The 57433-nt window shown below is 61.8% G+C and carries 49 protein-coding genes (1 of these 49 running past the window's edge); 33 read left to right on the top strand and 16 right to left on the bottom strand.

The features are described 5' to 3' along the window. Window positions 1-64: 64 nt before the first annotated feature. The 14 genes from QQF40_RS12645 (at window position 65) to QQF40_RS12710 (ending at window position 19145) form a co-directional block, all read left to right on the top strand. On the top strand, window positions 65-1174 hold the full coding sequence (locus QQF40_RS12645) for a glycosyltransferase family 4 protein (protein WP_285461582.1): 1110 nt from the start codon (window positions 65-67) through the stop codon (window positions 1172-1174). Between the two features lie 1618 nt (window positions 1175-2792). After that, on the top strand, window positions 2793-3911 hold the full coding sequence (locus QQF40_RS12650; RefSeq protein ID WP_285461536.1) for a polysaccharide export protein: 1119 nt from the start codon (window positions 2793-2795) through the stop codon (window positions 3909-3911). Window positions 3912-4001: 90 nt separating this feature from the next. Next, window positions 4002-6221 carry a polysaccharide biosynthesis tyrosine autokinase gene (locus QQF40_RS12655; RefSeq protein ID WP_175089494.1) on the top strand — a complete coding sequence of 740 codons (2220 nt, stop codon included), beginning with the start codon at window positions 4002-4004 and terminating at the stop codon, window positions 6219-6221. 55 nt (window positions 6222-6276) lie between these two features. Continuing rightward, window positions 6277-7587, top strand: a complete 1311-nt coding sequence (locus tag QQF40_RS12660) for an exopolysaccharide biosynthesis polyprenyl glycosylphosphotransferase (protein WP_285461537.1) — start codon at window positions 6277-6279, stop codon at window positions 7585-7587. A 178-nt stretch (window positions 7588-7765) separates the two neighbouring features. Next, a complete protein-coding gene (locus QQF40_RS12665) occupies window positions 7766-8908 on the top strand; it encodes a DegT/DnrJ/EryC1/StrS family aminotransferase (RefSeq protein ID WP_285461538.1) in 1143 nt (380 codons plus the stop codon). A gap of 2 nt (window positions 8909-8910) precedes the next feature. Then, entirely contained in the window at window positions 8911-9774 is an 864-nt protein-coding gene (locus QQF40_RS12670) for a WbqC family protein (protein ID WP_175089497.1), read from the top strand. Beyond that, window positions 9765-11234, top strand: coding sequence for a lipopolysaccharide biosynthesis protein (locus QQF40_RS12675; RefSeq protein WP_285461540.1), 1470 nt, complete (start codon window positions 9765-9767; stop codon window positions 11232-11234). The genes QQF40_RS12670 and QQF40_RS12675 overlap by 10 nt, the downstream gene beginning before the upstream one ends. Continuing rightward, window positions 11228-12352, top strand: coding sequence for a glycosyltransferase family 2 protein (locus QQF40_RS12680; RefSeq protein ID WP_285461541.1), 1125 nt, complete (start codon window positions 11228-11230; stop codon window positions 12350-12352). The genes QQF40_RS12675 and QQF40_RS12680 overlap by 7 nt, the downstream gene beginning before the upstream one ends. A gap of 142 nt (window positions 12353-12494) precedes the next feature. Beyond that, the gene (locus QQF40_RS12685; protein WP_285461542.1) at window positions 12495-13484 is read left to right on the top strand and encodes a phosphoribosyltransferase family protein; all 990 of its coding nucleotides are present in this window, start codon (window positions 12495-12497) and stop codon (window positions 13482-13484) included. Between the two features lie 114 nt (window positions 13485-13598). Continuing rightward, window positions 13599-14396, top strand: coding sequence for a glycosyltransferase family 4 protein (locus QQF40_RS12690; RefSeq protein WP_285461543.1), 798 nt, complete (start codon window positions 13599-13601; stop codon window positions 14394-14396). Window positions 14397-14404: 8 nt separating this feature from the next. Then, window positions 14405-15523, top strand: coding sequence for a hypothetical protein (locus QQF40_RS12695; protein ID WP_285461544.1), 1119 nt, complete (start codon window positions 14405-14407; stop codon window positions 15521-15523). 180 nt (window positions 15524-15703) lie between these two features. Then, window positions 15704-16870 (top strand): glycosyltransferase family 4 protein, encoded by a 1167-nt coding sequence (locus QQF40_RS12700; RefSeq protein ID WP_285461545.1) that lies wholly within the window; start codon window positions 15704-15706, stop codon window positions 16868-16870. Between the two features lie 17 nt (window positions 16871-16887). Beyond that, complete coding sequence (locus tag QQF40_RS12705) at window positions 16888-17367, top strand: hypothetical protein (RefSeq protein WP_285461546.1); 480 nt, start codon at window positions 16888-16890, stop codon at window positions 17365-17367. Between the two features lie 671 nt (window positions 17368-18038). Further along, on the top strand, window positions 18039-19145 hold the full coding sequence (locus QQF40_RS12710) for a glycosyltransferase family 4 protein (protein WP_285461547.1): 1107 nt from the start codon (window positions 18039-18041) through the stop codon (window positions 19143-19145). Between the two features lie 34 nt (window positions 19146-19179). On the opposite strand, the gene QQF40_RS12715 is transcribed toward QQF40_RS12710, so the two are convergent. The 3 genes from QQF40_RS12715 to QQF40_RS12725 all read right to left on the bottom strand — a co-directional run bounded on the left by QQF40_RS12715 (window position 19180) and on the right by QQF40_RS12725 (window position 22645). Next, window positions 19180-20436: an NAD(P)/FAD-dependent oxidoreductase gene (locus QQF40_RS12715; protein WP_285461548.1), complete on the bottom strand. Its 1257-nt coding sequence runs from the start codon at window positions 20434-20436 to the stop codon at window positions 19180-19182. A 242-nt stretch (window positions 20437-20678) separates the two neighbouring features. Next, window positions 20679-21251 (bottom strand): carboxymuconolactone decarboxylase family protein, encoded by a 573-nt coding sequence (locus tag QQF40_RS12720; protein WP_175089506.1) that lies wholly within the window; start codon window positions 21249-21251, stop codon window positions 20679-20681. Between the two features lie 65 nt (window positions 21252-21316). Then, on the bottom strand, window positions 21317-22645 hold the full coding sequence (locus QQF40_RS12725) for an aspartate aminotransferase family protein (protein WP_285461549.1): 1329 nt from the start codon (window positions 22643-22645) through the stop codon (window positions 21317-21319). 165 nt (window positions 22646-22810) lie between these two features. On the opposite strand from QQF40_RS12725, the gene QQF40_RS12730 reads away from it, so the two are divergent. The 4 genes from QQF40_RS12730 to eat all read left to right on the top strand — a co-directional run bounded on the left by QQF40_RS12730 (window position 22811) and on the right by eat (window position 27676). Continuing rightward, complete coding sequence (locus QQF40_RS12730) at window positions 22811-23743, top strand: MurR/RpiR family transcriptional regulator (protein ID WP_285461550.1); 933 nt, start codon at window positions 22811-22813, stop codon at window positions 23741-23743. 178 nt (window positions 23744-23921) lie between these two features. After that, window positions 23922-25328: an ethanolamine ammonia-lyase subunit EutB gene (locus QQF40_RS12735; protein WP_285461551.1), complete on the top strand. Its 1407-nt coding sequence runs from the start codon at window positions 23922-23924 to the stop codon at window positions 25326-25328. After that, window positions 25325-26185, top strand: a complete 861-nt coding sequence (gene eutC, locus QQF40_RS12740; protein ID WP_285461552.1) for an ethanolamine ammonia-lyase subunit EutC — start codon at window positions 25325-25327, stop codon at window positions 26183-26185. Before QQF40_RS12735 ends, eutC begins: the two co-directional genes overlap by 4 nt. Before the next feature lie 72 nt (window positions 26186-26257). Then, window positions 26258-27676 carry an ethanolamine permease gene (gene eat, locus QQF40_RS12745; RefSeq protein WP_285461553.1) on the top strand — a complete coding sequence of 473 codons (1419 nt, stop codon included), beginning with the start codon at window positions 26258-26260 and terminating at the stop codon, window positions 27674-27676. Between the two features lie 110 nt (window positions 27677-27786). On the opposite strand, the gene thiE is transcribed toward eat, so the two are convergent. Together thiE and thiM are read right to left on the bottom strand one after the other, a co-directional pair. After that, window positions 27787-28410 carry a thiamine phosphate synthase gene (gene thiE / locus QQF40_RS12750; protein ID WP_285461554.1) on the bottom strand — a complete coding sequence of 208 codons (624 nt, stop codon included), beginning with the start codon at window positions 28408-28410 and terminating at the stop codon, window positions 27787-27789. After that, a complete protein-coding gene (thiM, locus tag QQF40_RS12755; RefSeq protein WP_285461555.1) occupies window positions 28400-29227 on the bottom strand; it encodes a hydroxyethylthiazole kinase in 828 nt (275 codons plus the stop codon). The genes thiE and thiM overlap by 11 nt, the downstream gene beginning before the upstream one ends. A 232-nt stretch (window positions 29228-29459) precedes the next feature. Here thiM and QQF40_RS12760 point away from each other — a divergent pair, with 232 nt between their 5' ends. After that, entirely contained in the window at window positions 29460-30716 is a 1257-nt protein-coding gene (locus tag QQF40_RS12760) for an endonuclease/exonuclease/phosphatase family protein (RefSeq protein ID WP_285461556.1), read from the top strand. A gap of 111 nt (window positions 30717-30827) precedes the next feature. Here the strand turns inward: QQF40_RS12760 and yghX are convergent, their stop codons facing one another. Further along, window positions 30828-31715 carry a YghX family hydrolase gene (yghX, locus tag QQF40_RS12765; protein ID WP_285461557.1) on the bottom strand — a complete coding sequence of 296 codons (888 nt, stop codon included), beginning with the start codon at window positions 31713-31715 and terminating at the stop codon, window positions 30828-30830. Between the two features lie 420 nt (window positions 31716-32135). Here yghX and QQF40_RS12770 point away from each other — a divergent pair, with 420 nt between their 5' ends. The 6 genes from QQF40_RS12770 to QQF40_RS12795 all read left to right on the top strand — a co-directional run bounded on the left by QQF40_RS12770 (window position 32136) and on the right by QQF40_RS12795 (window position 36397). Continuing rightward, entirely contained in the window at window positions 32136-33218 is a 1083-nt protein-coding gene (locus QQF40_RS12770) for a FecCD family ABC transporter permease (RefSeq protein WP_175089515.1), read from the top strand. Continuing rightward, window positions 33215-34066, top strand: coding sequence for an ABC transporter ATP-binding protein (locus QQF40_RS12775; protein WP_285461558.1), 852 nt, complete (start codon window positions 33215-33217; stop codon window positions 34064-34066). The genes QQF40_RS12770 and QQF40_RS12775 overlap by 4 nt, the downstream gene beginning before the upstream one ends. Further along, entirely contained in the window at window positions 34063-35277 is a 1215-nt protein-coding gene (locus QQF40_RS12780; protein ID WP_285461559.1) for an ABC transporter substrate-binding protein, read from the top strand. The genes QQF40_RS12775 and QQF40_RS12780 overlap by 4 nt, the downstream gene beginning before the upstream one ends. A gap of 119 nt (window positions 35278-35396) precedes the next feature. Beyond that, window positions 35397-35567 (top strand): hypothetical protein, encoded by a 171-nt coding sequence (locus QQF40_RS12785; RefSeq protein ID WP_285461560.1) that lies wholly within the window; start codon window positions 35397-35399, stop codon window positions 35565-35567. A gap of 51 nt (window positions 35568-35618) precedes the next feature. Further along, on the top strand, window positions 35619-36032 hold the full coding sequence (locus tag QQF40_RS12790) for a Lin0512 family protein (RefSeq protein ID WP_285461561.1): 414 nt from the start codon (window positions 35619-35621) through the stop codon (window positions 36030-36032). Further along, complete coding sequence (locus tag QQF40_RS12795; protein ID WP_175089518.1) at window positions 36029-36397, top strand: Lin0512 family protein; 369 nt, start codon at window positions 36029-36031, stop codon at window positions 36395-36397. The genes QQF40_RS12790 and QQF40_RS12795 overlap by 4 nt, the downstream gene beginning before the upstream one ends. Before the next feature lie 222 nt (window positions 36398-36619). Here the strand turns inward: QQF40_RS12795 and QQF40_RS12800 are convergent, their stop codons facing one another. After that, window positions 36620-37651, bottom strand: coding sequence for an HlyD family secretion protein (locus QQF40_RS12800; protein WP_285461562.1), 1032 nt, complete (start codon window positions 37649-37651; stop codon window positions 36620-36622). Between the two features lie 86 nt (window positions 37652-37737). Further along, window positions 37738-39324 carry an MFS transporter gene (locus QQF40_RS12805; protein WP_285461563.1) on the bottom strand — a complete coding sequence of 529 codons (1587 nt, stop codon included), beginning with the start codon at window positions 39322-39324 and terminating at the stop codon, window positions 37738-37740. Between the two features lie 118 nt (window positions 39325-39442). Here QQF40_RS12805 and QQF40_RS12810 point away from each other — a divergent pair, with 118 nt between their 5' ends. Beyond that, window positions 39443-40192, top strand: a complete 750-nt coding sequence (locus QQF40_RS12810) for an IclR family transcriptional regulator (RefSeq protein ID WP_217485853.1) — start codon at window positions 39443-39445, stop codon at window positions 40190-40192. 215 nt (window positions 40193-40407) lie between these two features. Here the strand turns inward: QQF40_RS12810 and QQF40_RS12815 are convergent, their stop codons facing one another. Then, window positions 40408-41103, bottom strand: coding sequence for a haloacid dehalogenase type II (locus QQF40_RS12815; protein ID WP_285461564.1), 696 nt, complete (start codon window positions 41101-41103; stop codon window positions 40408-40410). Window positions 41104-41461: 358 nt separating this feature from the next. On the opposite strand from QQF40_RS12815, the gene QQF40_RS12820 reads away from it, so the two are divergent. Continuing rightward, window positions 41462-41587, top strand: coding sequence for a hypothetical protein (locus QQF40_RS12820; protein ID WP_267895301.1), 126 nt, complete (start codon window positions 41462-41464; stop codon window positions 41585-41587). Between the two features lie 448 nt (window positions 41588-42035). Then, a complete protein-coding gene (locus QQF40_RS12825; protein WP_285461565.1) occupies window positions 42036-42281 on the top strand; it encodes a hypothetical protein in 246 nt (81 codons plus the stop codon). 153 nt (window positions 42282-42434) lie between these two features. On the opposite strand, the gene QQF40_RS12830 is transcribed toward QQF40_RS12825, so the two are convergent. Beyond that, window positions 42435-42950 (bottom strand): lactoylglutathione lyase family protein, encoded by a 516-nt coding sequence (locus tag QQF40_RS12830; protein ID WP_043333918.1) that lies wholly within the window; start codon window positions 42948-42950, stop codon window positions 42435-42437. A 204-nt stretch (window positions 42951-43154) separates the two neighbouring features. On the opposite strand from QQF40_RS12830, the gene QQF40_RS12835 reads away from it, so the two are divergent. Then, a complete protein-coding gene (locus tag QQF40_RS12835; RefSeq protein WP_285461566.1) occupies window positions 43155-44030 on the top strand; it encodes a LysR family transcriptional regulator in 876 nt (291 codons plus the stop codon). 121 nt (window positions 44031-44151) lie between these two features. Here the strand turns inward: QQF40_RS12835 and QQF40_RS12840 are convergent, their stop codons facing one another. From QQF40_RS12840 to QQF40_RS12865, 6 genes are all read right to left on the bottom strand, one after another. Beyond that, window positions 44152-44481 carry a gamma-glutamylcyclotransferase family protein gene (locus QQF40_RS12840; protein WP_153636169.1) on the bottom strand — a complete coding sequence of 110 codons (330 nt, stop codon included), beginning with the start codon at window positions 44479-44481 and terminating at the stop codon, window positions 44152-44154. A 76-nt stretch (window positions 44482-44557) separates the two neighbouring features. Then, entirely contained in the window at window positions 44558-45541 is a 984-nt protein-coding gene (locus tag QQF40_RS12845; RefSeq protein WP_285461567.1) for a LysR substrate-binding domain-containing protein, read from the bottom strand. A 284-nt stretch (window positions 45542-45825) separates the two neighbouring features. Further along, window positions 45826-46302 carry a GFA family protein gene (locus QQF40_RS12850; protein ID WP_285461568.1) on the bottom strand — a complete coding sequence of 159 codons (477 nt, stop codon included), beginning with the start codon at window positions 46300-46302 and terminating at the stop codon, window positions 45826-45828. Window positions 46303-46484: 182 nt separating this feature from the next. Then, window positions 46485-46811 (bottom strand): gamma-glutamylcyclotransferase family protein, encoded by a 327-nt coding sequence (locus QQF40_RS12855; protein WP_285461569.1) that lies wholly within the window; start codon window positions 46809-46811, stop codon window positions 46485-46487. Between the two features lie 263 nt (window positions 46812-47074). After that, complete coding sequence (locus QQF40_RS12860) at window positions 47075-47674, bottom strand: HD domain-containing protein (protein WP_285461570.1); 600 nt, start codon at window positions 47672-47674, stop codon at window positions 47075-47077. Beyond that, window positions 47674-48843, bottom strand: a complete 1170-nt coding sequence (locus QQF40_RS12865) for a TauD/TfdA family dioxygenase (RefSeq protein ID WP_285461571.1) — start codon at window positions 48841-48843, stop codon at window positions 47674-47676. The genes QQF40_RS12860 and QQF40_RS12865 overlap by 1 nt, the downstream gene beginning before the upstream one ends. Window positions 48844-49567: 724 nt before the next feature. On the opposite strand from QQF40_RS12865, the gene QQF40_RS12870 reads away from it, so the two are divergent. The 4 genes in view from QQF40_RS12870 to QQF40_RS12885 are tightly spaced (at most 24 nt apart) and all read left to right on the top strand, a layout consistent with a single transcriptional unit that may run on beyond the window. Beyond that, window positions 49568-51064 carry a hypothetical protein gene (locus QQF40_RS12870; protein WP_285461572.1) on the top strand — a complete coding sequence of 499 codons (1497 nt, stop codon included), beginning with the start codon at window positions 49568-49570 and terminating at the stop codon, window positions 51062-51064. A 2-nt stretch (window positions 51065-51066) separates the two neighbouring features. Continuing rightward, window positions 51067-51963: a hypothetical protein gene (locus tag QQF40_RS12875; RefSeq protein WP_285461573.1), complete on the top strand. Its 897-nt coding sequence runs from the start codon at window positions 51067-51069 to the stop codon at window positions 51961-51963. Between the two features lie 2 nt (window positions 51964-51965). After that, complete coding sequence (locus QQF40_RS12880; RefSeq protein ID WP_285461574.1) at window positions 51966-56402, top strand: coiled-coil domain-containing protein; 4437 nt, start codon at window positions 51966-51968, stop codon at window positions 56400-56402. Between the two features lie 24 nt (window positions 56403-56426). Beyond that, a protein-coding gene (locus tag QQF40_RS12885) for a Wadjet anti-phage system protein JetD domain-containing protein (RefSeq protein WP_285461575.1) crosses the window boundary here: on the top strand, window positions 56427-57433 show its 5' portion. Its footprint extends 25 nt past the window's final position; only the first 1007 of its 1032 coding nucleotides appear in the window; its start codon is at window positions 56427-56429; its stop codon lies beyond the right edge, outside the window.

The following is a 57433-nucleotide window of genomic DNA, read 5'->3' on the forward strand; positions in this document are numbered from 1 at the left end:
AAGTGAGGGCAGCCGCCCTCACTTTTTTCATGAACGACAGCAGGAGGCTATCGCCGTGAGAATCATGCATGTCATCTCGACTCCCGCCTCTGGCGGCGCCGAGGTCTACGTCAAGGACCTGAGTCTGGCGATGGTGGCCGCTGGCCACAGTGTGCATATCACCTTTCTTGAAACCGCCGCGGAATGTGGCCGTGACCTCGAATACGAGCATCGCTTTCTGAGCCAGCTGAGTGCTGGCAATGTCAGCTACTCGTTTCTGGGTATCGAGACACGCCGCCGCCCGTGGCGAGGCGCGACGAGGCTGCGCAGGGAAGTGACGCGCTTCGCGCCGGACGTGGTGCACTGCCACCTGTATTACGCGCTGATGTTCGCCTTTGGATTGCCGCGTCAGTTGCCGGTGATGATGACGGTGCACAGCATCGAGCTGGGCGCGCCGGCCTGGATGTTCCGGCTGTTTGATCGTCGCGTGACGGCCTACGTCGGTATCTGTCGCGCCTGCACCGACAAGCTGGCGCCGATTGCGGCGCGTCCGGTGGTGCAGATCGACAACGCCGTCTCCGGGGCGCGTCTCAAGGCCAGTGGCTGGCGCGAGGCGAATCAGCAGGCCCCGGTGCAGCTGGTAGCGATCGGACGTCTGACCGATGCCAAGCAATACCCCCTGATGCTGGAAAGCTGCGCCAGACTCAAGGCGCAGGGCCTGGCGTTCACGCTCAGGATTGCCGGTGAGGGGCCGCACAAGGCACAGCTGATGGCGCAGATCGAGGCGCTCGGGCTCACTGATGAGGTCAGCTTGCTGGGCAATATCCCGGATGTGGCGGGACTCCTGGCCAGCGCCGATGCTTTCGTCATGTCATCTGCCTGGGAAGGCCTGCCGATCTCGCTGCTGGAGGCGACGCTCAGTGGCCTGCCGGTACTGGTCACCGATGTCGGCGGCTGTGCCGAGGTGGTGCATCGGGTCGGCAACGGCCTGGTGGTCGACCAGCACACGCCTGAGCGCTACGCCGAGGCGTTGGGACGACTGGTGGGGGACGCTGAATTGCGGCGTGCCTTCGCCCGCAACGCGCGCCGTTACGGGGCCAGTTATCACATCGATACCGCGCTGAGTGGGCATCTGGCGCTGTATGGCAGTCACCAACCGGCGCAGGACACCTCGGGGCTGGAGATGACGCCCTGAGTGTCCACAGCGGACACCGAAGTGACGGAAAGGCATGTTCAGGAAAGCCGACCACGTTGCGTCGCTCATGATCGCTGTTGGAAAGGCCAGGGGGTGTCGCTGACACTCCCTGGCCTTTTTGTCCTTGGGGCGTGTCTAGGCGTGGTCGAGGCATCTGCGCAGTATCTGCTAAACGTTTGCGGGGCATATCCAGGAATCTGCGCAGCGTATGTGGGGCTTGTGCAAAGTGCGGTTGGGATTTCTCATTCTGCAAAGATGAGTCAGATGATGGGTTGTTGCTGAATTAACGTAGTTTGATTTCGCAATATGCATTAGATGAGCTAAGGGTAATCTGTCGTCTGTCAGGTACCTGACTGCCAATGATGAGGATTAGGGGAAGCAGCTTAAAGTTACCACCGCCAGTACAATCGTCTCGACGACATGACAAATCCTTGCTGTTGAAGTCAATTGATTTATTATCAGCCCTGTTGAAGAGGGGACAGTAATGTCGCTTATTGGCGAATCAAATGTCGTCGGTAAAGCGCCAGGTGCTCTTCGTTGCGACGTGCGTCATGTGCAGATCTGTCGAGGTCTTCGGACATGGCCAAGGGAGGCAGACAGCATGCGCCCATGCGCAAGAGTCGAGCGACACAAGGGTGCTACAAGAGCAGGCCGGGCTTCGCAGATGGGCGGTCAGGCGGGTAGAGGCATCGCTCCAGTGTGCGACTTCGGGTACGGCGAAATGCCTCATGAGAAGGCATCGAGACCCGGGAGTGAGTCTGGAGTCGGGGTCATTGCCGCCGAGTGGTCAGTCAGACCCGAGCTTGCCACAAGACGTACAGGATAGTGCGTCAGCTCAGGCAGATAATGTCAGTAACTTATTGTATTGAATGGATTTGATGTGCTGGGCGTGATTGGCGAAGCCGCAGGTGCCATGCGCGCCAGCGGCGTGTCCCTTGCCTCAAGGGCATTGGGCGATCGTCTCATTCGAGGTCGCGCGTTACCTGCCAGGTCGGGCAGATGGCGCAGGCGCATCCGGGCGATCGAGCGTTGCACTTCAATCATCGCACCTCTCCATGGAATGCATGCGGGCATGAATTCTCATCCCGTTCTGACGCTGCCGTGCCAGCTGACTCGCCAACGAGATCGACAGATCTCGCCTGCGTGAAGGGGCTGCACGAACCTTCCGTCGACAGTCGCTCCTGACAGGTTCAAGCAACGAGTCGCTTGAGAAGAAATGTCAATAAAAGTGCAAGAAAGAAGTAATCAGTGATGTTTGCGCGATCAATCTTATAAGTATCGGTTAATCAAATGAGTCATGTTGTCTTGATTGATGAGAAAGTCGATCAATGCAATATGTCTCGTGTGTTAGATGACTGGTAGTGAATTACTAAAATACTAATAAACGTTCCATTTCGGAGTTCGGTCATGGGCATGTGTCATGGACACATGCCTGACGTGTGTCCGCGGATATCGCAGGGGTATCGAAGGGCAGGCGTGACCACTCCATGACAGATGACATGTACGCCAACAGGGCGCCGCTATCGGCAGCAGGGGAGAACGCCAGTTCCTCGGGGCGGTAGCGTGCCGAAACAGCGCCTGGCGGTAGCGGTCAGGATCACAGGGGAAGAGACAGGATATGGATATACCGGTCAGAACGACGCTCCGGGCGTTCTCATTTGCCGCCGTGGTATTGGCGATGAGCGGGTGTGCCTTCGCACCCGGTGGGCATATGGATTATGAAGCCGAGGTCGCGCCGCTGACCGACCAGGTGGAAGTCACGCCGATCACCCCCGGGCTGATCTCCAACTATCGCGCACGCCCCGCCCAGACCGCTCCCGCGCCGCCAGAGCTGGTCGATGACATCAAGCAGTACGTCTACCGCGTGGGCGGCGGCGACATTCTGGCCATCAACTTGAGCACGCCGCTGGACCTGGCGCAGGAAAGCGGTGTGCAGCGTCAGACGGTCGAGGCACTGACCTACATCGTCCAGCCGGATGGCACGCTGTTCTACCCCTATGTCGGGCGTATCAACATTCGCGACATGACGGTGGATGAGGTGCGCGCCGCGCTGGTCGCGGGGCTGTCCCGTTACATTACCGAGCCGCAGGTCAATGTCTCGGTGGCGCAATTCCGCTCCAAGCGCGTCTATCTGAGTGGCGCCGTGACCGAACCCGGCTTCGTGCCGGTCACGGATGTTCCGCTGACCCTGATCGATGCCATCAGTGCCAGCGGCGGAGTCACCGCACTGGCCAACACCCACGACATCACGCTGACGCGCGACGGCCAGCAGGAGCACCTGAGTCTCTATCAGCTGCTGCAGCAGGGCGACATGCGTCAGAACCGTCTGCTCAAGGACGGTGACGTGATCAATGTGCCGGTGGCGGAAGACCAGAATGTCTTCGTGCTCGGTCAGGTGCTCAAGCCCGGCAACATGCCGGTGGGCAATGAACGTCTGAGTCTCACCGATGCGCTGTCGCGAGCCGGTGGGGTCGATGAGGATCGCGCCAATCCGTCAGGCATCTTCGTGGTGCGTGAAAATTCGCCGGAGTCCGACAAGCTGGCCACGGTCTTCATTCTCGATATCTCGGATGCGACCTCGTTGATGCTGGGCGCGCGCTTCCCGCTGCAACCGCGTGATGTGGTCTACGTGACCGCCGCGCCGGTCAGCCGATGGAACCGTGTGCTGAGCCAGCTGCTGCCATCCGTGACCAGCACCGGGGCCTTCGTCTCGGTCATCGATGACATCGAGGATTGAGGTCATGTCCCACTCCCGCATGGCAGGTCGCGTCGCGACCTGCCGTATCACCTGCCTGCCGGGCCTGAATCGCTTACTCAAGGCGGCGTCATGAATCAGTACACCTCTCCCATGCCATCCTCTTCTGCACAGCCTGGCAAGGACACCACGCGCCGACTCGATTTCAGCACCATCCTCGCCTTGCTCTGGCATCGACGCTGGTGGCTGATCGGCAGCACGCTGCTGTTCACTCTCCTGGGCATCTATCTCGTCGGCAGTCAGCAACGCATCTACCTGGCCGATTCCCTGATCCAGATCGAGGACAAGGGCGGCAGCGCCAGCCTGCTGGGGCCGCTGGCCGGTCAGGCGACCGGCAGCGATGAGAGCAGCACCAGCGATGAGCTGGAAATTCTCGCCTCACGACTGGTACTGGGGCAGGCCGTGGAGCGTGAGCGCCTCAATATCGTGGTCTCTCCGGTGCGCTACCCGGTCATCGGCGACTGGCTCTCCAATCGCCACCTGCGCCTGCCGGCAAGCCTCGGCGGGCAGGATTACGCCTGGGGCGATGACACCCTCAAGGTCACCACGCTCGAGCTGAGTGGCCCGTGGCAACAGCAGACGCTGACGCTCGAGGCCCTGGGCGATGAGCGCTACCGCCTGCGGGATGCCGAGGGGCAGGCGATCGTCGATGGCAAGGTGGGCGAGAACGCGCTGGCGGAGGGCATCAAGGTCTTCGTGCGTGAGTTGTCAGCCGAGCCGGGGGCACGCTTCACGCTGACCAGCATCTCGGACCTGAGCGCCATCAACTCGCTCAAGTCGCGCTTCACCGCCGTGCGCAATGGCACCGACACCGGGGTGGTCACGCTGAGCCTGTCCGGCAGTGACCAGACCGCCATCGTCAACACCCTGGACACCATCACCAATGTCTTCCTGCAGCAGAACATCGAGCGGGAATCCGCCGAGGCGGACAATCAGCTCGGCTTTCTGGGCGACCAGATCCCGACGCTGCGTGGCCAGCTCGATGAGGCCGAATCGGCACTCAACGACTATCGCCGCCGTCGCGACTCGGTCGATCTGACCGCCGAGAGTCAGCAGGTGATGGAGAATCTCGTCGGACTGGACAATCAGCTGACCGAGATCAAGCTGCGCCTGGCCGAGCTGTCCCGTGCCTATACCAGCGAGCACCCGGCCTATCGGGCGCTGGTGGCACGTCGTGATTCGCTCAATCAGGAGAAGGCGCGCGTGCAGAAGCAGGCCGAGCAGCTGCCGGCCGCCCAGCGCGAGGCACTCAATCTGAATCGCAACGTCACCGTCAGCCAGGAAATCTATGTCGCGCTGCTCAACAAGCGTGAGGAAGTGCGTCTCAAGAAGGCCGGCACCGTCGGCAACGTGCGCATCCTGGACCCGGCGGTGCTGCAGCCAGTGCCCATCTCGCCGAAGACGTCCCTGATGCTGGCCGTGTTCTGCATGATCGGCCTGATGCTGGGCACGCTGGCCGCGCTGCTGCGGCATGCGATGCGCAAGGGCATCGACACTGCCGAGCAGATCGAGGCGCTGGACCTGCCCGTCTATGCCACGGTGCCGCTCTCCCCGCAGCAGCACAACATGATGCGCCGCGTGCGTCTCAAGGGCGAGAAGGGCGGTCGCGAGATCTATCAGGGGGTGCTGGCCACCTCCCAGCCGTCGGACATCAGTATCGAGGCCCTGCGCAGCCTGCGCACCAGCCTGCACTTCGCGCTGCTCGACAATCGCCGCAAGTCGGTGATGTTCACCGGGCCGAGCCCGGGCATCGGCAAGAGCTTCGTCAGTCTCAATCTGGCGGCGGTGAGCGCCGAGGCCGGCCAGCGCGTGCTGCTGATCGATGCCGACATGCGTCGTGGTCACCTGCATCACGCCTTCCAGCGTACCTCCGAGCAGGGCGGTCTGTCGGATGTGCTCAGCGGTGCCAGTCCGCTGGACAGCGTGCTGTATCACTCGCGCATCGACAATCTTGATTTCCTGGGCCGTGGCGTCGCGCCGCCCAACCCGTCGGAGCTGCTGATGCAGCCCAATTTCGCCGAGCTGCTGGAACAACTCGGTGAGCGTTACGACCTGATCATCATCGACACGCCGCCGGTACTGGCCGTGACCGAAGCGCTGATCATCGGTCGTCACGTCGGCGCCAGTCTGATGGTGGCGCGCTTTGGCATGAACCAGGTACGCGAACTCGAGCATGCGCGCAAGAAGCTCGAGAACAACGGCATTCACGTCAAGGGCGCCATCCTGAATGCCATCGAACCGCAAGCTGGCGACAAGCATGGCTACGGCTATTACAACTACAGCTACGCCTGACATCGTCTCGCTTGGCAGCTCTCATGACGCTTGAATCACGGAGGAGGTAAGCACGATGAGCGGTATACCCTTGTCGATGGAGCACCAGCGGCGTTACTCGCATCACTACGAGCGCTTGCTGGCCAGCAAGCGATTGCAGCTGATCTTCGGGATGCTGGTGGTGGTCATCGCGCCGGCACTGTACCAGGCAGGGTTGAACCAGCTGGTGCAGGGCGACACCCACTGGTGGCTGACCAGCGATGATCAGTGGCATGCCCTGCTGGGCACCGGCGTGGCGTACACCCTGTCGGTGACGGCTGTCAACCGCCTGTCCCGCCTGCCGGGCACGCGCTCCTACCTCTATGTTGTGCCGGCGATCGTCATCTCCTATCTGACCTTGATGATGGTGCTGGGCGTGCTGGGACTTGAGTATTCGCGTCACCAGGTCGGCCTGTCCTTCCTGCTCGCGGTGAGCCTGTGCACGGCCTACTACTACATCGACACCCGACTGCGCCGGATGCGCTTCGCGGTGGTGCCCTACGGCAAGGCACCGGGTCTGTGCACTCGCCCGGGCGTCGAGTGGCTGTCGTTGCGCGGGCCGGACCTGGTCGGTCTGCCGCGTATCGACGGCGTGGTGGCGGACCTGCGCGGTGAGCTGCCCAGCGAGTGGGAGAGCTTCCTGGCCGACTGCACCATCCACCGTATCCCGGTCTATCACGCGACCCATGCCCACGAGATGATCACCGGTCGCGTGCTGCTGGATCACCTCTACGCCAACGAGTTCGGCTCGCTGACGCCGCGGGAAGACTATGAGGTCATCAAGCGCTGGATGGACTTCACCGTCGCCGCCCTCATGCTGCCGCTGCTGGCGCCCGTCATGTTGCTGACGGCGCTGGCGATCCGCCTCGACAGCCCCGGGCCGGTGATCTTCCGCCAGCCGCGCATGGGCTTTCACTGCCGCCCCTTCACCGTCTACAAGTTCCGCAGCATGTACGACGGCATGAAGGGCGCGGGCTTCACCCAGGAAGGCAGTGACCCACGCATCACGCGAGTCGGGCGCTTCATCCGCAAGTGTCGTCTCGATGAGCTGCCCCAGCTGTTCAATGTGCTCAAGGGCGACATGAGCCTGATCGGCCCGCGCCCCGAGTCGATGAATCTGGCCGACTGGTATCGCAAGGACGTGCCGTTCTTCCACTACCGCCATGTCGTGCGCCCGGGCATCACCGGCTGGGCGCAGGTCGAGCAGGGTTACGCCGCTGAAGTGGAAGGCATGATCCGCAAGCTGGAATACGACTTCTTCTACATCAAGCATTTTTCCTTCTGGCTCGATCTGCTGGTGGTGATCCGCACCATCAAGATCGTGATCAGCGGCAACGGCTCGCGCTGAGCGGGTCTTCACTATCTGTAGATGTCTGTAGACGAGCGTATGCGCAGGCGAGTGCGCGGTTTTGCTTTGAAACGTGTCGCGAGTCGCTGCCAGAGGGACTCGGCAGCGACTCGCTGCACCGGGCACTCGTCTGCTGTCAGAGCCAACCTTCATCTGATGTACGAAAGGAGTCGATATCATGATCACGGTGACGCGTCCCTACTTCCCGGAGCGGGAGAATTTCGACCGCTATGTGGATTCCATCTTCGAGGGGCGCTGGTTGACCAACCACGGCCCGCTCGAGCAGGAGCTCACTCGCCGTCTGGAAACCTATCTGGGTGTCGAGAACCTGCTGCTGGTCAGCAATGGCACCCTGGCGCTGCAGATCGCCTATCGCGCGCTGGGCATCGCCCAGATGCCGGGCCAGTACGAATCGGCGGAGGTCATCACCACGCCCTTCACCTTCATCGCCACCGCCAGCAGCCTGAAGTGGGAGGGCATGCAGCCGGTGTTCACGGATATCGACCCCGACACCCTGTGTCTGGACCCGGCGCGCATCGAGTCGGCCATCACGCCACGCACCCGTGCCATCGTGCCGGTGCACGTGTTCGGCAATGCCTGTGATGTCGAGGCCATCGATGCGCTGGGCGCGGCGCATGATCTGAAGGTCATCTATGACGGTGCTCACGCCTTCGGCGTGACCTATCGCGGCAACAGCCTGCTGTCACATGGCGATGCCAGCACCCTGAGCTTCCACGCCACCAAGCTGTTCCACAGCATCGAAGGCGGCGCGATCATCTTCAAGCGCAAGGAAGATCTGGAGCGTGCCCGCAAATTGATCAACTTCGGCATCACCGGCCCGGAGTGCATCGAGGAGCTGGGCATCAACGCCAAGATGAACGAGTTCCAGGCGGCGATGGGGCTGTGCGTGCTGGATGAGATCGAAGGCAATCTGGAGAGCCGGGCGCTTGTCTGGCATGCCTATGCCCAGGCGCTGCGCGGCAATGTCCAGCTGCAGACCCGCCAGACCGGCGCCAGCCTGAATTACGCCTACTTCCCGATCATCCTCGAAAGCGAAAGCATGCTCCTCGAGGTCATGCAGCGCCTGCAGCAGGAAGGCTATCTGGCTCGACGTTACTTCTGCCCGTCACTGGAATCGCTGTCCTTCCTCGGGCGGCCCGCCGCCGAATTGCAGGACGAGGATGTCATCACCCCGCAGATCGTGCATTCCACCGATATCGCCAGTCGTATCCTGTGTCTGCCGCTCTACTCGGGCCTTGAGGTCAGCGAGATCCTCGGGGCGGTGCGCATCATCGTCAATCGCCACGTCAAGGCCGCCTGATCATGAACATCGCGATCATGCAGCCCTATCTATTCCCGCATATCGGCTATTTCCAGCTGATGCATGCCTGTGACGAGTTTCTCGTCTATGACGATGTCGCCTTCATTCCGCGTGGCTATATCAATCGCAACAATGTGCTGCTGGGCGGCAGGGCGCATCGCTTCACGCTGTCGGTGCCCAAGGCATCGCCCAACCGCCTGATCTGCGAGCTCGTCTTCGGCCCGACACCTGACAGCCTGCTGACCACGCTGCATCACGCCTATGCCAGGGCACCGTATTACGCACAGGTCATGCCGCTGCTGCAGTCGGTGTTCCAGCATGAAGACCGCCGCATCGGGGCGCTGTGCAAGTACAGCTTCGAACGGGTGTGTGACTACCTGGGGCTGGAGTGTCGCTTTCTGCTCACCAGCGAGCTTGAGCACGACCGCAGCCTCAAGGCCCAGGACCGCCTGATCGGGATGTCACTGATGCGCGGGGCCAAGGGTTACATCAACAGCATCGGCGGTCGCAAGCTCTACCAGGCGGCTCCCTTTGCGGCCCATGGCATCACGCTGTCATTCCTCGCAAGCCAGCCGAGTGACTATTGCCAGACACCGCGTGATTCGTGTGGCGAGGCGGGGGCAGATATATGCCGCCCAGAGCGTCACGAGGAGTTCGTCGCCGGCTTGTCGATCATCGATATGCTGATGTGGTGTTCACCGAGCGAGGTGCGCGACAGACTCGCCGAGTACCAGCTGCTGCCGGAAGGCCCGGAGCTGCTGCGCGCCGCGGGCAATGTTGCTGGAGACACGGCCTCTGTGCCGGGGCCGCTGGTGCGCGATGTCTCCACCCACTCGGTTCAGGGAGGCCTCGCCTCGTGTCACTGAGCAACAAGACCGCCATCGGCATTCTGTGGAATTTCTCCGATCAGCTATTGCGGCGTGGCATGGCCAGTCTGGTCACGCTGCTGCTGGCGCGGCTGCTGGTACCGGAAGATTTCGGGTTGCTGGCGATGGTGCTGGTCTTTCTGACCATCGCCTCGGCCATGATGGATTCCGGTCTTCAACAGGCCATCCTGCGCATGCCGACCCTCGGGCCGCGTGATGCCAGCACCGCCTTCTTCAGCAATATCGCCTTCGGGGTGCTGGCCTACGGCCTGCTGTATGCCAGCGCCCCCCTGATCGCCGACTTCTATGCCGAGCCACGCCTGATCGTGCTGGTGCGTATCGGCGGTATCGTGGTGCTGATCAATTCCTTCGAGGTCATTCAGGGCGCGATGCTCAACCGCGCTCTGGATTTTCGCACGCGCATGAAGGCTGGCATTCCCGGCAGCGTGGTGTCGGGCGGGGTGGCTGTGCTGCTGGGCTGGCTGGGCTTCGGGGTCTGGGCGCTGGTGGGGCAGATGTTGACGGCGGCGCTGGTCACTACCGCCCTGATGTGGTGGTGGGGGAGCTGGCGGCCACGACTGGAATTCGATGTGGTGTCCTTCAAGGCGATGTTCCGCTTCGGCTACAAGATGTTCCTGTCGCGCATGCTGGATGTGGTGTTCGTCAATCTTTACGTACTGCTGGTCGCCAAGCTGTTCTCCGCTTCGGTGGCGGGACTGTTCTTCTTCGCCGAGCGTCTCAAGGAGCTGGTGATCAATCAGCTGGTGACGGCGGTGCAGAACGTGACCTTCCCGGCGCTGGCGAGCATCCAGGAGGACCCGGTACGCCTCAAGAATGCCTATCGTCAGATCCTGCAGGTCATGGTCTATCTGCTGTTCCCGGCGATGCTGTTGCTGGCGGCGCTGGCCGAGCCGCTGTTCCTGACGCTATTGCCCAGCCGGTGGCTTGCGGCGGTGCCTTATCTGCAGCTGATGTGCATCGCGGCCGTCATGTATCCCCTGAGCACGCTCAATCTCAATGTGCTCAAGGTCAAGGGCCGCTCGGACCTGTTCCTCGGGCTCGAGATCATCAAGAAGGTGTTGATCTGTGCGGTGCTGGCGGTGACCTGGCGCCATGGCGTGATGGCGATCCTGATCGGCCAGATCGTGGTGGCGGTGGTGTCCTACATCCCCAATGCCTGGTTCTCGCGGGCGTTGATCAACTACAGCATCCGCGAGCAGCTGGCCGACTTCCTGCCGGCTCTGTGGCTTTCCGCTGCGGTGGCGGGCGCCACCTGGTGGGCCGTGCCTGCGCTGTTGGCCATCTGGCCGGCGCCGGTGGTGCTGGTGGTATCAGGCCTGCTGGCAGGGGCGGCCTATCTGTTGCTGTCCTGCTGGTTGCGCTTCGCGGCCTGGCAATACGGCGCCGGATGGATCCAGGAGCGTCTTTCACAACGGAAAGTGGGGAATACTGCATGTTAGAACTGAGCTATGCCCGGGCACTCGCGACGCCTCTCATGGATGGCACACCGCAGTCGGGCCCCTTGCCTGTGCCGCCGGTGCCTGCCGAGGAAGTCGCCATCATGGCGGAGTGGGAGGGCGATCTCAGCGCCCCGCGCGTCTCGGTGATGTGTTTCGCCTTCAATCATGGCGATTATATTCGCACGGCGCTGGATGGCTTTTTGATGCAGCGTACGCGTTTTGCGTTCGAGATCGTCGTGCATGACGATGCCTCGACCGATGGCACGCGGGAAATCATCGAGGAATATGCGGCCCGTTACCCGAACATCGTGCGGCCGATCCTGCAGGACGTGAACCAGTATTCACAGCATATCTGGCCGATCACCTTCTGCATGCCGGTGATGCGTGGCGACATCATCGCCTACTGCGAAGGCGATGATTACTGGATCAAGCCCGACAAGCTGGCCCGTCAGGTCGCCTTGTTCGACGCCTATCCCGAGGCGACGGTCTGTTTCCATCCGGCGCTGGAGTTCAATGAAGCCACCGGCGAGCACTCGCTCATCTGCCGCTATGCCGATAGCGTGAAGAAGATCTCTGCCGAGGCGGTGATCGGGCTGCGCGGCGCCTCCATTCCGTCACCGGCCTTCAGCTTCCGACGCGTCGACGCCACCGTCGACGCGATGATGGCGTCCTATCGCGGTGCCCCGATCATGGACTTCTTCCTGCAGTCCTACATGGCACTGCAAGGCGAGACTCTCTATTACGAAGATGCTGCCTGTGTCTATCGCCGCAATGCCAAGGGCTCCTGGACATCGCAGCAGCAGGAAAGCGAGGCCGAACAGCGCTATCAGCGCGACATGATCTCGGCCATCGACGTCTTTCATGCCAATACCCGGCACATGCCGCATTCCGACAGCCTGTATATCCCGCTCTATCACTACTTCAAGCAGTACGTGATGGCGCCCGCGAGCCCCATGCAGCGCCTGGCCAACTTCCGCCAGGGGGTCGCGCTGCTTTCGCACATGGACCGCAGTCGGCTGCTGCGCCTCGTGCGCCAGGATGTGATGACCAGGTTGACAGGCACTCGTCGCCGTCGTGTGACAGCCGACAGCGCAGTACAGAAGCGGAAAAGCGCCTGAATGCCCCGATTATCGGGGAGATGAGGGCGAGAGAAGCGTTTGATGACAGGACGTCGTCAATGACATCAAAAAAGCGCTGCAACACACAAAAGCGCGAAGGATATCGGCCTCGGGCCGTCGTGAGTCGCAAGGGGACCGCAACATGAATTATCGCAGTTATGCCGATCTGAGTTCGGATATCGCCAGGCAGTTGCCGCGCCTGCAAGCCGGGAATTTCGATCTGATCGTCGGGATCCCGCGCAGTGGCATGGTGCCGGCCTACATGATCAGCGCCATGCTCAATCGAGCCTGCACGGACCTCGATACCTTCATCGCCAACGGCTCGCCCGGCAAGGGAATGACGCGCAAGCTACGTGGTACGGCGCAGAGCGCCTGGGAAAGTCAGCGTGTGCTGTTGGTCGATGACAGTTTCAACAGTGGGGCCTCGCTCAAGGCCTCCCTGGCGCGCATTCCGCAAGAATGTCCCTGTGACATCACCACCTGCGTCATCTATGCCAACCCGGCACCGGTGGTGGGGGTGGACATGTATCTGGTCGAACTGGAGCACCCGCGTGCCTTCCAGTGGAATCTGTTCCATCACCCGGCGCTGGCCGATAGCTGCCTGGATATCGATGGTGTGCTGTGCCTCGACCCGACGCCTGAGCAGAACGATGACGGCCCGCGCTATCGCGACTTCCTGACCAACGCGGCGCCTCTGCATATCCCGACCTACCGTGTGCACTCGCTGGTCACCAATCGGCTGGAAAAATATCGTCCCGAGACGACCGCCTGGCTGGCCCGTCACGGTGTCGAGTATGACCACCTGATCATGCTTGACCTGCCCAGCAAGGAAGAGCGCCTGCGCCAGAACCGCCATTCGAGCCACAAGGCGGATTACTACCGTGACTCCGGCTGTCGCCTGTTCATCGAGAGCGAGGTGGGGCAGGCCACCAACATCACGCGCATGACCGGCAGGCCCGTCTACTGCGTGGATGCCCACCAGATGATGACCCCCGAGTGGGCCTCGATGTCAGCGCAGAAGAAGGGCCAGGTGCTGATGTGCACGTTCAAGCGCATGGCGCGCCGGGTCGTGACCTGGTTGCCGGCGCCGCTGGCCCGCCAGGCGCGCAGTGTCTATCAGCGACTGGCCTGAACGCAGAGAAGTAAGTGGGGCTGACGATGAGCGCCATGCGCAGATGGCATGGCGCTCATCGTGAATTGACTCGATCGAGCCTGGCTCAAGGCAAACACTGGCGAAGGAGTGGCAATGAAGACGCATCGGATGGCGCTTTTGGTCGTGGCACGGCAGATGACCCTCGAGACTCGCCAGATGCTGGCGTTGGCGGCGGGGCTGACGCGCCTGGGGCACGAGGTGGACCTCATCGTGCCCCAGGCCCATGAGGAGTTGATCGAAGGTCTGGCCCATGGGGTGCGGCTGGTAGAGCTGGGCGTGCACACTGAGTTGACGGGCGTGCTGGCCCTGACGCGCTATCTGGCGCGTCATCGCCCGTGTGTCCTGTTGTCCAGCGGCCTGGAAGCCAACCTCAATGCGCTCAAGGCGCGCCGTCTGGACCGTTGGCGCGTGCCGGTGATTGCACATCATGCCGTGACACCGGCCACTGAACTGGTGGCGGCTGGCAGCAAGGCGCGGGGCCTGAGGCGCAGGATGGCGCTCAAGTATCCGCATGCGGCACTGGTGCTGGTCGAAAGCGATGAAGCCGGCTGCCAGGTACGCCACGAGGGCGGAATCGAGGCCGCGCGCGTCGTGACGTTGCCGTTGGCCCCTGATGAGGAGACAGGAGCGCTGAGCGAGCATCAATTGATGCAGTGCCTGTCGTTGATGCTGTCGGCAGCCCAGGTCGAGGGCGCATCTCCTTTCTCGACCCGGGGCTGGCAGGTCAGCAGCGGGGGAGCTGCGGCTGGCCTCGCGCAGTCCTCGTCAACGCTCGACACCTCTGGCGTGGTGAGTCGCCAGGCCCCCAGCGCTGATACCGGCGCGTCCGCGCCCCTCATGACATCCGCCAGTCTGCAGGCCGAACTGGCCAACAGCGGCGCACGAGAATAAGTCTTTCCATGGAACACATTCTGCTCGACCTGCCCAACCTGCTTGTCTGTCTGGTACTGGTGATGGTGGGCTTTCTGCGTGGTTGGGTAACGCGCAATGTCGCGATCATCCTGAGTCTGAGCAGTGCGGTGCCGTACCTGTTGAACAATGTGCTGTTCGATGCCGAGTACATGCCGGACCAGTTCCGCTACTGGGAGCAGGTATTGGCCATGCGCAGCATGGACTGGGGAGCGATGGATCATTCCCTGACCGTCTCGGTCTCGTCGGGATTTCTGGCGCTGTTGCCGTTGCCGCTGGCGGAGACCATCACCAGCCTGGGCTTCTTCAACAAGTTCCTCTATATCGGCGCACTGATGGTGCTGATTCGCCGCGGCATCATCTCCCACGCGGTATTGCTCTTCGTGCTGTGCTACCCGAGCCTGGTGCTCTACAGCTCACTGAGCCTGCGCGACACCCTGGTCACCGGCTTCATGCTCGGCAGCTTCCTGCTGGCCATCGAACGTCGGCCGGTGTGGGCGCTGATCTTCCTGTTGCCGTTATGGATCATCAAGTTCCAGAACGCTCTGATCATGCTGATCTTCCTCGGCATCTATCTCCTCTACGACGTCAGCCGTCAGGGCCTGTCGACCAGGCGATTCTGCTGGTTGCTGGTCGGGCTGGCCGCCAGTGTGCTGGTCATCTATCCGCTGGCGGTCGACCAGATCAACTTCTTCCGCGCGGCCATGTATCTGGAAGATGGCGGCAAGATCGAGGATGTGGAAGTCATTCAAGGCTTCGGGGACTTCGTGGTGACGGGGATCCAGGGCGCGCTCTATTTCCTGATCAAGCCATTGCCCTGGGAAGCCGCCAATGTGCTGCAGTTGATCCAGTCGGGAGAGAACCTGCTGGTGGTCGCCTTCCTTGTCTGGCTGACCCTCAAGTGCTGGCAGATCCAGCGTGAGAAGACGCTCTTCTGGCTGCTGTATCTGATCGGTGCCTTCACCATCTATGGGCTCGTCGTCTTCAACTACGGCACCGCGGTGCGCTATCGCTTCCCGTTCCTGGTCATCTATGTGGTGTGCATGGCGCATGACACAGGACTGGTGCGGCTGTGGCAGCAGCAACGCCGGCCTGCGTTGCTGGACTGACCTGCTGGACCGAGCTGCTGGACTGGGCCACGACGCCCTTCCTTTCGCGCTGGTGTCGCTGCTCGATCGTCTCTCTTGTCGATGGTTTCTCTTGTCGATGGCCTCTCTTCGGGATGCTGCCGGTCGCGCGGGCTCAAGCTCGCGCATGTTCTTCTTCGCATGACACGCAAGGAATGCCCCATGCCAACACGTGACGCACAGCCCTCCACGGTGGTGCTGGTCTCCAACTCGTCGTTCTTTCTCTACAACTTCCATCGCGGCGTCATCGAAGGGCTGCGTGACTCGGGGTATCGCGTGGTATGCCTTGCACCCACCGATGCGCATAGCGAGTACCTGGTGAACGAGCTCAAGGTCGAGCATCGTGCGCTGGGCATGGAAGGCAAGGGCACCTCGCTGATCGGCGAGGGCAAGAGTCTGCTGGCATTGTTGGGGACATTGCTGAAACTCAAGCCACGCTATGTTCTCAACTTCACCATCAAGGCCAATGTCTATTCGGGGCTGGCCTGTCGGCTGCTCAAGATTCCTTACACCAACAACGTCTCGGGGCTGGGCACCGCCTTCATACATGACAGCTGGCTGTTTCGTCGGGTACGGGCGCTGTATGGCTTCGCCAACCGTGGCGCGCGTTGCGTGTTCTTCGAGAACCGCGATGACCAGCGTCTGTTCATGCGCCTCGGGCTGCAGAAGTCCACACCGTCTGTCGTGCTGCCCGGCGCCGGTATCGACCCGCAACGCTTCGCCTTTGCCCCGCAGCCGCAGACGCCACCGCTGACCTTCGTGATGGTCGCACGCCTGATCGGCGACAAGGGAGTACGGGAATACGTGACGGCGGCCGAGCGTCTGCATGAGCGTTATCCGCAGGCACGCTTCTGGTTGATCGGCCCGTCGGGAATCAGCAATCGCACCGCGATCAGCGATGAGGAAATCGCGGCCTGGCGCGAGCGCGGCATATTGCACTACCTGGGCGAACAGCGGGATGTGCGCCCCTTCCTGGCCGAGGCCAATGTGCTGGTGCTGCCGTCGTACCGGGAAGGCATGCCGCGCACGGTGTTGGAGGCAGCCTCGATGGGACGTCCGGCGATCGTCAGTGATGTGCCGGGCTGTCGCAGCTCAGTCAAACCGGGCGTTACCGGATGGCTGTGCGAAGCGGCCGATGCCGAGTCCCTGGAGCAGCAGATGCAGGGCTGTCTGGACATGCCGCACGCGGCGTTGATGGAGGCGGGGCAGGCGGCACGCGTGCGTATCGAGCGTGAATTCGATCAGCAGATCGTGGTGCGTGCCTACCTGGGCTGTCTGCAGCACACACTGGATATCGAGTTGCGTAAGTCAGTACTCGCTACTGCGTGAGGTAGGACGCTAACATATTGACACCGTTGGATTTTCGTCAGGAAGATGAAGAAAATCGTTCTCGACGGTTGGGCAAATATCAGGAACTGCTGCTGGATTTAACGCGCATAATGGCCCCGCGAGTGAGAGTGACAGGCGCCTGCCTGGAGAGCTCAATCGGTCGGGACAGTGCTTCTTCTTGCAATGACACACCGGGTGTCGCTGAACAGGCCGTCTCGCTGGAACGCGATCGATCGTTATCAAAGGGAAGGATGCCCGTGAATACCATCAACAGAGAGCAGAATGTCGTCATGAGTGGATATCGTTTCTGCGCCCAATGCGGGGGCGCCAGCGTACATCGCGTAAAACGCCATTGGTGGCAGCGACTGGCCGGCAAGGCGCCGCTCTATCACTGTGAAGATTGCGGCATCATCCATCGCGTCTCGACTGAAGCCATCACTGCCAGCCGGACGAGCAAGCAGGACGCTGAATCGTCTCACCCGATTGCTGACCGCTGATCCTGTCTCCAGGTGCCAGCATTGAGCGATTGAGATGAACCTGGCGCGCCGGCAGTGGATCTGGCTCGTCATCACCCATGCCACGGCGCGCGTTGTACGCCCACCCCGATTCAGGACAAGCGTGCTTCTCAGAAGGCGGGGGTGAGCAGGGCGCGTTGAGCTGGCCTCTCGCATGCTGCTTGGCAGTGCTCGTTCAGCGCTCAGACCGCTTGCCACTCTCGATTTCGAACTCGATTTCGAACTCGCTTCTCGAGCTTGCTTTCCGTGCTAGCTCCCCGTGTCGGCTTACCACGCACGCTCCTATTGCCGTGTTTCCTGCTGACGCGCTGTCCTGCTGACGCGTTGTCTTTCTGGACGTGCTGTCTTTCCGACGTACTGGCTTTCCGAAAAGGTGCCTGAGGCATCTTTCTCCATGAAGCTGTCATGTCGTGTGGCCCGCCGGTCGTCTTGCTTTCAGTAGTTTTGCGCGACCATGCCTGCACTGGCTTCTGCATTAGCGTGCTGGGCCAGGTCGCACCGCTTCATGTCTTTCCCCCTATCTCCCGCCATCGACCCTCGTCGGTGGCGGGTTTTTTCTGCGCCGCAGTCGGGCATTTCGATCAAGCAAGGCGATATCTCGTCTGCTGTCGGGTGCCTCGCGGCGAGCATTTCCCTGTGGAGCGCATGAGCCAATGAAGATTCTGTTTGTCGTCGGTAATCTTTCCAGTGACGGAGGCACGGAACGTGTCACATGCGAAATCGCCAGCGGACTGGCGCGCTCGGGTCATGAGGTGATGATCGCGAGTCTGTTCGGGCCAGCGACCAGCTCGTTTGCCCTGGAGACCAGCATCACGACCTGTTACCTGAATCTGAAGGAAGCCAGAGGCGGGGCCCGGCGTTCGCTGGGCATCAGTTCGGCGCTGCTGGCCAAGGTCCGTCACCAACAGGCTGATGTCGTGGTGCTGGTGGATTCGATCCTGTTCGCCTTCTGTGCGCCGTGGGCTCCGTTCCAGCGCGCCCGGATCATCTGCTGGGAGCATTTCAACCTCGCCACCGATCATGGTTCACGCCTGCGTTCGGTGGGGCGCTCGACCGCCGTGCGCCTGGCCGACGCCATCGTGGTGCTCACCGAGCGGGACGCCGAGGCCTGGCGAGCGCGCTACCGCATCCGCGACAAGGTCGGCGCGATCTGGAATCCGGTACCGCACTTCCCCAGGCCCAGCGAAGAGAGCACAGCGTCGCGTACCGTGCTGGCTGTCGGGCGACTGACGGAGCAGAAGGGCTTCGATGTGCTGCTGAATGCCTGGCACAAGGTCGTGTCGGCCCACCCTGACTGGCGGCTGCGCATCGTCGGTTGGGGCGAGGATGAAAATGACCTCAAGGCCCAGGCCTGGACATTGGGCCTGAGTGACAGCGTCGTCTTCGTGGGCCGCACCTCACAGGTGGAAAAGGAGTATCAGCGGGCGGCGCTGTACGTGATGAGCTCACGCTGGGAGGGGCTGCCGATGACCCTGCTGGAAGCGCAATCCTTTGGCTTGCCGGTGGTCTCGACAGATTGTGAGACCGGGCCTGCCGAAATCCTGGCCGGCGGCAGTGGCGTGCTGGTGGATGTCGAGGACGATGAGGCTCTGGCGCGCGAGATCCGTGACCTGATCACGGATGAGGCTCGTCGCAGCGAGATGTCCCTGCTGGCACGCGACAATGCCGCGCGCTTCGATGCCGACACCCTGTGCGGCGAGTGGCAGCAGTTGCTGGAGCGCCTGACCACCGGTCAAGCCCGCATCGCGGATGCCTCGTAAAATAACGCCCTGACATCAGAGATGGAGCATGGTTTCAAAACCGAGCGGGGGAGCAGGGCGTGATCCACTCTGGTGAGCCTTTGGCTAGACATTCGCTGACCAGGCGCCCCGTCACGCCTGCAAGTGTCACCCCGATATGCTGATGGCCAAAGGCATGAATCACGCGAGGCTCATTGGGTGATGGGCCGATCACCGGTACGCAGTCGGGTAGGGTGGGACGAAAGCCCAGCCAGCGCCGGGCGACCGGGGCGTTGATTCCCAGCACCTTGCGCACCCGGCTTTCCAGATAGTCGAAACGGGCCGGATTGGCCGGCCCCGCAAGCGAACTCAGCTCCACGGTGCCGGCCACTCGCAGACGCGCACCCTCGTCGCTGTGCAGTGGCGTCATGTAGAAGGCGCTTTCCACCGGGCAGGTCGGGCGGTTGAGCGGCGAGTGCTCGAGATCGAATTCGATGTGATAGCCACGCTCGGTATCCAGCGGAATCCTGTCGCCGAGCTGGCGGGCCAGGTTTGCCGACCAGGCCCCGGCTGCCAGCACCACTCTATCCGCCCTGAGTCGCCGGCCATCGGCGTACTCCAGCAGCATGCCGGAGGCCTGTCGGCTCAGGCGGATGACCTCAGCGCTGACGATTCGGCTCTCTTCGCGCAGCGGGGTGGCCAGGGCGTCGATGAACACCTGCGGGTCGTCGAGGTGACAGGAGGAGGGGAACAGCACGCCGCCCGCGGTGTGGCCTTCCATGGCCGGTTCCAGCGCGATCAGCTCGTCCGCCGTCAGCACCTGCTGGTGGATGCCGAGCTGATCGCGTAGTTGGATATCGCCCTGTGCGGCCTGCAGGTTCTCGGCCTTGCCGTAGGCATACAGGCAGCCCTTGCGCTGAATCATCGCGGCAGCGGCGGGGGCATCGTCGAGCAGCGGCTGGTAGTCCGTGTAGGTATGGCTGAGCAGCCGGGCCAGCATCTCGCTGTTGGCACGAAAGCGAGTGGCGTTGCACTGGCCCATGAAGCGCATCAGCCACGGCGAGAGCCTGGGCAGGCACTTCCAGTCGATGACGAAGGGCGAGTCAGGCGACAGCAACAGCGAAGGCATGCTGCGCCAGATTTCCGGGCGAGCGATGGGCAGGCAGCCGTAATCCGCCAGAGTGCTGGCATTGCCGAAGGAGGTGCCGCTGGCGATGCCTTCGCGTTCGATCATCATCACCTCGTGGCCGTTGCGCCGCAGCCACAGGGCACAGGCGACACCCACGGCGCCTGCGCCGATCACCGCCACTTCCGTGTGTTCGCCATCACTCATCGAGTGCTCACCTTGTGGTCATCTTGTTGTTATCGAGGTGTTGTCATCCTGGCGTCGATATCGAAGCGCCGTCATCGAGGTATTCGCGCCGCAATGACGCACGCCCCGAGGGTGGCCGGGGCGCAGCAGGAGACCTTCGAGAATGCCTCGCGTGCGACAGCTGGGCAAGCGCGCTGTGGCCGTGCGTGTCGTACTCAAGCGTTGCGGGCGTGGCGAAATCCAGGCCCTTCAAGACACGCGCTTCAAGTTCGGCTCGGCTCCTCGAAGGGTAGCGGGATGTCATCACCGCGCCGGACGGCGAAGACATTCAGCGTCATGGCCACCAGGGCGTAATACCCCAGTACTCCGACCAGCTCCACTACCACGGTTTCGCCGAACATCGCGACGGCCTCGCCGTACAGGGCATCATCGATGCGCCGCTTGGCGTAGAGCGCGCGGGTGATGCGATAGACCAGCCGCTCATCGTCCCGTGTAAATTCGGGTTCACGCTCCTCGCGCAGCGCCGTGATGACCTCGGGCGCGAGGCCAGCCTGCTCGGCGATCGGCGCGTGAATCTGCCATTCGGCCTGGGATTTCCACCACACCGCCGTGGTGAGAATCGCCAGCTCGCTGAGGCGCAGCTCGAGGCCGGTGGCGTAACGGCAGAAGGCGCCGAGGCGCTGGGCATGATCGGCAAGCTCGGGGCTGTGGATCCAGGCCAGGAAGGGGCCGTCCAGATTGCCGCGCGGGCCGCTGAGAATCTCGGCCAGTACCTCGCGCTGAGCCGTGCTCATGCTGGCGTCATCCAGTTCGGTCAGACGTGATGTGATCGCCATGAAAGTCACTCCTTTCAAAACCATTCAAAGATCGTGGGGCAGGCAATGCGCCTGCAGCTGAGCCGTCACAGGCTGGCCAGGGCGGTATCGATGGCACGCCCCAGCCTGGCGGTGAGCTCGTCCAGGTGCGACTCCTGAAGAATGAACGGCGGTGCCAGCAGGATGTGATCGCCCTGGCGGCCATCCAGGGTGCCGCCCATCGGGTAGCACATCAGGCCTTCAGCCATCGCAGCCTTCTTGAGCCGTGCGTGAAGCTTTAGGGTCGGGTCGAAGGGGCGCTTGCTGTCGCGATCCGCCACCAGCTCCAGTCCCTGGAAGAGGCCGCGACCACGGATGTCACCGACATGGGCGTGATCCGCGAAGCGCTCGTTCAGGCGCGCCTTGAGCCCCTCGCCGAGGACGTTGACGCGAGTGAGCAGGTCGCGGGCTTCGATGGTCTGCTGGACTGCCAGCGCCGCGGCACAGGCGGTGGCATGGCCGATGTAGGTATGACCGTGCTGGAAGAAGCCGGAGCCATTGGCGATGGCATCACGGATGCGCTGGCTGACCAGGGTCGCGCCGATCGGCTGGTAGCCGGCGCCCAGGCCCTTGGCGATGGTGATCAGGTCCGCCGTGATGCCTTCCTGCTCGGCGGCGAACAGGCTGCCGGTACGTCCCATGCCGCACATCACCTCGTCGAGAATCAGCAGCACGCCGTAGCGATCACAGACCTCGCGGATGCGTCTGAAGTAGCCGGGTACCGCCGTGACGGCGCCCAGGGTGGCACCGACCACCGGCTCGGCCACGAAGGCCATCACATTCTCGGCGCCCAGTCGCAGGATTTCCTCCTCAAGTTCCGCGGCGAGACGAATGCCCATCGCCTCGGGCGTCTCGGCGAGCTGCTGGTCCCGATAGGCGTAGCAGGGGCTGACGTGGCTGACGTTGATCAGCAGCGGCTCGAATTGCTGACGGCGCCAGGCGTTGCCGCCGGTGGCCAGCGCACCCAGCGTATTGCCGTGATAGCTCTGGCGCCGCGCGATCAGATGCTTGCGCTGGGGCTGGCCGATCTCGACGAAATACTGACGGGCCAGCTTGAGAGCCGCCTCGACCGCTTCCGAGCCGCCGGAGACGAAGTAGACGGAGTCGAGTCCTGCAGGGGCGCGTTCGATGAGAAAGTCGGCCAACTGCTCCATCGGGTCACTGGTGAAAAACGAGGTATGCGCGTAGGCCAGTTGGCTGACCTGATCCTTGATGGCCTGCGCCACGGCCTCGTCGCTGTGCCCCAGGCATGACACGGCCGCACCACCGCTGGCATCCAGATAACGGCGACCCTCGCGATCGACGATGTAAGGGCCATCGCCCTTTGCAGCGATGGGATAGTCCTGATTGAGGTTGCGATGCAGTACGTGACTCATGTGGGCTCCGGGGGGCAGGGGTGCGAAGGTGTAATGCAAATATGTAGTGCATTTATGTTTTATGCAATAAATCATTGCATAAAGTCGCCTGAATCTTCGGTCTCGACCGGCCAGAGATGCTACCGTTGCCGCCATCTGTCCTGTCCCTTGCCAAGGAGGCGTCCCATGCCCCCATCCTCACAAGCCCCCGGGCCCGTATCCCCTGACTCGCCGCCGGAGACCCTGGAGGGGTTGAAGCAGCTGCTGGTGGCGATTGATCGCCGTGAGGTGGATATCCGCCTCGGCGCGAGTTCCCGGCGTGTGCTGGCGGTGCTGATCGAGTCCCCGCAACGCACGGCGGTGTCTTCCATCAGCCAGCTGGCGGAGCTGACCGGCGTGAACGCCTCGACCTTCTCGCGTCTGGCCCAGCGGCTGGGTTACGAGGGCTTCAGCCGATTTCAGGCTGTCTTCCGTCAGGCGGTGACGGATGGCGAGCATTTCTACAGTCAGCAGGCGGCGCGACTGTCGTCACGTGATGCCGACAGTGGTGCCATGGCGCAGCTTGCGCGGCTGGGGCGTCAGGAAAGCGCCAACATTCTCGGCATGCTCGAGAAGGTGGACGCCGCGGCCTTCGAGGCCGCGACCACCTTGCTGGCCGAGGCACCGCGCGTGCGCCTGCACGGCATGCGCCAGTTCAATTCCCTGGCACTGTTCATGGCCTATGGGCTGGGCATGCTGCGCCCGGACGTGGCACCGCTGGACGCCAGTCGTCAGGGCGTGGCCGATGCACTGGCCCAGCTGTCGGCGGGTGATGTGCTGGTGGTGGCCAGTTGCTTCCCCTATACCCCAAGCGTGGTGGCCTGCGCCGAGGTGGCGGTGGAGCGTGGTGTCGAGGTGATTGCGCTGACCGATTCGGCCAGTTCTCCGCTGGAGCCGCTGGCGCGCTACAGCTTCCATGTGCCCAATCACAGCCTTTTTTATAGCAACAGCATGAGCGCCTTCATGTTCCTCGCCGAAGGTCTGCTCAGCGAGGTGGCCAGCAAGCTGGGTGAGGCCGGGGTGGCCTCGCTCAAGCATCGCGAGGCGATCATCACGAAGCTGGGGGGCGCACGCGGCTGACCCCCGCGACTCACTGCACCGAGCGTGAACGCGGGTATGCACCATAGTGGTGCTAGCGCAGCCCTATGCAATGCGGCTTCAAGGCGCATGCGGGACCAAAGAGGCATGGAGAGATATTGGCGTGATTCCTGCAAACCGACTGAGATGAAATGACATCTGTCAGTGCAAGGAATTTTCCATGAGCCGCGAGTACCGTTATACCCTGGGCAGTCAGGTCCATCGTTTCGCCAATCTGGCGGAGTTGATGGCCAAGGCGACGCCCGCCCGCTCCGGAGATCGTCTTGCTGGCGTGATCGCGGAAACCGCCGAGGAGCGAGTCGTCGCGCAGCTGTGTCTGGCGGAGCTGCCCCTCAAGACCTTCCTCGAAGACGTGCTGATTCCCTACGAACAGGACGACATCACCCGCCTGATCATTGATGAGCATGATCCGGTGGCGTTCCTGCCGATCGCGCATCTCACCGTCGGCGACTTCCGCAACTGGCTGCTGAGTGACCTCGCGACGCCGGCGATGCTGGCGCAGGTGCGTGCCGGCATCACCCCCGAAATGGCCGCCGCGGTCAGCAAGCTGATGCGCAATCAGGATCTGATTCTGGTCGCAAGGAAGTGCGAGGTGCTCACGGCCTTTCGCAATACCATCGGCAAGAGCGGCCATCTCTCGACCCGCCTGCAGCCCAATCATCCTACCGATGACGTCACCGGCATCGCCGCCAGCATTCTCGATGGTCTGCTCTACGGCAACGGCGACGCCGTGATCGGCATCAATCCGGCCACCGACAACGTGGCCCAGAGCATCAAGCTGATGCGCCTGATGGATGAGGTAATCCAGAAGTATTCGATTCCTACCCAGTCCTGCGTGCTGACCCATGTCACCAATACCATTGAATGCATCGAGCAGGGCGCCCCGGTGGATCTCGTCTTCCAGTCCATCGGCGGCACCCAGGCCACCAACGAGAGCTTCGGTGTCGAGCTTTGCGTGCTGGCGGAGGCGCAGCAGGCCGCGCTGTCGCTCAAGCGCGGCACGGTGGGCGACAACGTGATGTATTTCGAGACCGGTCAGGGCAGTGCGCTGTCCGCCGATGCCCATCACGGCCTGGACCAGCAGACCTGCGAGGCGCGCGCCTATGCAGTGGCCCGCAAGTACTCGCCGTTGCTGGTGAACACCGTGGTCGGCTTCATCGGTCCCGAGTATCTGTTCAATGGCAAGGAGATCATCCGCGCGGGGCTTGAGGACCACTTCTGCGGCAAGTTGCTGGGCCTGCCGATGGGCTGCGACATCTGCTACACCAATCATGCCGATGCCGATCAGAACGACATGGATACCTTGCTGACGCTGCTCGGAGTGGCGGGCTGCAACTTCATCATGGGCATCCCCGGCTCGGATGACATCATGCTCAACTATCAGACCACCTCCTTCCACGATGCCCTCTATGCCCGGCGGGTACTGGGCCTGGGCCCGGCGCCGGAATTCGCCGCCTGGCTCGAGGAGATGCAGATCTTCACCAATGTCGCCCAGCAGAAGCTGCCCACTGACATGCCGTCCTGCTTTGCCGATTCCCTGCGTCAGGTATCCGGAGGTGACGCATGAGCCATGACCAGCCCTCTGCTGACGCACTCTCGCGCAGCCTCGAACCTGATGCCATCGTCACGCCCAATGCCTGGCAACGGCTTGGCCAGTTCACGGATGCGCGCATCGGCCTGGGCCGTGCCGGCATCAGCCTGCCGACCAATCGTTCGCTGGAATTCCAGCTGGCGCACGCCCGCGCCCAGGACGCCGTCCACCTGCCGCTGGAGATTCCTCGACTGATCGAGGATCTCCAGCAACTGCCTGCACTCGAGAACGCCCCGGACATCCAGCATCTGCATAGCCGCGCCGTAGACCGCACCACCTATCTGCAACGCCCCGACTACGGCCGGCGTCTTGATGAGACCTCGTGTGGGCAGCTGTCCAGCCTCGCAGCGGAGCCTGCGGATCTGGCCATCGTGGTCGTCGATGGGCTCTCGTCTCTGGCGGTACAGAACAACGCCGCGCCCTTCATCGCGGCATTGCTGGAAACGCTTGCCGAGGATGGCCCGGATGCCTGGACGCTCACACCGATCAGCGTGGTGGAGCAGGGGCGGGTCGCGATCGGCGATGAAGTCGGTGAGCTGCTCAAGGCGCGGGCGGTGCTGGTGATGGTCGGCGAGCGCCCCGGCCTCAGCTCTCCGGACAGCCTCGGCCTCTATCTGACCTGGCAGCCGCGCGTCGGCCTGAGCGATGCCAGCCGCAACTGCATCTCCAACGTGCGCCCGGCAGGGCTCGACTTCGCCATGGCCGCCCAGCGTCTGCACTACCTATTGCGCGAGGCACGCAAGCTCGGTCTCACCGGGGTGGGGCTCAAGGACAGAAGTGGCGACAACTCGCTGGAGAGCGGGGGCGGTATCCAGAACTTCCTGCTGTCCTGACGGGCCGGCAGCGCAGCAGCGGGAAACTCCCGATCCAACAATGACAATGCTTGACGGCAACAAGGCGGCACCATGACTCGCGACACGCATCACGACACGAATGAGCAGGGGTATCTGGCCAGACGCCAGTTGAAGAAGGGCACGGCAGGTTGGGTCCTGCTGGCGGGACTCGGGGTCTCCTATGTGATCTCCGGCGATTTCGCCGGCTGGAATTTCGGTATCGGCGAGGCGGGCTGGGGCGGCTTCGCGATCGCGGCGCTGCTGATGGGCATCATGTATCTGGCGCTGGTGCTGTCGCTGGCGGAAATGTCAGCGGCCATTCCGGCCGCCGGCGGCGGTTACAGCTTCGCGCGTCAGGCCATGGGCCCGGCTGGCGGCTATCTCACCGGCCTCGCGGTATTGATCGAATATGCGCTGGCACCCGCGGCCATCGTCATCTTCATCGGCAGCGCGGTGGAGTCGCTGCTGGGGATCAATGGCCCGATCATCTACGCCATCTTCTATCTGGTGTTCATCGGCATCCACCTGGCGGGGGTCGGCGAGGCGCTCAAGGTGATGATGGTGATCAGCGGCCTGGCGGTGTTCGCGATCATTGCCACCGCCGTCGCGCTGATCGGTGACTTCGACAGCAGTCGCCTGTTCGACATCGCACCTACCGACGCCTGGGGGGCCAGCGACTTCATGCCCAATGGCTGGTATGGCATCTGGGCGGCGCTGCCCTTCGGCATGTGGCTGTTCCTGGCCGTGGAAGGGGTGCCGCTGGCGGCAGAGGAATCGCGCAATCCGGTTCGTGATGTTCCGCGTGGCATCATCGGCGCCATGCTGTTTCTGATGTTCACCGCCGTGCTCGTCGTCTTCCTGCTGGCCGGTGCCGCCGGTGCCGAGGCGATCGGCAGCAGTGCCGTGCCGCTGGTGGATGCGCGGAACGCGACCGGCAGTGAAGGGCTGGCAACGCTGGTCAATGTGCTGGCCCTGGCGGGGCTGGTGGCGTCGTTCTTCTCGATCATCTACGGCTACAGCCGTCTGGTGTTCGCGCTGTCACGAGCCGGCTACCTGCCCAAGACGCTGTCGCTGACCAGCAAGCGCAAGGCGCCGACCTGGGCGCTGGTAGTGCCGGGCATCTTCGGGTTCCTGGTCTCGCTGACTGGCGAGGGCGATCTGATCCTGGGCATGGCGGTGGTGGGGGCGACAGTCTCCTACGCGCTGATGGCGGCCAGCCATATCCTGCTGCGGCTGCGTCAGCCGGCGCTGGAGCGTCCCTATCGCACGCCGGGCGGCATCGTGACGTCCGCCATCGCACTGGTGCTCTCGCTGATCGCGCTGACCGGGGTCTATGCCTTCGACCCGCGTGCCTTCAATTACACCGTGGTGCTGTTCGTGGTGGGCATCGCCTACTACACCATCTTCAGCCGTCATCGACTGGTGGCGAAGACCGCCGAGGAGGAGTTCGCGCTGGTGGCGAATGCCGAGAGTGACCTGGCGGCCAGCTGATCCGCTCAAGCAGTTCAATCAGCTCAAGCCCTCAGGTAGCAAAGACGCCAACGCCCGCCATGACTGACCATGGCGGGCGTTGGCGTCTCTATCTGATGGGTGGGATCAGATCAGAAAGGATACTGCGCCAGGAATTGCTGGGCGGCCGCGGCGGGGTCTTCGGCACTGCACAGCGCCGATACGACGGCGAGGCCGTCGGTGCCGCTGGTCATGACTTCGCCGGCATTGGCCAGCGAGATACCGCCGATGGCGACCGTCGGCAGCGGGCTTGAGCGCACGAGCTGCGTGAGCCCCTCGATGCCCAGCGGCGCGGCATGATCCGGCTTGGTCGGGGTGGCATGGACCGGGCCGAGGCCGAGGTAGTCGAGGCGCTCGACATCGACGGCCTTGAGCTGCTCAAGCGTCTGTACCGACAGGCCGATCAAGGCGTCCTCGCCGAGACGGCGACGCGCCTCGACCGGGTCGCCATCGCTCTGACCGATGTGCAGGCCATCGGCGCCACTGGCCAGCGCGACCTCGATGCGGTCATTGATGATCAGCGGTACCTCGTACTCGTCCAGCAGCGCCTTGAGGCGGATGGCCTGGGCGATCATCTCCTCGTCGCTGGCGTACTTGTCGCGCAGCTGCACGACACTGACGCCACCGCGTACGGCGGCCATCACGGTGGCTTCCAGGCCGCGCTCGGCGCACAGCGCGGGGTCGGTGACCAGGTAAAGGGATAGATCAAGTGACATCGGTCAGCTCCAGACGAGAGGCTAGCAGGGTGGAATCGGCGTCGAGAGTATACAGGGCATCCATGAAGCGTGGCACGAAGCTGCCCGGCCCTTGCGCTGACTGGCCCGCCGTCTCACCGGCCTCGGCGTAACAGGCCAGCGCGGCGGCGGTGGCCTGCAGGGTCTCGTCATGTCCGGCGAGAAAGGCGGCGACCACGCTGCTCAGCGCGCAGCCCATGGCAGTGACGCGGCCCATCAGCGCATGGCCACCTTGAACCGTGATTTGGCGCTTGCCATCGGTGACGATATCGACACGGCCAGTCATTGCCACCACGCAATTCTGCGCGCGCGCCAGGGCGACGGCTGCCCGATAGGCGCGCTCCTGCGCATCCTCACCATCATCGCCACTGTCCACGCCGCGGCCCTGATTCATCTCACCGACCAGCGCCAGCACTTCGGAGGCATTGGCACGAATCACGCTGGGGCGATATTCCAGCAGCGAGCGGCAGGCATACTGGCGCAGGCTGGAGGCGCCGATGCCGACGGGGTCCAGCACCCAGGGTTTGCCATCGCGGTGGGCGCACATCGCGGCCAGCTGCATGGCCTCGATCCAGCTGGGTGAGAGGGTACCGATATTGATCGACAGCGCTGCACTGATGGCGGAGATCTCCTGGATTTCCTGCTGTGCATGCGCCATCAGCGGCGAGGCACCGATGGCCAGCAGGGTGTTGGCGGTCGGCGTCATCGCGACATGATTGGTGATGTTGTGCACCAGCGGAGTGGTCTGGCGCAGCTGATTCAGCAGGCTGCCGGGGGAAAGGGATGACGATGGGGTCATGGGATCTCGTGACTGGAGAAAGGAGGCATCAGCGCTCGAGAGTAGAAGCTGGCTTTGAAAGGTCAAGTGGCAAGGGCCGGCGCTGACGTGACGCGGGATCTCTCTGTTATCTATCAAGAGTCGCGCAAAGGATAATAAATAATATCGTGGTTCTATAAACCTTGACGACAAGCCCATAAGATACAGTCTCTTACGGTCTTTTTTGTACGAGTCATCAGTCAAGGGTCATGCAGTGATACGCACAGGTCAGCGCGGTAGCGTCAGCAATTCGAGCAACAATCACTCCAATATCGCTGGCAGCACCAGCAACGGCAGCAATAGTACTAGCATCAGCAGCAAGCCCTCGCGCGGACGGCAGCCGTCTGGCGACTCACGACTTGAGCGGATTGTCAGACGGGTGGCGATGGCGCTGGCAGTGCCCGTACTGCTGGGCGCTGCGGCCAGCAGTCAGGCGGATGCGGTGATCGCCAGCTGGAATCTGAAGCATGCCGGCTGGAACAACGGCAAGCATCTCGAGCAGGTCGCGGCGGTGGCAAGCCATATGGACCTGATCGGTCTGCAGGAGGTGATGAAGGAGGAGGTCGTCAGCGAGCTCGAGCAGCAGCTTGAAGCCCTGACCGGCGATGAGTGGGGCAGCCTGGTCAGCCATGCGGTCGGGCGCAGCACCTATACCGAGCGTTACGCCTATCTGTATCGCGACAAGACGATCGCCTATCAGGGCGGGGCTACCGTCTATCTCGATCCCGAGGATGTGTTCTCGCGCGAGCCGCTGCTGGCCACCTTCGTCGAGAAGGACAGCGGGCGGGCCTTCAGCGCCGCCAACGTGCATATCGTCTATGGCGACAGCAAGGCGGATCGCGCGCCGGAAATCCGTGCGCTGGCGGATATCTACGACCTGATGAAGGAAATCTCGCCCGGTACCCCGGCGATCATCATGGGTGACTTCAACATGGCACCGGACGAGCCTGCGTGGGGAGACCTGCGCACCCTCGGCCTGCGCCCGCTGATCACCGAGGGCGCTACGACGCTCTCCAAGACCGATGGCCGCTATGCCTCGCTCTACGACAACATCTGGTATGTGCCGAGCGAATGGCCCAGCGCCAGCGGCGAGGTGTTCCGCTTCCCGGACTATCTGGGTATCAGTCATGAGGCGGCACGTGCCGATGTCTCCGATCACGCCCCGATCTATCTGTCGGTGACCGGCGAGACACTGGCGTTGCTGCCGCTGGACGGCGGCCAGCCGCAGGCGGCGGGCACAGAGGTGGCCAGTCGTGCATCCAACGCCTCCAGTTCGGCGAGTCAGACCTGTATCGACCTCAACACCGCCAACGCCGATCAGCTGGATCGCCTGCCCAATATCGGGCCGGCACGCGCCGCCGATATCATCCGGCAGCGCCCGTGGAGTTCCAGCGGTCAGCTGACTCGCATCAGCGGCATCGGCAAGGGCACGCTCAGCGAGATCGTCGCCAGCGGCATGCTGTGCAGCTGAAAGACGGCCCGATGGTGTCCTGACATGCTCATGACACGGCCCGCACCCCAAGGATGAAGCATGGGGTGCGGGCCTTGTCGTTCAGCGAGGAGCCACATTGCGTCGAGCGGATCAGGTCAGATACTTGGCAAACCACTCAAGCGTTCTGTCCCAGGCGAGTCTGGCGGCCTGTTCGTCATAGCGTGGCGTCGAATCGTTGTGGAAGCCGTGGTGGGTGTCCGGGTAAATGTAGGCCTCATAGACCTTGTCGTGTTCCTCAAGCGCGGCTTCATAGGCGGGCCAGCCGGCATTGACGCGCTCATCGTGCTCCGCATAGTGCAGCAACAGCGGGGCCTTGATGGCGGCGACTTCCTCGGCGCGCGGTTGGCGGCCATAGAAGGGCACGGCACAGGCAAGCTCCGGATAGGCCACGGCGGCGGCATTGGAGACGCCCCCGCCGTAGCAGAAGCCGGTAATGCCGACCTTGCCGGTGGTGCGGTCCTCGCTCATCAGGTAATCGATGGCGGCGAAGAAGTCGTTCATCAGCTTTTCAGGGTCTACCTGTGCCTGCAGCTCCTTGCCCCTGGGGTCGTTGCCCGGATAGCCGCCCACCGAGCTCAATCCATCCGGGGCCAGCGCGATATAGCCGGCCTTGGCCACGCGGCGCGCCACGTCCTCGATATAGGGGTTGAGGCCACGGTTCTCATGCACCACCACCACGCCCGGCAGCGGGTCGCTGGCCTTGGCGGGCTTCACCAGATAGGCGCGCACCTCGCCGTGGCCCTCGGGGGAGGGATAGGTGATGTATTCGGCGACGATGTCGGGGTCGGTGAACTCGACCTGAGAAGCCAGCGCGTAGTCGGGGCTGAGGCTTGCCAGAATCGAGGTGGCTGTCATGCCCGCGACGGCAAAGGCCGCCGCGCGATCCAGAAACTGGCGGCGAGTGATGTTGCCATGCACATATCCGTCGTACAGCTCCAGCAACTCGGGAGCAAAATCCTTTGCAGTGAGGCGGGCCATGTCAGGCTCCTGGGCAAGAGAAGGGGCGAGCGAATCTTGAACATAGCAACCCGTCAGGACGCTACCAAGTTTTTGCCGCCCTGTTCATCGAGTCTGTCATTTTCCGAGCCTGACATTTTCTGAGCCTGACATTTGCTAAGCCAGGTACTTGTCGAAGCGGACGTGAGCAGGGCGGGTGTGAGCAGGGCGGGTGTAGGAAGGCCTGGCGGCGGCGCCAGGCTGGGTTGAATGGACGTGAGCCGGGTCGCGCATATCACCCGTCGCGGCCGTGCGCATTGTGACTGCAGGCGTCAATCATTATCATCTGCGCATGATTCATGCTGATAACCGAGCCGCCTGGCGGCTCCGGTGGGCCCTGATGCATGGAAGTTCACTTCCTCCTCCTAGTGGCAGACCTTGCTGGTGATTGAAAAACGTCCGATGTCTCCCCCCGCGCACGCTCAGGCCTCAGCGCCTGAGTCGTCGCCTACGCTCGCCCAGCAATACCGGCGCTTCGCCTGGAAGCGTGTGGTGATTCTCTCCGCGCTGTGCCTGGCACTGTTGTTGGCCATCCTTGGCGACATCATGACCGGCCCTGCCGATCTCGCGCTGTCTGATCTGCTGGGCGAACTCATCAATCCCGGTTCGCACGGGCCGATCAATGAAGCCATCGTCTGGCAGATTCGTCTGCCGACGGCGGTGATGGCGGCGCTGGTCGGTGCAGCCCTGGGGCTTGCGGGCGCCGAGATGCAGACCGTGCTCAACAACGCCCTGGCCAGCCCCTTCACGTTGGGTGTGGGCGCCGCGGCGACTCTTGGCGCCTCGCTGGTCATCATCCTGGATGTCGCCTTGCCGGGGCTGCCGCCCAGCTACACCATCGCGCTGATGGCCTTCGTGTTCGCGGCGCTGTCGATTCTGGCCATCGATGCCGTGGCCTCGCTGTATGGCGCCAGTCGCGAAGTGATCGTGCTGTTCGGCATCGCGCTGGTCTTCGTGCTCAACGCCGTCAATGCGCTGGTGCAGTTCGTGGCCAGTCCCGATGCGCTGCAGCAGCTGGTGTTCTGGACCATGGGCAGCCTGTCGGAAGCCTCGTGGGAGCGAGTCGCGATCATCGCAAGCGTCTTGGTCGTCTGCCTGCCCTTCGCCATGCGGCGTGCCTGGGCGCTGACAGCGCTGCGTGCCGGGGAAGACCATGCGCGCAGCTTTGGCGTGCCGGTCACTCGCCTGCGCCGCACGGCACTGTTGCGTGTCAGCCTGCTGGCGGCAGTGGCGGTGGCCTTTGTCGGCACCATCGGCTTCATCGGTCTGGTCGGGCCGCACATGGCGCGTCTGGCGCTGGGGGAAGACCATCGCTTCTACCTGCCCGGCAGTGCGCTGGCGGGGGCGCTGGTGCTGTCCCTGGCCGCCACGGCCAGTGAGTCACTGGTACCTGGCCTGGTGCTGCCGGTAGGAATCGTGACCTCATTGATCGGCATTCCCTGTTTCCTCGCCTTGCTGCTCGGTCAGCGCAGGGGGCAGGGATGAGCCATCACGTCTTTGATTCGCAAGCCTCCTTGAAGATCTCGCAGCTGACCACCGGCTATCAGCGGCGCATGATCTTTGATCAACTCGATCTGCCACCGCTGCCGGCGGGCTCACTGGTCGGGGTGCTCGGGCCGAATGCGGTCGGCAAGTCGACCTTCCTCAAGGCGATTGCCGGCATGCGCCCGGCCAAGGGCGACATCCACCTCGGGGAGCTTGCGCTGTCGTCGCTGCACGGGGCGAACCGCATGCGTCATGTCGGCTACCTGCCGCAGACGCTGCCGCAGCCGACCAGTCTGGTGGCCTATGAAGCCGTGGCCAGCGCCTGTCGCGCGGCGCGTGCCGAGTTGAGCCGCGAGGCCACGGATTCGCTGGTCGAGCAGGTCTTCGCACGCCTGTCGCTGCATTCTCTGGCCTTCCGGCGCATGGACACGCTCTCCGGTGGCCAGCGTCAGATGGTCGGTCTCGCCCAGGCGCTGGTGCGCCAGCCGCAACTGCTGCTGCTCGATGAGCCGACCAGCGCGCTGGATCTGCGCTGGCAGCTGGCCTTGATCGAAGGCGTGCGCGGCGTGGTACAGGAGCAGCAGGCCATCTGCCTGATCGCCTTGCACGACATCAATCTGGCGCTGCGTTTCTGTGATCAGATCATCCTGTTCGCACCCTCCGGCCTGCTGGCCACCGGGGCCCCGCGGGAGGTGATCACCGCCGAGCATCTGCGTGAGGCCTACGGGATCGAGGCACGGATCGAGAGCTGCTCGCTGGGCCATCCGGTGGTGCTCATCGATCGCGTCGCCGACTCGGCCCAGGCCGATATCGGTCATATCACGCGCGATGCCGGAGCCAGACGATGATGGCGAGGCGCACAAGACTGGCAGGTGTCCGCCTGCTGGCACTCGCCACTGTCTTCGCAGGGGCCTTCTCGAGCGCGCCGGGCAACCTTGCCCATGCCGCCGAGCCGGTCGCCAAGGTGCCCTTCGCTACTGAACAGGCCCAGGCCAGCTTTCCGCGTCAGGTCACGGATCTCGCCGGGCGCGAGGTGACGCTTGAGTCCTCGCCGCAGCGCATTTTCCTCGCCCAGCCGCGTCAGCTATATGCGCTGCTGACGCTGCTGGAGGCGCCGCTTGAGCGTATCGTCGGCTGGGGCTATCCCCTGGCGGTGTTTGACCCGGCGATGACCGAGCGTCTCGAGGCGCGCTGGCCACAACTTGCCACGCTGCCAGCGCTGAGTCGGGCCTCGACGCCGAGCCTCGAAGGCGAGGCCCTGCTGGCGTTGACGCCGGACCTGGTACTGTTCGATCTCTCCCAGCGTTCGCGTATCGAAGGCTCGCCGCTGGCGGCGCTGCTGGATGAGGTTGGCACTCCCTGGCTGTATGTCGAGTTCAATCATCATCCGCTGCAGGATGCTCCGGTCAGCGTGCGCCTGCTGGGCGAGGTGCTCGGCGTCGAGGCGCGTGCCCGCGAGGTGGAGGACACCATGGCGGCGCATCTGGCGCTGATTGACGAACGTCTGGCGACGATAGCCGATCGGCCGCGTGTGCTGATCAACATCGCACCGGGCGTGAAGGTGGATTGCTGTCGTACCAATCTGCATAACGGCGTGGCGGACCTGGTCACGCGGGCCGGCGGGCGCAATCTGGCCGCTGAACTGGCGCCGGTCAGCGGTGCCACCCTCAGCAAGGAGTGGGTGCTGGCCCACCCGCCCGAGGCGATTCTCAATACCGGTGGCCAGTGGGCCAAGGGCGATGGCCTGCGTGCCGGCATCGGCATCTCGGGTGAGGATATCCAGCATGATCTGGCGCGCATGGTGCAGACATTGCCCGGCTGGCAGTCACTGGATGCCGTCAAGCAGGGCCGGGTGATGGCGTTGTGGCATGGCTTCCACCAGGGGCCCTATGCCATCGTCGCGCTGGAGGCCATCGCGCGCTGGCTGCACCCCGAGACCTTTGCCGACCTCGACCCCATGGCCACCTTTGCCTGGCTGATGAACGACCCGACGCTGTCGCGCAGCAGCGGCCACTTCTGGGGGCAGCTGGCGCTTGAGGCGCCTGACACGCCCCGATGAGCTGATCGGGGCAGGTGCTCGGGGACGGAAGTCGTATTTTCTACTTGAGGCTTTCCTGAAACGATGGAGCGACGTTGTCATCGCCTGATGAAGACATCGGGCCAGCGACGGGAGGCCGCATGTCAGAGCAGGGTGACCGCAAGCCCATAGCGACGGTCAGTCCGGTGCGCAGCGCACAGTTGGTGGCAATCGTCCTGGCGCTGATCGAGCTGTTCCGGGGAGATTGGCAGGGCGCCCTGCTGCTGGGCGGGCTAGGGTGGGTGATCGGGCTTTTCAAGCATCCGCGCTGATAGGCGGCGCGAGTGGTACGTCTTTTCCGTGACAGGAAATCAGGGGGTAATGTGGCCAAGACACGCATGGTGACCCAGTTCGGCATGGGCACCTCCATCCGCAGCCAAGACTACACCGAGGCGGCGGCACGTGGCATCCGCGATGCCCTGTGGCACAACTCGCTCAACGTGGCGGACGCCTTCGGCTTCCCCAAGGAGGCGATGCTGATCGAGGTCGAGATCGGCGTGCAGCAGCCCGACAAGGTCGACAGTGATGCCCTGCTGGGCATCTTTCCCTACGGTCAGCCCAGTGTGCGTGTGGTCAAGGGCGGGCTGGACGTCGCCAAGCCGGATGGCAGCGGGGTCAGCGTGATCGCCAACGTCGCCATCATCGTGTCATTCGACATGGCGGCCACCAGCGCGGCGGCCGCCGGCGCGGCATCCACCTCTTCCACGGCCGGGCAGTCGGCAGGAGGTCAGTCATGAGCGAGCAACGCATCATTCTCGAGATGGGCACCGGCAATGACCTCTACGGCATGGACTACACCAAGGCTGCCTGCCGTGCGGTGCATGACGCCCTGCATCATTCCTCCATCGTGATGTTCCAGTCACTCGGCATCGATCACCACCAGATGCGCGTCGAGGTTACCATCGCGGTCCAGGAACCGGACGCCGTGGATGTGGACGCGGTAGCGCGCGAGCTTCCCCGTGGGCGCGCCGAGGTGACGGTGGTGCAGGGCGGGCTCAATGTGCATGACGAGGCCAGTGGCCAGACGCATGTCGTGGCCTCGGCCGCTGTCGCCGCCATGCTCGATATCGACCACGACGCATGGCAGCTGTGCCAGTCGTAGGCAATGCGCAAGCGCCGACTGAGGGCGTGTTGGCCAATAACGAACAAAGCCCCCGTGCGTCAGTGACGCGCGGGGGCTTTTCGGTTCAGACCCGATGGCACAGGTGATGACACCGGACTCGTGCGGCGACATTCGTATGGCAGCTCTGGTGGCCATGGCACGTGGCAGAGTGACATGGCTTGGGAGTTGCCGGCGAAATCACCCGCCGAGCCGCGTGTCGAATCAGGATTGTTGCTGAGTCGTGACATGGGCGATCACGGACATGCCGATGCGTACCTTGTCGAAGTCGGGCTGATTCGGGTTGAACACGATCTTGACCGGCATGCGCTGGGTGATCTTGGTGAAGTTGCCGGTGGCGTTCTCGCTGGCCACGGCCGAGAAGGCGCTGCTGGAGGCCGGTGCGATGCTGTCGACATGGCCAGTGAAGGTCGTGCCCGGCAGGCTATCCAGCGTCATCTCGACCGGTTGGCCCGGCGCCATCTCGGCCATCTGGGTCTCGAGATAGTTGGCGACGACATAGGCTTCCTTGTGCGGCACGATGGCCAGCAGCGAATCACCCGGTTGCACGTAGGCACCGACACGCAGTGAGCGCTGGGTGATGATGCCGTCCTTCGGCGCACGAATGACGGTATAGCCAGTGTTCAGTTCCGCCTGCTCGAGTGCTGCACGTGAGCGTTCGACCTCGGCCAGGGCTTCCACGCGCTGGGCTTCAAGGACGCCGATCTGCTTTTCCGCCGAGCGCTGAGCCGCCTGGGCCTGCACGAGATTGGCTTCCCAGATGCCTTGCTGTTCATCGGCCTTTTCCTTGTCCTGCTGGGAGGCGGCGTTGGTCATGCGCAGGCTGCGGTAACGCTTGGCATCATTGCGCGCATAACGCAGTGAGGCCTGGGTGGACTTCACTTCCGCGATGGACTGCTGCACGACGGCTTGCTGACGCTCGATGTTGGCATCCAGGTCACCGACCGCTGCCTGCTGGGCGGCGAGATCGGCCTGGGCGGAGTGCAGGGAGGCCTGGTAATCGCGGTCATCCAGCGTGGCCAGGATCTGGCCTTCCTTGACCACTTCATTGTCTTCCACCAGCACCTTGTCGATCTGGCCCGCGACGCGTGTGGTCACCATCACGCTATCGGCGCGTACATAGGCATTGTTGGTGGCTTCGCGGCCATCGTGGCCCTTCCAGTAGAGGCCCGCGTAGGTCGCGACCAGCAGGAGCGCCAGAACGCTCAACAGTAGGGTGGTACGTGTCTTGTTCATGTCGGTGTCGTATCTCGTCGTCTATGTCGAAGAAGGGGGAAGTGGCTGAATCCTGGCTAGCTGGTTGCCGTTGCCTGTGTCTGTGTCTATGCCCCGGAGGGTTGTGCTTGAGAGGGCTGAGACTGAGAGGGCTGAGACTGAGAGCGCTGTGCTGGCTCTGGTTGAGGTGCCGGTGCCGGTTGGGGCGGATAGGCGCGGATCGGCAGCACCATGACCAGTATCAGCAGCGCCACCACGAAGGGGATGATGACGAGGTAGGCATCCGCATAGCTCATCACGGAGGCCTGCTCGGAGATGCGCGTGGTGATATCGCTTGCCGCGTCGACCTGGATGAGTCCGGCGGGCTGATTGCCCTGCAGGCCGAGTGCTTCGCCCAGGCGGGTGGTGTGCAGGGCTTCACGCGTGACGAGGAAGCTCCCGTAGACCGTGGAGGCTACCACCGTGAACAGGGCGCGCAGCGAGTTGACCATCGCGGTGGCGAACGGCCCTTCCAGCGGGCTGAGCGCCCCGGTGGCATTCATCAGCAGCGGTACCACCACCATCGGCTGACCCAGGGTGTTGAGCACCTCGATGAGATAGAAGTTGTCGCGATTCCAGTCGCTGGTGAGCTGCGAGCCCAGCAGGCAGCTGATCAGGATCAACACCAGGCCCGTGGCCATCACGTAGCGGCTGTCGACGCTCTTGCGGTTGATCAGTGTCGCCACCAGCGGTGCCAGCAGCAGCTGTGGCAGGGCCATGGTCAACATGACCGGAAACAGCTGCATGGGGCGATAACCTTGCACTTCCCCCAGGAAGGCGGCGGGAATGGTGCCAGCGGACAGGGTCAGGAACATGAAGGTACATAGGGTGATGATGCCGAAGGCAAAGTTGCGGCGTGCCAGTAGCTGCAGCTTGTAGAGCGGCATCGGGTGGAACCACTCATGGATCAGGAAGGTCACGAAGACCAGCCCGCCCGTGGTCAGCAGGGCGACGACCAACGGTGAGTTGCCCCAGTCGAGTCGCTCACCCTGGGTCATGCCGGCGACCAGCGCGCACAGGGCGGTGACGCCCAGCAAGGCACCGAGCCAGTCGAACTGCTTGCAGCGTTCCAGCTTGAGCGGGTCCTGTGGCAGGCCCCAGGAGACCAGCGCGGCGGCGAGAATACATACCGGAGCGGTTTCCCAGAACACCAGATTCCAGTCGCCCAGGTCGCCATAGAGAGCGGCCAGCGGTGCCGACAGATAAGGGCCGAAGGTGGCCGTCATCGCATAGGCCGACAGGCCATAGAGCTTGCTATGCCACGGCAGGAAGCGCAGTGCTGACATCATCAACAGCGGCAGGATGCTGCCGGAGGCCAGGCCCTGGGCCAAGCGCAGCCCCGCCATCAGCGGGAAGCTGTCGGCCAGAGGCACCAGCAGCGAGAACAGGGCCAGTGCCAGGCAGGCACCGATCGCGAAGCGGCGCAGGCTGAAGGTGACGGCCAGCCAGCCGGCAAGCAGCATCATCGAGACTTCCGCCGCGCTGTAGATCGTGGTCAGCCAGCTGCCCTCATCGTGGGAGAAGCCGAAGTGTCCGACCACATCCGTCAGGACGGTCTGCGTGACACGCTCTCCCACACCGGACATCAGCGATGCGAGCAGAATGCCCACAAGACCGAGTGCGAGTCGTGGATTGAAGGGGTGAGGAGCGGCCACTGTAGAGTTCCCGTTTTGAGGTGAAGCTCTAGACACTTTGGGTGTCTCATAATGCGGTACACTGTACCACTCAGCGGTTTTGTTAGGCAAGTAGTTAGCTTGTTAAGGAGTTATGTCTGTGTCCACAAGAGAAGGTAGTGGCGTGCAGGTCGTGGCCAGGGTGGCGGCGATCCTCAAGAGTCTGGAAGGCAGTGAGCAGGGCATGAGCCTGGGGGAGATCGCCGCCATGAACGATCTGCCGCGCTCGACCGTCAAGCGGCTGGTCGATGCGCTGGCCCAGGAAGACCTGCTGGAAATCCACGGCCATGGCGGGATACGGCTCGGCTCTGCGCTGATGCGGCTGGCGCGCCATAGCCAGCTCGATATCATCACGCATGCCAAGTCATTTCTGGAGGCGTTGAGCGGCACCACCGAGGAAACGGTGGTGCTCTGCAGTCTGAGCGGCAACGAGCTGCTGATACTGCACTCGGTGTTGTCGCCGCTGCCGCTGCGGGTATCGCCGATGGCCGGCAACTTCCTGTCATTGCATGCGACAGCCAGCGGCAAGGTGTTGCTCTCGCATCTCGAGGATGAGCAGGTGGAGCGCCTGCTGGGGACGGATCTCATGGCCTACACGCATAACACCCTCGCGATGCCGGCACTGCTGACGCAACTGGCCGAGGTGCGTCGCACCGGCATCGGCCATGATGAGGATGAGCATATGCAGGGGGTCGGTGCGATCGCAATTGGCCTGGAGACCAGTCAGGGCCATTACTCCGTGTCCGTGGTCGGCCCCTCATGGCGCATCAGCGAGCACAGGGCGGAGATTCAGGCCGCGCTGCAGGCGACCCGTAACGAGATGCTCAAGACCTTTCGTTCACTCAAGTGAGGGCGCTCCGCCAAGGCGGCCATGTGCGGCGGCTGATCGAACGACGAGGTGGTGGAGAGGGCGAACAGGAAGGCAGGCACAGTCACGCCGCCCGACCGAATGGGCGGGCGGCGTGTTGTTACAAGGCAGCACTCAGAGACAGAGCTGAGAAACTGAGTTTGGAAAGAGAGTCTATAAAGAGAGCTTAGCAAGAGAGCTCAGAGGCCAGGGCTCGCTCAGGCCTCTCTGGCCGCGATCAGCTGGTCCGCCAGGGTCATCAGCTCCGCGGCGATGAAGTCCGGGGTCGGCACATTCTCGGCGGGCAGCACGGCATTGTGCGGGCGCGTCAGCAGGGCGCCCTGCATGCCGGCGGCCTGGGCACCGATGGTATCCCACACGTGGCAGGCGATCATGCACATGTCGCCCAGCTCGACCTCGAGCTGCTTGGCGACATGCTGATAGGTGGCCGGCGCCGGCTTGAACTGCTTGACGCTGTCGACGCTGAAATGCTGCTCGAAGGCCTCGCTGATACCGGCCTTTTCAAGCGGCGTCGGGGAGGCGCTTGCGGGGGAATTGGTCAGCGTCACCAGGCGGAAACCGGCCTGCTTGAGGCGCTCAAGCGCCGGGGCGACATCGGGATGGGCCGGCATCTCGGCCATGCGCGACTTGAGCTCATCGATATCCTCATCCGCGAGTCTGACCTGATGGATGTCGGCGACCATCTTCAGGGCGCCCACGCCGAGCGCACCGAAGGGGGTGTAGCGTTGTGAGAGCGTCATGGTCTGCGAGTACAGCACCAGCTGTGCGAACCATTCGCGCAACACGCTTTCATCACCGAACACGCGTGCGAACAACGGCGAGAGAGTGGTGATGTCGAGTAGTGTCTCGTTGACGTCGAACACCAGTACATCGGGAAAGGTCGTGTCAGACATGGTGGCTCCTGGGGTGATAATTCAGACATGCAGTGGGCGCGAAGCGAGGTAGCAGGCACGGGTGGCGCCATGGGAGGGGCAACACCAACGGTTCAGCGCCAAGGAATCAGTGCAGGCAAGCCCACGCCGCTTTCTTCATGCTTCATGGCGCAAGACTACCCGTTGTTGAGCGATTGCTCAAATCATGGCCGCTGGCAGTGTGATGACGCCGGTCAGAGGTCTGGAATGGCACCGGTAATTTCAGCGCCAGACGGAGGTCGACATTTTCATGATCAAATGTTGTACAAACATTGAATTTACGCCATATTGCGTCGCAGAAGGGCTGAAAAAACCAAGAAAACAGCAGGGGTAAGGGACAATGAGCAATATCGCTATCTGGATGGGGCTTGGCTTGGCCGTCACCTTTGTGCTGTTGGCGACTGGCGTCTTTGACAGGTTACTGACCCGCATCGAGCAGGATGATTCGGCGCGCAAGATGAAATGATCTGCTGGCGGTGACAGCCGAAGGTATTCACGTAAAACCCACCCTCGAGGGTGGGTTTTTTCATGCCCGTTTGGCGACAGAGCCTATAGGGTAAGCGCGATTTGCGGTTTCGCGAATCTAAAGCCGGGTAGTCATCGGTCAGCAAGTGTAGTCTTGCGTATCGCTGTGTAATCATGGAGAAGTGATTTGCTATCGGGGTGTTTGTCGCAGTCATGGTGTTTCGCGATTCGCGATGAGATCAACGTGCTGAACACGCCAGCACGTTACCACTGGTTAACGTTTCGAGAATTCCCGCCCACAAGAGTGAGTTGTACAGATATCACATCATGGATAGTGTGAGTTCAGCGGGTTTTGCAGAGTATGAGGGATGTTCACACCCGTAATGATTACCTGAACGCGTGTGATCATTGCCATGAATTCAATCAGTGTGGCTCCAGGGAATCGAATCATGGATGAGAAAGCCAACGCCGTTCTGTCCTGCCCGGTATGTAACTGCCTGAGCATGGATTACCAATATCATGAGCACTCTGATGATTACCTGGTGCACTGTGGTGAGTGTGCCGAGTTCATCGGCACCTGGTCATTGCTGCAACGTGAGCTCGCGGTGCAGAAGTTACGGATTGCCTTGCTCAGTCCGGAACTCGCCAGCCAGAGTCTTTACCGTCGTGTGCGCAGCATGCCCGTCATCCACTGAGGTTCAGATGGGTCAGCTTTCGCTGAGCTGCCCCGACAAAGATCATCGTGTGTCGCTCTCGAGGTTGCTTTCGAGATGTCTAGAGCATGTATGTCAGATACAGCAAGGCCCCGCCATGGCGGGGCCTTGCTGTATCTGACGTCTGCGCCGTGCTCAGTTCTGGTAGGCACCGGCGGCGTAGGTCATCTCATAGCTGTGGCTATAGACCTCGAGGATGTTGCCGAACGGGTCTTCCATGTAGACCATGCGGAACGGCTTCTCACCCGGGAAGTACTCGCGTACCGGCATGCGCTGCTTGCCGCCGGCGGCGACGATGCGCTCGGCCAGTCCTTCGACGTCCGGGTCCTGGACGCAGAAGTGGAAGATGCCGGTCTTCCAGTACTCGAAGTTGTTTTCCGGCGTCTCGTGGTTCGGGAATTCGAAGATCTCGACGCCGATACGGTCGCCGGTGGACAGGTGGGCGATGCGGAAGCTGCCCCAGCCCGGGCCGAAGACATCGCTGCACATCACGCCGATGGCGGAGTCATCTTCGGTGATGGTGGTCGGCTCCATCACCACGTACCAGCCCAGCACTTCGGTGTAGAACTTGACCGCGGCTTCCACATCACCGACGGACAGGCCGATGTGGGAGAAGGTGCGCGGATACGGTGTGTTCTTTTCGTTGCTCATGAGTCACCTCGATATATGAGTCGTGAAGGAAATGGCTCGGTCACTGCCTGCGTGACGTTGGATGCCATCTTGGGCGTCATGAGCAATAATGAAAACCACGTTGTTGTTATGATAATGATAAGACTTGCTTATGGCTGTAGAGGCTCTCCGTCGCAGTCTTGCTGATGCTGCCCCCCTGATTCTTCCAACCCCCCAGGAGCTTGAATGCTGCAACCCCAATGGCTACGCACCTTTCGTACCCTGGTGAGTGTCGGCAACTTCACGCGCACTGCGGAGCGGCTCGATCTGACCCAGGCCGCCGTCAGTCAGCATGTGCGCCAGCTGGAAACCCGGCTTGGCACGCTGTTGATCCGTCATCCGCGCAAGATCGAACTGACGCCGGCCGGCCATGCTCTGCTGGATTTCGCGCGTGAGATGGAAACCGCCGAGCAGCGCCTGACCCAGCGGCTGGCGGGCAATGAAGACAGTCATGGCGATATTCGGCTGATCACGCCGGGCAGCATTGGCCTGGCGATCTATCCGCGCTTGCTGGCGCTTCAGCAGGAGTCGCCGGGCCTCAATGTCCACCATCGCTTCGCGCCGACGCGCGAGGTGGTGGAGGCCGTACTGGAGAATCGCTTCGAGTTGGGGATCGTCACGCTCAAGCCCGATGACCCGCGCCTGAGCGTGACGGAGTGGGCGCGTGAGCCCCTCGAGCTGGTGGTGCCGGCGGGAGTCGAGATCCATGACTGGGGGGATCTCGAGACACTGGGCTTCATCGATCACCCGGATGGTCAGGACATGGCCTCGCGCCTGTTGAGTCGGCGTTTCCCGGGCAATCCGGGCATCAGCTCATTGCCGCGTAGTGGTTCCACCAACCAGATCAGCCTGATTCTGGAGCCGGTCGCCCGCGGGCTGGGCTTCAGCGTCGTGCCGCGCCATGCCCGTGAGGCCTTTCCTGATCATCAGGCCATCCGGGTGGTGCCACCGCCTGAGGGCAGCACGGAGGTGGTCGATACCCTGTGGCTGCTTACGCGAGCGGAATGGCCGCTCTCGGCGCGCGCCAGACGGGTATTGGAGTATCTGAAGGCGTCGCTTTAGCGCGCCGAGGCATCAGTGCTCAGGCCTCGATGCTCAGGCATCGGCGCTAAGACAGCGACGCTCAGGTATCGGCGCACTGATCAGCTTGTGGAGCAGTTCATGAAACAGTTCATGGAGCAGCTCACGGCTGGCTCAGCGCATAGACCTGTGCCGTCAGGGTGCTGCCATCTTCCAGCGTGATCGTGGCCGGCTGGCGGAGGTATTCGCTGCCTTCGAAATCATCCAGCGCCTGCCAGTGATCGGCCAGGTTGTCGGAGGAGAAGACGTGACCGCGGATGGTGTCGCCCGCCTCATCCAGTCTCAGCCCCGGAAAGCCCATCTCAGCCCCCCAGCCAGCTGCCTCCAGCCGGCCCTTGAGGGTGCCGGGTGTCCAGCTGCCGCCAATGTCGAGCATGACATGTTCGTTGGGGCCGCCCGGCCCGAGGGTGCCGTAGATGAAAAGATGCTGCATGGGAGTCTCTGTCGTTCGTCGGGGGAGAAGTCTGTCTCGGCGGCGCGCGTCGGACGTATCGAGGGCTTGCGGCCGCTCACGGCTGCCTTGTGGTAGGTCCCGAAATCTCGAGGCCGGAGAATTCGCGTGTCAGCCAGCGGGTGATGGGTTGGATCACGGCACTGTTGGGATGGCGGACACTCATGCGATAGCCGTGGCGGTCCCGCGAGATATGCGGCGTCAGGGCGATCAGCGAGCCGTTGTCGAGCAGATCCTGGATGACGTGGCTCCAGCCCAGCGCGACGCCCTGATGATTGACGGCAGCATTGAGCGTCAGCGGGAAGTTGTTGTAGGGGAAGGCCTTGTCGAGGCGCGGCACCGGCAGCCCCGCGTGGCGGCACCAGGTAGCCCAGTCCAGCCAGCGGGTATCGCGCATGTCCAGATGCAGCAGGGTGATGCGCGCCAGCGCCTCGGCGTCCAGCCCCTTCTCGAGCCCATGACGTCGGGCGTAGTCCGGGGAGCAGACCGGGAAGGCGCGTTCCGCGACCACCAGCGTATCGCGATGATCGCCCGTCAACGGCGGGCCGAAGCGGATCGCGATGTCGGCCTGCTGCATCTGCGGGTCTTCATCGCGATCGATCGGCAGCAGCGTGAAGTGGCAGTCGGGAAAGTCCTGCTCCAGCCGCTCCAGACGCGGGCGCAGCCAGACATGCGCGAAACCGGCGCCCGCGGCGATGGTGATACGCGGGGTCGGCTTGTGCACCTTGCGACGTGCTTCCGTGACGGCGCTGCATACCTTGCCAAGCCCGCCTGCCAGTTCGGCGTGGAAGGTCTCGCCGTAGTGGTTGAGGATCAGTCGGCCGCCCTGGCGATCGAACAGCGGATGGCCCAGGTGCTCCTCCAGCGCGCGGATGCGCTGGGAGATGGTGGGCTGGGTGGTATCGAGCTCACTGGCGGCGGCCGTCATCGACCCCAGGCGGACCGTCACGTCAAAGGCGACCAGCCCGCGCAGGGAGGGCAGGTCATCCAGAGGGCTTGCGCTTTCCAGCGGCGCTGGGGTGCTTGTCTTTCGGGCCGGCACGAGAGTCCTCACTGTGATGCGCTGTCGCGGCGCTCCTTCCGTACTGTCCTGCCTGGCTGATGGCTCGGGCGATTGCCTGGATGAGGCATGAGAAGGCATCAGCCAGCAACTACCGGATACGAACAGGAGCGCCGCCCTGTATAGGCGGCACTTATACGCGACGCAGCGAATGACATCAACGCTCACCCCAGTGGATCAAGCCGTGAGGTCGCACCTGACTCTGATCAAGGTCGCGCCCGATCCTGAACGATGATATGGCTGGCCCTGTTGACGTGCCGTCGATATCAGTCGGTGTCGCGCTCGGCAACCCGCACATGCCAGGCGGCAATGCTCTCTTCGGGATACTCGGCATGATGAGCATCACGTGCTTCGTGCGCGACTTCCACCCAGTTGGCCTTGCTGTCGAGCATGATGTGGACATGCTCCGGCGGTACGGGCAGCGGGGTGTCGATCGCCCCGGCCTGAGGATGAATCAGCTCCGGCCAGCGGGCATCGTAAAGCCACAGCGCGCTCCCGCAGCGCTTGCAGAAGTGTCGTTCCGCCGGACTTTCGACCCCGTCGGTCACCGCGTGATAGATGGAGAGATTGTCCCGGCCTTCTACCTTCAGGGTGTTGGCATCGCCCGCCAGATTGATCGCGTAGCCACCGCTGCCCGCCGTCTTGCGACAGATCGAGCAATAGCAGCGCTGATACGGATAGGGGTGCGGCGATTCGAGCTGGAATGTGACGGCCTTGCAGTGGCAGGAACCTTCAAGCTGCATGAGGAATCTCCCTTGTGATGCATGAATGAGGACGCTGGCGTTGACTGGCCATGCATCGCCGAAGGGCAATGTTACGCCATCCGGGCGCAAGGCGGCGGGCAGTCATGCGCCGCCATCCAGCACATGCCACAGCCATCAGCAATCAGCAATCAGCAATCGCTTTCCGTGTCGCGCCGTGAGTCTCACTGGGGCAGTGCGTAGACATGGGCCTCGAGTTCACGATTGTCATCGAGAATGACGGTAGTAACGGTGCGCTGATAGATGGGGCCTTCGAAGTCATCGAGGGCATCCCAATGCTCGGGCAATTGCGCCGAGGAGAATACGTGGCCACGTATCACCTGGCCCGTGTTGTCGACGACCAGCCCCGGGAAGTTGTGCTCATCGCCGTGATCGGTGTTTTCCAGTCGGCCGCGTAGGTAGGTCGAGCGCCATTCGCCATCGATGTTGGCGATGACATGCTCATTGAGGCCGCCGGGGCCCAGTGGACCGTAGATGAAGAGATGTTCCATGCGTCTGCCTGTCGGGTTGGGGAGGGGGGAAGATCCGCGAGGGAAAGACTGCCGTATCGGCGCCGCCTTCATTGACGCTGACGTTAGTCAGTGATGATGAAGGCTGAGTGGCGAGGTTCAACCCCTTGTTGACGTGGCGCACTCAACGCAACGCCCACAAACCAGATTGCCCCCACTGGGCGAGCCAGTGAGGGCAATGGTCAAGCGAGGTAGCGCAGGAGCAGAGAGAGTCAGACGCGTCTCACGCACCTGCCTTCACATGCTCAGACGCGGCTGTCGAAACCGCCGGCCGGCTCTTCGCCGATCACGTCCGGGTCGAAGGGCTTGCGCGCGAAGACGCGACGCAGTGCCGGCTCGAAGTGCTCCAGCGGCGGGGTCGGGTAGTCGGGATCGAAGGCTGCCTGATCATAACGCTCGCAGAAATCCACGCACTTCTGATACCAGGGGTGGTCCTTGTAGATCTCGCGCTCGTTGCGGTCCTCGCCGTAGAAGTGGCCGTAGTAGAACTTCTGGAACAGGCCGTGGTGATGGATGATCCAGGCCACTTCGGCACGCACGTACGGGCGGATGATGGCGGCGGCCAGCTGCGAGTGATTGTAGGGCGCCAGCTCATCGCCGAGATCATGCAGCAGGGTGGCGACGACCAGGTCGTCATCGGCGCCATCGGCTTCGGCGCGCGCCGCCGACTGCAGGGAATGCTCCAGACGGCTGACCTTGTAGCCGCTCAGGCCATCATCGAGCTTGCGCAGGGCAAGCTTGAGGCGCTCCACCAGCCCTTCATTGAACTGATCTTCAAGACGCTCGAGCAATGCATAATCTTCTGCGGTGCCGTCCTTCATCTGGGTGAAAGAAACCTGATCCATTACGCCATTTCCTCACGGTTTTCTTGTTGTGCCTGCTGCTGACGCTGACGCATCAGGGTCGTGGCGAAGCGCTCACGCGGGCCATCGCTATCCATGTAGCAGCCCTGCAGGTGGCGGTGCCCCTCATTGGTGTCGAACGCCGTACGGCCATGCAGCACGCGGGTATTGTCGAACATCATCAGCTCTCCGGATTCGAGTTGGAAGCGAATCTCGTTGGCCGGGTCCTGGAACAGCTGCCCCAGACGCTGGCGGGCCTGATGGTAGCGGCGAGTGTCTTCCAGCGACATGTGCGGCAGATGATCGAGGCGCGGGCTGTAGTTGACGCCGATGGGCTCACCATCGGAGTTCTCGCGAATCACGCAGCGACGCGTGGTCAGCTCGGTGCCGGCATCCAGGAAGCGGAAGCCGACCGGCGTGGTGCGCAGCAGTTCATAACCTTCCGGCATCTCGGCCTTGAGCTGCTTGAGTGCATTGAGGCTGTCGACCAGCGTGGACAGGCCGCCGGTGGTCTCGTTGACCAGGCAGTGCAGCATCTGGATGCCCGGCACCGGATCACGGTACGGGTTGTCGGTGTGCGGCCCGAGCGCCACGCTACGGTAGGCCAGGTCATTGCCCGTCGGACGCGAGTACACCTCGAAGTAGCTGCCGAAGTTGGTGTCCTTGACGTAGCCGAAGTGACCGGCCACTTCCAGAATGCGCTCCGGGTCGGTCGGCACGTTCTGCACGATGAGGTAACCAAAGCGCAGATAGGCCTTCAATGCCTTCTGGAAGTCCTCATTGTTGCCCATCTTCTCCCAGTCGACGCGCTGCGCCTGCTGATCGATGCTCGCATCCCAGCTCTCGGGCTTGGGGAACGGCGTGATGCCCTGCAGTTCATGCGCCAGCATGGTGAGGTCATACACCTCGCAATGCCCGTCACTGAAAGTGAATTCCACGTGCGTCTCATTGACCGGACGCGCCGCGGTCAGCTCGAGGTTGACGTCGATGGCATGCGAATCGAACAGGCGCTGGGTGGTCACCTCATCGAGCTGCTCCGGGTCCTGGGTGCGCTCGCGCAGCCATAGCGGGCTGACCGGCTCCAGGCCTTCGGCGGTGATCAGGTTCAGTGACAGCGGCGACTCGCTCAGGGTCAGCGGCAGCGCGTCGGACAGGGCATTGGTCAGGGGCATGCAGGCATCTCTCCATTAGCACGGTTGTATATCGTGGCCATTATGGGAGCGAGGCATGGGACCTAAGTAGGGGGTGAGTGTTATCGGAGGGTATGCATTTTTCTTATGGGGGGGGTGGATGGAGTCAGAGAACCTGGCTCGTGATGCGTCTTGGTGAATTGATACAAGGATTCAGTGATGCTCACTTCGAGCCGTTGTAGGGGACAGTCAACTGACTTGCCTGTTTCCTGCAGTGCGCTGGAGTGGAGGTGAACCCCGAAAGTTGTTCGTTTCGGTGCGTAGTTTCCGAGATTACTGGCACTGATTTCGGGTCATGCAACATAGTCCCCATTATTTTATGTGCTTAATTAAATCAATCACTTGCAGAAAGCCATTAACGAGAAACGCAGTTTTGTTGTCATATGGTAAGCGATTCTAGGGGTGGGCGTTTCTTGCCATCCGGCAAGAATCTCTTATTTTCTGTTATTTAACAACAGGTTGCGAGGGCAGAGTGATCGGGAGACCAAACCCATGGGCTGGCCGGAAATTTCCGTGTTCAGGAGGCTGGTGAAAGAGGTTGGGTAGAGAGATTTGCTCGTCAGTGTAAGGCATCAAGGTGCGACAGGGGAAATAATATCGCCATGATTGCATTATTTATCATTGCGTCATATTTAGTTTATTGTGTGTGGTATGTATAAAAAACATCATTTTTATTGTTTTCCATGATCCGGCATGATTTGCTACGGTGATCCTCTCTAAGCTGGTGGGCGTCATGTTGCTAGAGTTTCTGGAGCAGGCTCGGAATGAATCCATGGCACGTCGTGAGCTGACCATTCAGTCTCACGCGCTGCTGGTCGTGCGGACGCTGGATTCGATCTATAGCGCCCTACAGCGCAAGTTGTTTGACGGAGTCGACTTTGACGCCCTCGCGGCCATCATGCACCTCTTCGACGCCATGCTTTACTACGCCGACCGTGAGCACCAACCGGGCATGACTCGCAAAGAAGCGGAGTGGTGCTTGGCGGAGCACCTGCAGGAGGCGTACCCGGGACAAGAAACCTCGAGCTACACGCAGGTAGCCGGCAAGATTTTCGCGGCGATCAAGGACCCTTTCCGCCTCCGGTACTACGATTTCACTGAACGAGCGCATTCCGATGAGCAGGTCGTTCGCCTGATACGCCACGACCAAGTGCTCGGTTCCGATGATATTCTCTGGTCTCTGACCGATGAGGGGATGCTGTTTTACACCCTCCGTCTGGACGAAACGCCGATAGAGCGAGCTGCGATTCTCGCTTGGCGAACGCTCAAAACCATCCGTCGAGGCGAGATCGATAAAGCGGTACAACAGATCCAGTCAACCCAGCGGCAGTTGGAGCAATACCTGATTGGGATGCGGATGAAAGTACGCGCCGCCCAGTCGGGTGATTTGAGTACATCCTATGCGCACGATATCCGTCCCGTACTCAGCGACTCCTTTGATAAGACTCAGGAAGTGCTGGGGCATATTCAGAACACCCTGTCGGCCATTACCGAAATGCTGGCTGATGGACACTCGGAATTGCACCCCGACAAGCTACACAAGCTACGCAAGGCGCAAGAGATTTTTGCCGAGGTCAGCACCTTCACACTGAGCTATCAAGATTGCTTGCACGATGTGAACAAGGATTTTGAGCGGGCTCGCCTGAAGCTAATCATTCCCAGAGACAACACCCTGTTTCGGGAGACGCTGGAACAAGGTGCACTCAAGCCCTTGCTAGCCCATGCCCCAGCGACCGCCGAACAGAGAATGGATGAGCTGGTCACGCACCTGTTGGCTCCCCGAAACCAAGATGACGGCCTGCACACCCTGCTCGACCTCGAGGCAATGCTTAACCTGTATCTCGATCAGTTCGAGCAAGAGCTTCCCCGCGAGATTCACGACCCCACCGAGCAGCCCGTTGCCATTGAAGCCACACTGCGCGGTATTCCCGACTCGGTAGTTAAGCACTGCAGCGACTGGGTTAGCGCCCGTTTAAAGGATCGGGGGCGCGTCAGTTTTGCTGATGTGTTTGACGCCTACGCGAACGGCGAGTTGTCCGAGCTGGAGCAACAGGTCTGCTTGCTCCACATCGGCAGTTTAGCGGCCAACAGCGATCCTACCATCGAGGTGGATGTGGATGACGCCCCTATCGAAACAGCGCTCTGGCGGGCTGACAATATCAGCCTACTGGCAGTCGCCCCCGCACTGCCCTTTGAGGAGTAGTCATGTACGAGATGCATCAACAGGCCAAACTCTATGCCGAGATCGCCACACAGGCGATCATGGGGTCATTGGGGTATAAGATGGGGGAGGAGCCAATTCAGCGAGCACTGGAGCTTCAGGGAGACGTTCTATTCGCTGAAATTATCCGTGGCGTCGCGGCCGGTATGAAATTGCGTTACCTCGGCATCCACGAGACATACGGAGTATTGCTGACTGCAGATGGTCGTGGCCCTTTTGCCCCCACCCTGGGCTGGCTGAATAAACGCCTGCTGCCTGAAACCACAGCAGAGCAAATGAGCAGAGAGCGCAAGGAGCAGCGTCTCTTCGCGGGATTAACACTGATCGCGTTGCTGGCCGATATGTTTCCCAACCCCGATGCGGTTCGGGTCGAGTCCGGTCAAACCAGCGGTACCAATGCTACCTCAGTAGTAACCAAGCTCAACGACGTTGCCGACCAAGTGATCGCGCAACGCAAAGCTGAGGGGGACGATGTGGTGGACGGCATGCTCCTGGCTGCCCAGTTTGTGCAGGAAGAACGTATCCCCCGCATCCACGACGAGAAGGTGGGGCGTGTCTCCAGCATTCGCTCGCAAACGGAAATGGCAATGCGCTGGATACAGCTGCTGCAGGAGGAAGGCTTCCTGGCAGAGGACAGCAGCCTGTCAGGAGAATCCGACTGGTACCCGACCCAGAAGCTCAAACACTATCTGCGCCATACTGGCATTGAAGAGACGGTACGCTTTGTGATGAATATCGACCCCACAACTGGGAAGCCGCCGTCCGACCTTGTCGACAGTGATGCGGCGGGGTCAGCTGACAACCCGGAACCTGCAGCGGCCAAGGGCCAGCCTGACCCCGTCGAAACCGCTGAAACTCTACGCTCGGGGGAGGTCTACTAGGCATGTGGCTGATCAAACGGGTTTATATAGATGGCGCGGGCCACGAAGAGGCCTTCTACAAAGACCTTACCCTAGACTACATTGGCATGACTCATGCGGTCGATCAATCTGCTGGCTCATCACGTAGCATCTCGGCCAAGAACGTAAAGGCTGTGGCCAGCACCTATCAGCAACTGGTGAACGGTGGCGGCAAGTCCACCTATATTGCATTGCTATTGTCAGTCTTTGAGCCGTCTGTCAACGACTTTACCCAGTACCTGGCTAATCGTCGCCAGAGTGAATACCACTACCGCAATTACTTCCATCAGGAGCTGTCTGTCATATTGGTGGAAATGGTCAATGAAGCCGGCCAAACCTTGCTGCTGGGACACGCCCACCAGCGCCGCGGCGATGATGTGGATCGCGTTCTGTTTATCTGTGATACGCCCGACTCCCTGCTGGACACCCCGTTTGACGAAGTGCCGTCATACTCGCGTGCCGAGTACAATCCCGAGCTGCGTCCCTATGCCAACACTCTGCATAGCTTTGAAGGTTGGCTCAATCTCAAGGCGGGTGGCAGCGGCGGTGTACACTGGCGCAAAACCCGAGTGATCAAAGAATGGCGCGCGTTTTTGCTGGAGCAGCGGATCAATATTGATCTCATCAAAACAATGGTCACCTTCAACTCAGAAGAGGGTGGGCTGACCAAGTTCATTGACTATAAAACCGAGCAGGATTTTCTCGGCGCGTTCTTCGCATGCACCATGTCCAAGGACACCACGGAGCAGTTGCGTGTTCTGGTGGCGCACGAGGTCGAGCGCCAGGGTGAGCTGGAAACGATTCGCCGCAACGAATCCTTTCTGAGGGATGTGCTATCGAACTGGCAGGCGTTTCTTGAGCCGGCCAAGCAGCTGGAAAGCACTCAGGCACAGCAGCGGCAGATGGCTGACAGCTTCCGCGAGGCGATGCGCGATCTCACGGCTTTTGTTGAGGGAGCGCAGATAGAGCAGGAGCAGCTCGACGATCAAGCGGAAAGCCTGCAGAAAGAGATTGACCAGATAACGTCTCACCGCGACCTACAGGGCATGCGCAAGGCCCTGCTTGAGCACGATCTCGCCCTGCATCAGTTCGACGAACAAAAAGCCAAGGTTGCTGCACTCCAAAAGGAGGCCGAGACTTGCCAGCGTCAGCTGCAGATTGCACGTACCGCCATAGACTTCAAAGCCTATGCGAAGGCCCAAGATGCGTACCGCCAGGCGGGCGAGAACCTGAAGGTGTTCCACAGTGAAAAAGAAAAGCCGCTGCAGGTGATCTTCGAGCGCACCGCAGGCGAGGCGCTGGGCGTACTGGAGCTGGCGATCAGTGGTCATCGTCAGCGGGAGGCTGAGATCGCGGAGGCGCTGATAAAGATCGGCCGCGAAACCAATGCCATGGAGCAATCCCGTGGGCAGCTGCATAAGAAGCTGGGCAACTTGGAATCGGAGAGCAACCAGTGCCGGCAGGACAAACGCAAAGGAGAAGCTCGACGGGATGTGCTGTGGAAAGAGGGCCTGATCCGCACTGGGGAAACCCCAGCGGCCGCCCAGCACCGAATGGGGTTGACCTTGCGTGATGCAGAGCAGGCCGAGGAGCAAGCCAAGATCGCCTCTGGTAAGGCAGAGCAGATACTGGCAGCGCATCAGCAGGTGGTTAATCTGGCCTTGGTAGCACAAAGCCAAGCCCAGCAGTCCCTCACCCACACAGAACAAAAGTACCAGGCGGCGGTAGACAGTGCACACGTGTTGGCCGAAGCCTGTCAGGCGCTACCTGCGCCGACCCAGCACGCCCTTTGTCTTGAGGATGGCAACTGGCACAGCGCGCAGTGCGGATCGCGGATCAGCGAGGTGTTAAAGGCGGACACCCAAACGCTGAATGGGATGAAACAGCACCTGTTGGAAGCCCAGCACCAGCTGAATGAGTTAAAACTCACGGGCCACGAACTGGTTACCAAGCAGATCCAACAGGCGCTCGAGGCGTTTTATGGTGCGGGCATTGCGCGAGATAAACTCTGGGCCTTCCCTCACTACCTAGCCTCCGCCTTCAACGACAATGCGCCGCGCATCGCTGCGGTGATCGACCGAAACCCGGGTCGCTACCTGAGCCTGGTCGCACTGGATGAAGCGACGTTCACTCAGGTCAGCACCATCAGTGCAACATTGCTCTGGAAAGGGGGACCCATTGCCATTCACCGCCTAGATGAAGCACAGGATCTCCAAGGAATGACACCTGACTCAGCACAGGTAGTTCTCTCAAACCCAGACAAGCACGGTTACAGCCAGGCAGCCTACAACGCGCGACTGCAGGATCTGGAGAACGTAGTGGCCTCTCAAGCGACCTGCGTCGAGACTGCGGAAAGTGCCCTGACTGAACTGGAGTCGTTCAAGAACGATTGGCGCCTGCACTACGATCAGCACGGCTGTCACTGGTCGAGTCTGATCGAACAGCGCAATCAAGCCCACTCTGCACTGACACACGCCGATGCCCAACTGGCGCAGGCACAGCAGCATGAGCAGAAACTACATGACGAAAAAACGAACGCTCAAGCACAATTTGAAAGTGCCCGGAAGTACCGCAACCAAACCGAAAGAGCGCACGATACACTGACTCGTTTTGTAGACACGGAATGGGCGACACGCGACGCAGCAATGGTGAAGCTGGATCAGTTGGCCGGGAAGATTCAGCGGAACAAGGAAGCTCTCGAGCGCCAAAGGGATGAACTGGCGCAGAAAAACAGGGTGGCGGAGAGCAAGCGCGCCGATAGGACACGCATCCGCATACAGCTCGGCGAGTGGAACCGCCTGCGCAACAGTGCATTCTATTCGGGGGTTACGGCGTCCGAGGGTGTCGCCGATCGGAGTCCTCAAGACGTCCATGAGGCGGCCGTTCAGGCGCACAAGCAATTGCTCGAAGCCGCCCAGGGTGATCAGGTAACGGCGCTCAAGCAACAGCTGAAAGATGCTGACCAGGCGCAACGCGACGCCTTTGATCGGCTGTCGGCACATTCCGCCTACCAGATGTATCCGGATGCGATCAAAGCAGAGGCCATAAGTGACCTTCAGCTGATTAACGAAAGCATCGCGCAGCTCGAGGCGGAGCAGCAGCAACTCACGCAACATCAGATTACGGCGCAGGCCACTCTGCAACAACTGTCCGAGAATTGCGAGAAGACGCGAGAGCCGCTGGACGAAGGTTTTGTGTGGGAGGAGAAGCCCACCGAGATAGAAGTGATCCGGGCGTCTCTGATCGAATTCGTCGATAATCTCTATGAAACCAACCACCAGCTCAAACGCCTGCAGGAGCAGCAGAGGCTCCAGGCGAAGAAGATCGAGGATGTGAAGGAGCGGCTACAAAGCGCCAAAACAGCGCAGGCCATGATCCAGCTCATCACACCGACCTCGTCGGCAGGCCTGCCCGCCAAGATACTGAACATCGCTGAGTATGCCGATACACTGCGCACCCATTGCCAAACGTACGCGCAGCTGAAAGAAACGCTTAAGCAGCAAGATGTGCGTGTGGCCACGGTCTGGGGGCACTTCCGCAAACGGATCGAAGAAGAGTCGGCCAAGGCCCCGGACGGCCGTGCCAGTCAGGAATACTTGCGACAGCTGGATTCGATCGCAACTTACCACGAGGTGCTTGGTGATCTGGAGCGCGTTGGCACGGGAATCACGCAGGTGTTTGAGGCGGTTCAGGACAGCCTGGAGCAGTTCCAGCGTTCGATTGATCTGACCGTTACTCACCTGACTGCTCACCTAGAGGGGGCGATAAAACTACTGAAGCGTGCCAAATCAGTCAGGATTCCGGATGACTGCCCCGTGCTGCCCGGCCGACCTATTGTGAAGATGACAGACCGACTTAATGATCTCAAAACCGATCTCAGGGGATTTGCCAGCGCCCGCTTGCAAAACTGGATCGCCAAAGGCCAGATTCCCCGCGCTCCCAACCGAGACGCCCTGACGGCCGATATGGTTCAGTCGGTGTTTGGCGAAGGGGATATGGAGGTGCGTCTGCTGAAAACGAACGCCAGTCGCCCACAATGGACCCATATCACTCGGCTGGAGGGTTCTGGAGGGCAGCGACTCACGTCCGCTTTCCTGTTATTTGTGACGGTCGGCAAGGTGCGAGAGTACGACACGGGTATTTCAAGTGCAGGCTTCTTGCTGGCCGACAACCCGCTGGGCAAATCGAATGCCGATGACCTGATGCGAATTCAGACCCAGATGGCCAAGGCCTACAACATCCAGCTTATCTACTTGACCGGCATTTCGGACGAAAATGCCCAGTCGATGTTTGATAACCATCTATTTCTGAACAAGGTGCAGAAGCTGAAGCGGCGTGATCTGGTGACCGTTGATAAAGAGCGCCATACGTTGTGGGCGGCCTCCTTGGTTGCCAAGCCACAGCCCGTGACGGTCTTGTAAGGTAGGTTTGGTATGAGTGGCGTAATGACTTGGCTGTCCCGTCTGGAGTCAACCATCAACAAGCACCGTCTTGCTGCCGGCAAGGCAGCACGCACAGTGAAGGCCAAGGTGGTACTGGATGAGTTGTTGTGCACACATCGCCAAGAAGCCTTGAGCCATGACACCCCCGACCTGCTGGGTCAGGCGATTGCGCAATTGATCGAGGGTGATTGGCGAGCCCAGCCCAAGCGCGAAGCAAACTGGCAGAACTATTGGCGTGGCCTGTGCCTTCCCAACGTTTTTATTTACGAAGGTGCAGTAGCCTCCGAGACGACGGTGCCAGAAATCGCCTGGCATCCTTGGTTGGCGGAGCGTGTTACAGGGCTGCTCTCGCCGCAGGTCAAGGAGCGTTTACAGCAGCTCAATGCTTACCTGTTTCGTCAAGCCGAGTGCGGCAAGCCGCTTTTTCCGGGCACGCTCGGGCGCCGTGAGCGGGCGCTGTTGATCTTTGGTGATGAAAAAGCACTAGACTCCATGCCGCTCGGTGGCTGGAAGCATGTAGCGCTGACCTTGGCCGACCTAGGTGCCATTCGGCGAGCACCGCCGCTACCGTATGAACCATCCAGTCGCAGAGATCTTCCGGCCATCATCGTTGAAAATTCCGATGTGTATTACCGCCTATGCCAAATTAATCGTGACCAAAGACATTGGTCATTGGTGATTTATGGCGCGGGTAACAAGGTGTCAGGCCAAGCAGAGTGCGTGTCACAACTTCTTGAGGCCGAACAGATAAAGCAACTGCTCTATTTTGGTGACTTGGATGTGGCGGGCCTAAAAATTGCCCATCAACTGCGCTGCAAGCTCCTCGATGACTACGGTATCAGTCTGAAACTGGATGAGTGGCTCTATGAGGAGCTGATCCTAAATCGCCTAGTGACACCTGAAGGAAGCGCCAACAACGAGCGGTTTGATTTTGAGTCTCTGTGTGACTGGATGCCACGCTTTGTCGTACGAGAAATGAAGACGCTAATGGCAGCCCACCAGAGACTGCC

It is taken from the genome of Cobetia sp. LC6, assembly GCF_030264805.1.
GTDB lineage: Bacteria > Pseudomonadota > Gammaproteobacteria > Pseudomonadales > Halomonadaceae > Cobetia.

What these genes read in the sequence shown, in the direction of transcription:
- QQF40_RS12645 (WP_285461582.1), top strand. Translation starts at nt 65, where the DNA reads ATGCATGTCATCTCGACTCCCGCCTCTGGCGGCGCCGAGGTCTACGTC.
- QQF40_RS12650 (WP_285461536.1), top strand. Translation starts at nt 2,793, where the DNA reads ATGGATATACCGGTCAGAACGACGCTCCGGGCGTTCTCATTTGCCGCC.
- QQF40_RS12655 (WP_175089494.1), top strand. Translation starts at nt 4,002, where the DNA reads ATGAATCAGTACACCTCTCCCATGCCATCCTCTTCTGCACAGCCTGGC.
- QQF40_RS12660 (WP_285461537.1), top strand. Translation starts at nt 6,277, where the DNA reads ATGAGCGGTATACCCTTGTCGATGGAGCACCAGCGGCGTTACTCGCAT.
- QQF40_RS12665 (WP_285461538.1), top strand. Translation starts at nt 7,766, where the DNA reads ATGATCACGGTGACGCGTCCCTACTTCCCGGAGCGGGAGAATTTCGAC.
- QQF40_RS12670 (WP_175089497.1), top strand. Translation starts at nt 8,911, where the DNA reads ATGAACATCGCGATCATGCAGCCCTATCTATTCCCGCATATCGGCTAT.
- QQF40_RS12680 (WP_285461541.1), top strand. Translation starts at nt 11,228, where the DNA reads ATGTTAGAACTGAGCTATGCCCGGGCACTCGCGACGCCTCTCATGGAT.
- QQF40_RS12685 (WP_285461542.1), top strand. Translation starts at nt 12,495, where the DNA reads ATGAATTATCGCAGTTATGCCGATCTGAGTTCGGATATCGCCAGGCAG.
- QQF40_RS12690 (WP_285461543.1), top strand. Translation starts at nt 13,599, where the DNA reads ATGAAGACGCATCGGATGGCGCTTTTGGTCGTGGCACGGCAGATGACC.
- QQF40_RS12695 (WP_285461544.1), top strand. Translation starts at nt 14,405, where the DNA reads ATGGAACACATTCTGCTCGACCTGCCCAACCTGCTTGTCTGTCTGGTA.
- QQF40_RS12700 (WP_285461545.1), top strand. Translation starts at nt 15,704, where the DNA reads ATGCCAACACGTGACGCACAGCCCTCCACGGTGGTGCTGGTCTCCAAC.
- QQF40_RS12710 (WP_285461547.1), top strand. Translation starts at nt 18,039, where the DNA reads ATGAAGATTCTGTTTGTCGTCGGTAATCTTTCCAGTGACGGAGGCACG.
- QQF40_RS12715 (WP_285461548.1), bottom strand. Translation starts at nt 20,436, where the DNA reads ATGAGTGATGGCGAACACACGGAAGTGGCGGTGATCGGCGCAGGCGCC.
- QQF40_RS12720 (WP_175089506.1), bottom strand. Translation starts at nt 21,251, where the DNA reads ATGGCGATCACATCACGTCTGACCGAACTGGATGACGCCAGCATGAGC.
- QQF40_RS12725 (WP_285461549.1), bottom strand. Translation starts at nt 22,645, where the DNA reads ATGAGTCACGTACTGCATCGCAACCTCAATCAGGACTATCCCATCGCT.
- QQF40_RS12730 (WP_285461550.1), top strand. Translation starts at nt 22,811, where the DNA reads ATGCCCCCATCCTCACAAGCCCCCGGGCCCGTATCCCCTGACTCGCCG.
- QQF40_RS12735 (WP_285461551.1), top strand. Translation starts at nt 23,922, where the DNA reads ATGAGCCGCGAGTACCGTTATACCCTGGGCAGTCAGGTCCATCGTTTC.
- eutC (WP_285461552.1), top strand. Translation starts at nt 25,325, where the DNA reads ATGAGCCATGACCAGCCCTCTGCTGACGCACTCTCGCGCAGCCTCGAA.
- eat (WP_285461553.1), top strand. Translation starts at nt 26,258, where the DNA reads ATGACTCGCGACACGCATCACGACACGAATGAGCAGGGGTATCTGGCC.
- thiE (WP_285461554.1), bottom strand. Translation starts at nt 28,410, where the DNA reads ATGTCACTTGATCTATCCCTTTACCTGGTCACCGACCCCGCGCTGTGC.
- thiM (WP_285461555.1), bottom strand. Translation starts at nt 29,227, where the DNA reads ATGACCCCATCGTCATCCCTTTCCCCCGGCAGCCTGCTGAATCAGCTG.
- yghX (WP_285461557.1), bottom strand. Translation starts at nt 31,715, where the DNA reads ATGGCCCGCCTCACTGCAAAGGATTTTGCTCCCGAGTTGCTGGAGCTG.
- QQF40_RS12770 (WP_175089515.1), top strand. Translation starts at nt 32,136, where the DNA reads ATGTCTCCCCCCGCGCACGCTCAGGCCTCAGCGCCTGAGTCGTCGCCT.
- QQF40_RS12775 (WP_285461558.1), top strand. Translation starts at nt 33,215, where the DNA reads ATGAGCCATCACGTCTTTGATTCGCAAGCCTCCTTGAAGATCTCGCAG.
- QQF40_RS12780 (WP_285461559.1), top strand. Translation starts at nt 34,063, where the DNA reads ATGATGGCGAGGCGCACAAGACTGGCAGGTGTCCGCCTGCTGGCACTC.
- QQF40_RS12785 (WP_285461560.1), top strand. Translation starts at nt 35,397, where the DNA reads ATGTCAGAGCAGGGTGACCGCAAGCCCATAGCGACGGTCAGTCCGGTG.
- QQF40_RS12795 (WP_175089518.1), top strand. Translation starts at nt 36,029, where the DNA reads ATGAGCGAGCAACGCATCATTCTCGAGATGGGCACCGGCAATGACCTC.
- QQF40_RS12800 (WP_285461562.1), bottom strand. Translation starts at nt 37,651, where the DNA reads ATGAACAAGACACGTACCACCCTACTGTTGAGCGTTCTGGCGCTCCTG.
- QQF40_RS12815 (WP_285461564.1), bottom strand. Translation starts at nt 41,103, where the DNA reads ATGTCTGACACGACCTTTCCCGATGTACTGGTGTTCGACGTCAACGAG.
- QQF40_RS12820 (WP_267895301.1), top strand. Translation starts at nt 41,462, where the DNA reads ATGAGCAATATCGCTATCTGGATGGGGCTTGGCTTGGCCGTCACCTTT.
- QQF40_RS12825 (WP_285461565.1), top strand. Translation starts at nt 42,036, where the DNA reads ATGGATGAGAAAGCCAACGCCGTTCTGTCCTGCCCGGTATGTAACTGC.
- QQF40_RS12830 (WP_043333918.1), bottom strand. Translation starts at nt 42,950, where the DNA reads ATGAGCAACGAAAAGAACACACCGTATCCGCGCACCTTCTCCCACATC.
- QQF40_RS12835 (WP_285461566.1), top strand. Translation starts at nt 43,155, where the DNA reads ATGCTGCAACCCCAATGGCTACGCACCTTTCGTACCCTGGTGAGTGTC.
- QQF40_RS12840 (WP_153636169.1), bottom strand. Translation starts at nt 44,481, where the DNA reads ATGCAGCATCTTTTCATCTACGGCACCCTCGGGCCGGGCGGCCCCAAC.
- QQF40_RS12850 (WP_285461568.1), bottom strand. Translation starts at nt 46,302, where the DNA reads ATGCAGCTTGAAGGTTCCTGCCACTGCAAGGCCGTCACATTCCAGCTC.
- QQF40_RS12855 (WP_285461569.1), bottom strand. Translation starts at nt 46,811, where the DNA reads ATGGAACATCTCTTCATCTACGGTCCACTGGGCCCCGGCGGCCTCAAT.
- QQF40_RS12860 (WP_285461570.1), bottom strand. Translation starts at nt 47,674, where the DNA reads ATGGATCAGGTTTCTTTCACCCAGATGAAGGACGGCACCGCAGAAGAT.
- QQF40_RS12865 (WP_285461571.1), bottom strand. Translation starts at nt 48,843, where the DNA reads ATGCCCCTGACCAATGCCCTGTCCGACGCGCTGCCGCTGACCCTGAGC.
- QQF40_RS12875 (WP_285461573.1), top strand. Translation starts at nt 51,067, where the DNA reads ATGTACGAGATGCATCAACAGGCCAAACTCTATGCCGAGATCGCCACA.
- QQF40_RS12880 (WP_285461574.1), top strand. Translation starts at nt 51,966, where the DNA reads ATGTGGCTGATCAAACGGGTTTATATAGATGGCGCGGGCCACGAAGAG.